54 protein-coding genes and 1 pseudogene (1 of these 55 running past the window's edge) are annotated in these 55,010 nt (G+C 72.0%); 32 read left to right on the top strand and 23 right to left on the bottom strand.

Going from position 1 to position 55,010, the window contains the following annotated elements:
• Positions 1-229 precede the first annotated feature (229 nt).
• Positions 230-451, top strand: a pseudogene (locus tag Q7A36_RS27335) (transposase); the annotation flags it as partial.
• Between the two features lie 132 nt (positions 452-583).
• Positions 584-736, top strand: a complete 153-nt coding sequence (locus Q7A36_RS27340) for a transposase (RefSeq protein ID WP_305106997.1) — start codon at positions 584-586, stop codon at positions 734-736.
• 84 nt (positions 737-820) lie between these two features.
• Here Q7A36_RS27340 and Q7A36_RS27345 read toward each other — a convergent pair whose 3' ends face one another.
• The 10 genes from Q7A36_RS27345 to hemE form a co-directional block, all read right to left on the bottom strand.
• A complete protein-coding gene (locus Q7A36_RS27345; RefSeq protein WP_305106944.1) occupies positions 821-1,390 on the bottom strand; it encodes an HD domain-containing protein in 570 nt (189 codons plus the stop codon).
• Positions 1,391-1,402: 12 nt separating this feature from the next.
• Complete coding sequence (locus Q7A36_RS27350; RefSeq protein WP_305106945.1) at positions 1,403-1,765, bottom strand: HepT-like ribonuclease domain-containing protein; 363 nt, start codon at positions 1,763-1,765, stop codon at positions 1,403-1,405.
• A gap of 2 nt (positions 1,766-1,767) precedes the next feature.
• Positions 1,768-2,058, bottom strand: coding sequence for a nucleotidyltransferase family protein (locus Q7A36_RS27355; RefSeq protein WP_305106946.1), 291 nt, complete (start codon positions 2,056-2,058; stop codon positions 1,768-1,770).
• A 59-nt stretch (positions 2,059-2,117) separates the two neighbouring features.
• Positions 2,118-2,534, bottom strand: a complete 417-nt coding sequence (locus Q7A36_RS27360; protein ID WP_305106947.1) for a group II truncated hemoglobin — start codon at positions 2,532-2,534, stop codon at positions 2,118-2,120.
• 118 nt (positions 2,535-2,652) lie between these two features.
• Complete coding sequence (locus tag Q7A36_RS27365; RefSeq protein ID WP_305106948.1) at positions 2,653-3,876, bottom strand: MFS transporter; 1,224 nt, start codon at positions 3,874-3,876, stop codon at positions 2,653-2,655.
• Between the two features lie 235 nt (positions 3,877-4,111).
• The gene (gene rho, locus Q7A36_RS27370) at positions 4,112-5,386 is read right to left on the bottom strand and encodes a transcription termination factor Rho (RefSeq protein WP_305106949.1); all 1,275 of its coding nucleotides are present in this window, start codon (positions 5,384-5,386) and stop codon (positions 4,112-4,114) included.
• 285 nt (positions 5,387-5,671) lie between these two features.
• Positions 5,672-6,124: a protoporphyrinogen oxidase HemJ gene (hemJ, locus tag Q7A36_RS27375; protein ID WP_305106950.1), complete on the bottom strand. Its 453-nt coding sequence runs from the start codon at positions 6,122-6,124 to the stop codon at positions 5,672-5,674.
• Complete coding sequence (locus Q7A36_RS27380; RefSeq protein ID WP_305106951.1) at positions 6,121-6,792, bottom strand: HAD family hydrolase; 672 nt, start codon at positions 6,790-6,792, stop codon at positions 6,121-6,123. Before Q7A36_RS27380 ends, hemJ begins: the two co-directional genes overlap by 4 nt.
• 118 nt (positions 6,793-6,910) lie before the next feature.
• Entirely contained in the window at positions 6,911-8,044 is a 1,134-nt protein-coding gene (gene hemH / locus Q7A36_RS27385; protein WP_305106952.1) for a ferrochelatase, read from the bottom strand.
• Between the two features lie 64 nt (positions 8,045-8,108).
• A complete protein-coding gene (gene hemE / locus Q7A36_RS27390; protein ID WP_305106953.1) occupies positions 8,109-9,194 on the bottom strand; it encodes a uroporphyrinogen decarboxylase in 1,086 nt (361 codons plus the stop codon).
• Positions 9,195-9,494: 300 nt separating this feature from the next.
• Here hemE and Q7A36_RS27395 point away from each other — a divergent pair, with 300 nt between their 5' ends.
• The 3 genes from Q7A36_RS27395 (at position 9,495) to Q7A36_RS27405 (ending at position 11,599) form a co-directional block, all read left to right on the top strand.
• Complete coding sequence (locus Q7A36_RS27395; RefSeq protein WP_305106954.1) at positions 9,495-10,352, top strand: pyruvate, water dikinase regulatory protein; 858 nt, start codon at positions 9,495-9,497, stop codon at positions 10,350-10,352.
• Complete coding sequence (locus Q7A36_RS27400; RefSeq protein ID WP_305106955.1) at positions 10,349-10,966, top strand: Maf family protein; 618 nt, start codon at positions 10,349-10,351, stop codon at positions 10,964-10,966. The genes Q7A36_RS27395 and Q7A36_RS27400 overlap by 4 nt, the downstream gene beginning before the upstream one ends.
• Positions 10,967-11,068: 102 nt before the next feature.
• A complete protein-coding gene (locus Q7A36_RS27405; RefSeq protein WP_305106956.1) occupies positions 11,069-11,599 on the top strand; it encodes a hypothetical protein in 531 nt (176 codons plus the stop codon).
• A gap of 48 nt (positions 11,600-11,647) precedes the next feature.
• On the opposite strand, the gene Q7A36_RS27410 is transcribed toward Q7A36_RS27405, so the two are convergent.
• The 4 genes from Q7A36_RS27410 to Q7A36_RS27425 all read right to left on the bottom strand — a co-directional run bounded on the left by Q7A36_RS27410 (position 11,648) and on the right by Q7A36_RS27425 (position 15,473).
• Positions 11,648-12,766, bottom strand: a complete 1,119-nt coding sequence (locus Q7A36_RS27410; RefSeq protein WP_305106957.1) for an FG-GAP repeat domain-containing protein — start codon at positions 12,764-12,766, stop codon at positions 11,648-11,650.
• 258 nt (positions 12,767-13,024) lie between these two features.
• Entirely contained in the window at positions 13,025-13,819 is a 795-nt protein-coding gene (locus tag Q7A36_RS27415) for an SDR family NAD(P)-dependent oxidoreductase (RefSeq protein WP_305106958.1), read from the bottom strand.
• Positions 13,820-13,842: 23 nt separating this feature from the next.
• On the bottom strand, positions 13,843-14,286 hold the full coding sequence (locus Q7A36_RS27420) for a Zn-ribbon domain-containing OB-fold protein (RefSeq protein ID WP_305106959.1): 444 nt from the start codon (positions 14,284-14,286) through the stop codon (positions 13,843-13,845).
• A 2-nt stretch (positions 14,287-14,288) separates the two neighbouring features.
• Positions 14,289-15,473, bottom strand: a complete 1,185-nt coding sequence (locus Q7A36_RS27425) for a thiolase C-terminal domain-containing protein (RefSeq protein WP_305106960.1) — start codon at positions 15,471-15,473, stop codon at positions 14,289-14,291.
• A gap of 108 nt (positions 15,474-15,581) precedes the next feature.
• Here Q7A36_RS27425 and Q7A36_RS27430 point away from each other — a divergent pair, with 108 nt between their 5' ends.
• Positions 15,582-16,748, top strand: a complete 1,167-nt coding sequence (locus tag Q7A36_RS27430; RefSeq protein ID WP_305106961.1) for an acyl-CoA dehydrogenase family protein — start codon at positions 15,582-15,584, stop codon at positions 16,746-16,748.
• Between the two features lie 171 nt (positions 16,749-16,919).
• Here the strand turns inward: Q7A36_RS27430 and Q7A36_RS27435 are convergent, their stop codons facing one another.
• The 3 genes from Q7A36_RS27435 to phaZ form a co-directional block, all read right to left on the bottom strand.
• The gene (locus tag Q7A36_RS27435) at positions 16,920-17,666 is read right to left on the bottom strand and encodes a hypothetical protein (RefSeq protein ID WP_305106962.1); all 747 of its coding nucleotides are present in this window, start codon (positions 17,664-17,666) and stop codon (positions 16,920-16,922) included.
• Between the two features lie 67 nt (positions 17,667-17,733).
• Entirely contained in the window at positions 17,734-18,375 is a 642-nt protein-coding gene (gene folE, locus Q7A36_RS27440) for a GTP cyclohydrolase I FolE (protein ID WP_305106963.1), read from the bottom strand.
• A 194-nt stretch (positions 18,376-18,569) separates the two neighbouring features.
• On the bottom strand, positions 18,570-19,814 hold the full coding sequence (gene phaZ, locus Q7A36_RS27445) for a polyhydroxyalkanoate depolymerase (protein WP_305106964.1): 1,245 nt from the start codon (positions 19,812-19,814) through the stop codon (positions 18,570-18,572).
• Positions 19,815-20,433: 619 nt separating this feature from the next.
• Between phaZ and Q7A36_RS27450 the strand changes: the two genes are divergently transcribed.
• Entirely contained in the window at positions 20,434-20,799 is a 366-nt protein-coding gene (locus Q7A36_RS27450) for a hypothetical protein (RefSeq protein WP_305106965.1), read from the top strand.
• A 235-nt stretch (positions 20,800-21,034) separates the two neighbouring features.
• On the opposite strand, the gene Q7A36_RS27455 is transcribed toward Q7A36_RS27450, so the two are convergent.
• Both Q7A36_RS27455 and Q7A36_RS27460 read right to left on the bottom strand, forming a co-directional pair.
• Positions 21,035-22,111, bottom strand: a complete 1,077-nt coding sequence (locus tag Q7A36_RS27455; protein WP_305106966.1) for a TRAP transporter substrate-binding protein — start codon at positions 22,109-22,111, stop codon at positions 21,035-21,037.
• Between the two features lie 154 nt (positions 22,112-22,265).
• The gene (locus tag Q7A36_RS27460) at positions 22,266-22,913 is read right to left on the bottom strand and encodes a DUF1275 family protein (protein ID WP_305106967.1); all 648 of its coding nucleotides are present in this window, start codon (positions 22,911-22,913) and stop codon (positions 22,266-22,268) included.
• 46 nt (positions 22,914-22,959) lie between these two features.
• On the opposite strand from Q7A36_RS27460, the gene Q7A36_RS27465 reads away from it, so the two are divergent.
• Both Q7A36_RS27465 and Q7A36_RS27470 read left to right on the top strand, forming a co-directional pair.
• A complete protein-coding gene (locus Q7A36_RS27465) occupies positions 22,960-24,045 on the top strand; it encodes a TRAP transporter substrate-binding protein (RefSeq protein ID WP_305106968.1) in 1,086 nt (361 codons plus the stop codon).
• Positions 24,046-24,180: 135 nt separating this feature from the next.
• Positions 24,181-24,981, top strand: a complete 801-nt coding sequence (locus Q7A36_RS27470) for an undecaprenyl-diphosphate phosphatase (protein ID WP_305106969.1) — start codon at positions 24,181-24,183, stop codon at positions 24,979-24,981.
• Positions 24,982-25,106: 125 nt separating this feature from the next.
• On the opposite strand, the gene Q7A36_RS27475 is transcribed toward Q7A36_RS27470, so the two are convergent.
• The gene (locus Q7A36_RS27475; RefSeq protein ID WP_305106970.1) at positions 25,107-26,048 is read right to left on the bottom strand and encodes a threonine/serine dehydratase; all 942 of its coding nucleotides are present in this window, start codon (positions 26,046-26,048) and stop codon (positions 25,107-25,109) included.
• Between the two features lie 105 nt (positions 26,049-26,153).
• Here Q7A36_RS27475 and Q7A36_RS27480 point away from each other — a divergent pair, with 105 nt between their 5' ends.
• From Q7A36_RS27480 to Q7A36_RS27505, 6 genes are all read left to right on the top strand, one after another.
• The gene (locus Q7A36_RS27480; protein ID WP_305106971.1) at positions 26,154-26,600 is read left to right on the top strand and encodes an HPr kinase/phosphorylase; all 447 of its coding nucleotides are present in this window, start codon (positions 26,154-26,156) and stop codon (positions 26,598-26,600) included.
• Positions 26,597-27,631 (top strand): RNase adapter RapZ, encoded by a 1,035-nt coding sequence (rapZ, locus tag Q7A36_RS27485; protein ID WP_305106972.1) that lies wholly within the window; start codon positions 26,597-26,599, stop codon positions 27,629-27,631. Before Q7A36_RS27480 ends, rapZ begins: the two co-directional genes overlap by 4 nt.
• The gene (locus Q7A36_RS27490) at positions 27,628-28,068 is read left to right on the top strand and encodes a PTS sugar transporter subunit IIA (protein WP_305106973.1); all 441 of its coding nucleotides are present in this window, start codon (positions 27,628-27,630) and stop codon (positions 28,066-28,068) included. The genes rapZ and Q7A36_RS27490 overlap by 4 nt, the downstream gene beginning before the upstream one ends.
• Before the next feature lie 77 nt (positions 28,069-28,145).
• Positions 28,146-28,397: an HPr family phosphocarrier protein gene (locus Q7A36_RS27495; RefSeq protein ID WP_305106998.1), complete on the top strand. Its 252-nt coding sequence runs from the start codon at positions 28,146-28,148 to the stop codon at positions 28,395-28,397.
• A complete protein-coding gene (gene ptsP / locus Q7A36_RS27500; RefSeq protein WP_305106974.1) occupies positions 28,387-30,312 on the top strand; it encodes a phosphoenolpyruvate--protein phosphotransferase in 1,926 nt (641 codons plus the stop codon). The genes Q7A36_RS27495 and ptsP overlap by 11 nt, the downstream gene beginning before the upstream one ends.
• Positions 30,313-30,644: 332 nt before the next feature.
• Entirely contained in the window at positions 30,645-31,364 is a 720-nt protein-coding gene (locus Q7A36_RS27505; protein WP_305106975.1) for a GlcG/HbpS family heme-binding protein, read from the top strand.
• A 36-nt stretch (positions 31,365-31,400) separates the two neighbouring features.
• Here the strand turns inward: Q7A36_RS27505 and Q7A36_RS27510 are convergent, their stop codons facing one another.
• Positions 31,401-31,565 carry a hypothetical protein gene (locus Q7A36_RS27510; protein WP_305106976.1) on the bottom strand — a complete coding sequence of 55 codons (165 nt, stop codon included), beginning with the start codon at positions 31,563-31,565 and terminating at the stop codon, positions 31,401-31,403.
• Positions 31,566-31,607: 42 nt separating this feature from the next.
• Positions 31,608-33,353, bottom strand: coding sequence for a GMC family oxidoreductase (locus Q7A36_RS27515; protein ID WP_305106977.1), 1,746 nt, complete (start codon positions 33,351-33,353; stop codon positions 31,608-31,610).
• 167 nt (positions 33,354-33,520) lie between these two features.
• Here Q7A36_RS27515 and Q7A36_RS27520 point away from each other — a divergent pair, with 167 nt between their 5' ends.
• From Q7A36_RS27520 to Q7A36_RS27590, 15 genes are all read left to right on the top strand, one after another.
• Positions 33,521-35,380: a transglycosylase domain-containing protein gene (locus tag Q7A36_RS27520; RefSeq protein ID WP_305106978.1), complete on the top strand. Its 1,860-nt coding sequence runs from the start codon at positions 33,521-33,523 to the stop codon at positions 35,378-35,380.
• 95 nt (positions 35,381-35,475) lie between these two features.
• Positions 35,476-36,102, top strand: a complete 627-nt coding sequence (locus tag Q7A36_RS27525; protein ID WP_305106979.1) for a sensor histidine kinase — start codon at positions 35,476-35,478, stop codon at positions 36,100-36,102.
• Positions 36,103-36,575: 473 nt separating this feature from the next.
• Entirely contained in the window at positions 36,576-37,625 is a 1,050-nt protein-coding gene (locus Q7A36_RS27530) for an amino acid ABC transporter substrate-binding protein (RefSeq protein WP_305106980.1), read from the top strand.
• Positions 37,626-37,775: 150 nt separating this feature from the next.
• The gene (locus Q7A36_RS27535) at positions 37,776-38,978 is read left to right on the top strand and encodes an amino acid ABC transporter permease (RefSeq protein WP_305106981.1); all 1,203 of its coding nucleotides are present in this window, start codon (positions 37,776-37,778) and stop codon (positions 38,976-38,978) included.
• Positions 38,979-38,982: 4 nt separating this feature from the next.
• Entirely contained in the window at positions 38,983-40,113 is a 1,131-nt protein-coding gene (locus Q7A36_RS27540; RefSeq protein ID WP_305106982.1) for an amino acid ABC transporter permease, read from the top strand.
• Between the two features lie 13 nt (positions 40,114-40,126).
• Positions 40,127-40,912 carry an amino acid ABC transporter ATP-binding protein gene (locus Q7A36_RS27545; RefSeq protein ID WP_305106983.1) on the top strand — a complete coding sequence of 262 codons (786 nt, stop codon included), beginning with the start codon at positions 40,127-40,129 and terminating at the stop codon, positions 40,910-40,912.
• Positions 40,913-40,999: 87 nt separating this feature from the next.
• Positions 41,000-42,886, top strand: a complete 1,887-nt coding sequence (locus Q7A36_RS27550; RefSeq protein ID WP_305106984.1) for a potassium transporter Kup — start codon at positions 41,000-41,002, stop codon at positions 42,884-42,886.
• Positions 42,887-43,003: 117 nt separating this feature from the next.
• Entirely contained in the window at positions 43,004-43,369 is a 366-nt protein-coding gene (locus Q7A36_RS27555; RefSeq protein WP_305106985.1) for a hypothetical protein, read from the top strand.
• A 47-nt stretch (positions 43,370-43,416) separates the two neighbouring features.
• Entirely contained in the window at positions 43,417-44,262 is an 846-nt protein-coding gene (locus tag Q7A36_RS27560) for a PaaX family transcriptional regulator C-terminal domain-containing protein (RefSeq protein WP_305106986.1), read from the top strand.
• 77 nt (positions 44,263-44,339) lie between these two features.
• On the top strand, positions 44,340-45,341 hold the full coding sequence (gene paaA / locus Q7A36_RS27565) for a 1,2-phenylacetyl-CoA epoxidase subunit PaaA (protein WP_305106987.1): 1,002 nt from the start codon (positions 44,340-44,342) through the stop codon (positions 45,339-45,341).
• Between the two features lie 5 nt (positions 45,342-45,346).
• A complete protein-coding gene (paaB, locus tag Q7A36_RS27570; RefSeq protein ID WP_305106988.1) occupies positions 45,347-45,634 on the top strand; it encodes a 1,2-phenylacetyl-CoA epoxidase subunit PaaB in 288 nt (95 codons plus the stop codon).
• A gap of 2 nt (positions 45,635-45,636) precedes the next feature.
• Complete coding sequence (gene paaC / locus Q7A36_RS27575) at positions 45,637-46,413, top strand: 1,2-phenylacetyl-CoA epoxidase subunit PaaC (RefSeq protein ID WP_305106989.1); 777 nt, start codon at positions 45,637-45,639, stop codon at positions 46,411-46,413.
• Positions 46,410-46,919, top strand: coding sequence for a 1,2-phenylacetyl-CoA epoxidase subunit PaaD (gene paaD / locus Q7A36_RS27580; protein WP_305106990.1), 510 nt, complete (start codon positions 46,410-46,412; stop codon positions 46,917-46,919). Before paaC ends, paaD begins: the two co-directional genes overlap by 4 nt.
• 10 nt (positions 46,920-46,929) lie before the next feature.
• Positions 46,930-48,024, top strand: coding sequence for a 1,2-phenylacetyl-CoA epoxidase subunit PaaE (gene paaE, locus Q7A36_RS27585; protein ID WP_305106991.1), 1,095 nt, complete (start codon positions 46,930-46,932; stop codon positions 48,022-48,024).
• Between the two features lie 216 nt (positions 48,025-48,240).
• Entirely contained in the window at positions 48,241-49,740 is a 1,500-nt protein-coding gene (locus Q7A36_RS27590) for an ABC transporter substrate-binding protein (protein ID WP_305106992.1), read from the top strand.
• Between the two features lie 30 nt (positions 49,741-49,770).
• Here the strand turns inward: Q7A36_RS27590 and Q7A36_RS27595 are convergent, their stop codons facing one another.
• Positions 49,771-50,703 (bottom strand): hypothetical protein, encoded by a 933-nt coding sequence (locus tag Q7A36_RS27595; protein ID WP_305106993.1) that lies wholly within the window; start codon positions 50,701-50,703, stop codon positions 49,771-49,773.
• A gap of 452 nt (positions 50,704-51,155) precedes the next feature.
• Here Q7A36_RS27595 and Q7A36_RS27600 point away from each other — a divergent pair, with 452 nt between their 5' ends.
• Both Q7A36_RS27600 and rbbA read left to right on the top strand, forming a co-directional pair.
• Positions 51,156-52,271, top strand: coding sequence for an HlyD family secretion protein (locus Q7A36_RS27600; RefSeq protein ID WP_305106994.1), 1,116 nt, complete (start codon positions 51,156-51,158; stop codon positions 52,269-52,271).
• Positions 52,268-55,010 carry the 5' portion of a ribosome-associated ATPase/putative transporter RbbA gene (gene rbbA / locus Q7A36_RS27605; protein WP_305106995.1) on the top strand. It continues 2 nt past the right edge of the window, so 2,743 of the gene's 2,745 nt are visible here — the first part of the coding sequence; it begins with the start codon at positions 52,268-52,270; the stop codon is cut by the window's right edge — 1 of its three bases falls inside, at position 55,010. Before Q7A36_RS27600 ends, rbbA begins: the two co-directional genes overlap by 4 nt.

Below are 55,010 nucleotides of genomic sequence, written 5' to 3' on the forward strand. Positions count from 1 at the left end.
CAGGTGGTCTGGAATCCCGTCACCCGTCCGCGACGTGGGTCCAGCGTGGCGCCACCCTGCTGCCGTAGTTGCTGGACCAGCCATCGCCCTTGCCTAGACATAGGCCACCGCCGGCGGGCCCCGTCCGAGCGAGGCGCGGTCGTCGGCCGCGTAGCACCAGGGCCGGCCCTCCCGCGTCCGGCCAAGGCCGCTCCAGGGTGGGCACCCGGCACCTTCTTTCCGTACCACCGAGGCCGGCGGCCCACGCGGCTATGATGGCGGCAAGAAGGTCTCCGGCCGCAAGCGCCATATCCTGGTCGACACCGAAGGCAACTTGCTCAAAGCCCGTATGCACGCCGCCGACATCCACGACCGCAGCGGCGCCCCGTTGTTGCTCGCCGGCCTCAACGCCGAGTTCCCGTTGATCGCCCTGATCTCGGCCGACAGCGCCTACCAGGGCCTGAAGGCGTGGCTTCAGGAAGCCTCGGGCTGGCGGCTGACGATCAGCAAGCATTGGTGGACGGGTCTGCGTGGCATCTGGGGCAGTCCGGATCAGCCACCACCCGTCAGGGAGCTTTGCTCCCTGACCCCGCACGGCTTTCACGTGCTCAAGCGGCGATGGGTTGTCGAGCGAACCTTCGACTGGTTCGGACGTAACCGCCGCATGAGCCGAGACTTCGGGCACCTTGTCCAAACCAGCGAGATGCTGCTTTACGCCGCCATGGCACGCATCACACTCCGCCGGCTCGCCACATAGCCGTCGCAATCCGTGTAGATCTTCGGAAGCACATTGTCAGGCAGCAACCTCGGCTGCCGGCAGGCTGTCCGGCACGGCGACGGTTCAGCCCTCGGCGGCCAGGCGCTGCACGGCCTCGCGGTAGGTCTGCTCGAACAGCGCATCGAGCGCCGGGTTCGCGCCCCTCAGCCCGGCGGCGACACGCCCGGCCCAGCCGACATATTCCAGCCGCCGCGCATGGTCCCAGCCCTTGGGCGGGCTGGCCGCGATGGCGCGCAGGTTGGAGATCTTGTCGGCGAGCTTGAGCTGCTTGGCGGCGTCGGACCTGGTCGGCGCGTGCCGCACCTGCAGGCCCTTGCGGACCTCCTTCGGGAGGGACTTGTCGTCCGAGACCTCGGCGACGATGCCGGCGACCTCGGGGCCGAAGGCGGCCTCGATATGCTGCAGGGTGCAGGGCTCGGGGTCCTGGTCGCTGTCCTCCACCGTGTCGTGCAGCAGGGCGGCGATGACGGCCGCGGGCGGGGCGGCATGCGCGGCGAGGATCTCCGCCACCTCGAGCACATGGTTCACATAGGGCTCCTGCGCGGCGCCCTTGCGGCGATGGGTGGCGTGGACGCGGGCGGCGAAGACGGCGGCGCGGAGGGTGGTGGCGAGGTCGTTGGTCTGGGGATCCATGCGGTCTTTCTATCATGCGGGATCGGGCGGGATCACGGCGCGGGCGGCCGCCACCATGCGCGGCACCGAGTGCCGGGCCGCGGCGAGGACGATGCCGTAGTCGATCCCGTCATAGCCATGGACGATGCGGTTGCGGGCGGCATAGGCCTCCCGCAAGGCGAGTTCCGGATGCCGGGCCGGCAGGGTCGGGTCGAGTTCCATCAGGCGCCGCGAAGCCTCGCCGATCACCTCGATGCAGCGGCAGGCGGCGTCCTGCAGCAGGCGGTTGGCGCGGAACTCCTCCTCCGTTCGCCCCTCGACATGGTCCATCAGCCGTTCGCCCCAGTCGACGATGTCCCATAGGGCCCTGCGGATCCGCTTCTCCCGGTCGCGCATCGTCAGAGCGGCCGCAGGTCCCGGAAGACGTCGCCGGCGATGCGGGGACCGATGCTGTCCGCGGTCAGGACATCGACGCGCACCCCGAGCAGGGCTTCCAGGTCGATCTGCAGCCGGGCGAGGTCGAACAGCGACGCCCCATCCGTGCCATCCACCAGCAGGTCGAGATCGCTCGCCTCGTCATCCTCCCCGCGGGCGACAGAGCCGAAGACGCGCGGATTGCCGAAGGGCGAGCGGGCGATGATGGCCCGCACCGCCTCCAGCCGGTCGCGCAGGGCATCCGAAGGGCGCATGGCCTGTGGATAACCAGCCGGGGTGCCGTCCTGCAAGCGGCAAGGGCGGCGCCGGCGGCCTATTGGTCCGGCGGGGTCCAGCCATCCTCGCGGTTGCGCATGTGCTGCGCCAGGCCCTCGACCTGCGGCAGCACCGCCGCCGTCAGGGCCGCGTCCTCCACCGTCTCCGCCCAGGCCCGGCGGAAGCAGAGCAGCCAGCCCGCGATCTCCGGCCCCGCGATCGGCGCGTGCAGGTGGCGCCGGCGGAGCATGGGCGGGCCGTGCCTGTCGGTGAAGAGCGGCGGGCCGCCGAGCCAGCCCGTCAGGTACTCGAACAGCTTCTGCTCGGACCCGGCGAGGCTCGGCGGATGGATGGCGCGGCAGGCCGCGGCCTCCGGCAGTTCGTCCATCAGCGCATAGAAGCGGCGGACGAGGCGGCGCACGCCCTCCTCCCCGCCGATGCGGTCATAGGGAGTGGTGGTCGGGGCGTCGGACACGGCAGGCAGGCTCCCGCTGATGCGGCCGCGTCCCCCGGCGCCCGTCCCGTCCGAGGCCTTGGCGGACCGGCGGGACAGACCCGCCGGACGCCGCCGCAGGCCCGCCCGCGACGGGCGATCAGGCCGGCGCGGGCTGGTGCTGCCGGTGCATCCGCAGCCACCCCACCGCCAGCACCGCGACCGCCAGCAGCCCCAGGGAATACCAGTTGAGCGGCAGCCAGCCCAGCCTCTCCTGCAGGAAGCCGGCGAGGAAGCTGGCGCTGGCCGTGGTGCCGAAGACCAGGAAGTCGTTCAGCGCCTGGGTCTTGCCCCGCTCGCTCGGCCGGTAGCAGGTGGTGACCAAGGTGGTCGCGCCGACAAAGAGGAAATTCCAGCCGACGCCGTTCATCATCAGGGCGATGCGGAAATGCCACTCCGTCATGCCCGCCACGCCGGCCGCGATGCCGCCGAGCAGGATGGCGATGCCGGCCATCATGACGTTCAGCGTGCCGAAGCGGGAGATGAGGCTGCCGGTGAAGAAGGCCGGCACGAACATCCCCATGACGTGCAGGAAGATGACCCAGTGCGCCTCCGTATGCGGCAGGCCGCAGGCGACGATGGCGAGCGGCGAGGCGCTCATCAGGAAGGACATCAGCCCGAAGGCGACCATGGCCGAGACGGCGGCGACGACGAAGCGCGGCTGCGAGGCGATCTCGGCGAGCGGCCGCGGCGGCAGCGCGGCCTCCCCCCCGCCCGCGGTGACCGAGCCCGGGCCCTGCATCGGCGGGAAGCGGATGAAGGACATGATGGTGAAGACGGTGATGTGGATGCCGACCATCGCCGCATAGGTGGCGAGGTAGAGCGGCACCCACTGGTCATGCGTCAGGCGGACGAGGCTCGGCCCGAGGATGCCGGCGACCACGCCGCCGGCGGTGACCCAGGAGATGGCCCTGGCGCGGTAGGCGGCGGGGACGAGCTCGACCGCCGCGAAGCGGTACATCTGCAGGCTGGCGACGGCATAGCCGAGGATGAGGCCGCCGAGGCACATCAGCGCGAAGATACCGGTCCAGAGGCCGAGGCCGACGGTCGTGGCGCCCGCCATGCCGAAGACCGAGCCGGTGCGGAATCCGAAGCGCCGCCCCATCCGCTGCATCAGCAGCCCGGCCGGGAAGACCGAGAGCATGACGCCGAGATGCTGCATCGTCACCGGCAGGGTGGCGAGGTCGCGGTCCGGGAAGAAGGTGACGACCGAGAGGGCGGTGGCTGCGAACATCATGGTGTTGCCGGCCTGCCCGATCGCCTGGCAGCAGGCGAGGAGGAACAGGTTGCGCCGCATGGCGGCATCGAGGGTCTGCGGCGGCATGCTTTCCGTGCGGCGTTTCCTGGGCGGGATCATCGCCTGTGGTCGCCGCCACGGCAAGGGACGGGGCGCTGCGCCCCGCCCGCGGGCGATCAGGTGTTCACGGCACGCGCCACAGGCGCGCGAGACGGAGTGCGCCGCGGGCGCGTGGGACGGAGGACGATGCCGGGAGCACCGTCAGGTGTTCATGGCGTCGCGCCATAGGCGCGCGGGACGGCAGACGATGCCAGGAACACCGTCAGGTGTTCATGGCATCGAAGAAGTCCTGGTTGGTCTTGCTGTACTTCAGCTTGTCCAGCAGGAACTCCATCGCGTCCTGCGTCCCCATCGGGTTCAGGATGCGTCGCAGCACCCACATCTTGGCGAGGGTCGCGCGGTCGACCAGCAGCTCTTCCTTGCGGGTGCCCGACTTGGTGATGTCGATCGCCGGGAAGGTCCGCTTGTCCGAGAGCTTGCGGTCGAGGATGAGTTCGGAGTTGCCGGTGCCCTTGAACTCCTCGAAGATCACCTCGTCCATGCGGCTGCCGGTATCGATCAGCGCCGTGGCGATGATGGTCAGCGAGCCGCCTTCCTCGATGTTGCGCGCCGCGCCGAAGAAGCGCTTCGGCCGCTGCAGCGCATTGGCATCGACGCCGCCGGTCAGCACCTTGCCCGAGGAAGGGACGACCGAGTTGTAGGCGCGGCCGAGGCGGGTGATGGAATCCAGCAGGATGACCACGTCCCGCTTGTGCTCGACCAGGCGCTTCGCCTTCTCCAGCACCATCTCCGTCACCTGCACGTGGCGCGTCGCCGGCTCGTCGAAGGTGGAGGCCACGACCTCGCCGCGCACGGTGCGGGCCATGTCGGTGACCTCCTCCGGCCGCTCGTCGATCAGCAGCACCATCAGGAAGACGTCGGGGTGGTTCGCCGTGATGGACTTGGCGATGTTCTGCAGCATCACCGTCTTGCCGGTGCGCGGCGGCGCCACGATCAGGGCGCGCTGGCCCATGCCGATCGGCGCGATCAGGTCGATGACGCGGTGGGTGTAGTCCTTGGTCGGACCCTTCGCCACGGATTCGAGGTCCGGGTTCTCCATCTTCAGCCGCCGCGTCGGGTAGAGCGGGGTGAGGTTGTCGAAGTTGATCCGGTGCCGCAGCGCCTCGGGCGGCTCGAAGTTGATGGCGTTGACCTTCAGCAACGCGAAGTAACGCTCGCCATCCTTCGGGGCGCGGATCTGGCCTTCCACCGTGTCGCCGGTGCGCAGGCCGAAGCGCCGCACCTGGGCGGGGGAGATGTAGATGTCGTCGGGACCGGGGAGGAAGTTCGCCTGCGGGCTGCGGAGGAAGCCGAAGCCGTCCGGCAGGATCTCGAGCGTCCCCTCGCCGTAGATCGCCTGGTCGTTGTCCGCGAGCTGCTTGAGGATCGCGAACATCATGTCCTGCTTGCGCAGGGAAGATGCGTTCTCGACCTGCAGTTCCTCGGCGAAGGAGAGGAGGTCGGCGGGGCTCTTGGCCTTGAGTTCTGAAAGATGCATGGCGCGGTGCGTCCGAATGCGGGGAAGCGGAACCCTTCCCAGTAGGCCGGCAGTGACGCGGAGGACCCGCGCCGATGCCCCGGCCGGCTCGCCCGGACCAGGAACGCAACCCGCGAACGGATTGGGGCCAATGGCCGGCGAAGTCCCGAGGAGAGGAGGGATGAGGAGCGGCCCGGCGCGAAACGCCTCAACCACTCCGCGAGGAGCAGCACAACTCTAGGGATCAAGCCGCCACCCGTCAACCAGCAGATGGCCCGAAGCCGGGCTGGAATCAAGATCCGCCGTTCAAAAGGGCTTCACGATCACCATGAGAACGATCACGACCATCAGCAGGGTCGGCACCTCGTTCATCGCCCGCCAGTAACGCTCGGTCCGCGGCCGCTCCCCCCGCTCCATGGCCTTCCGCCCGAGGCTGAGATGGTGGTGGAACCAGGTCATGCCGATGACCGAGGCGAGCTTCACGTGCCACCAGCCGGCCGTCCAGCTCACCACCCCCGGGGTCAGCACCAGGGTGATGCCCAGCAGCCAGACCGCGATCATGGCCGGGTTCATGATGGCGCGGATCAGCCGCCGCTCCATCACCTGGAACAGCGCATCCTGCTCGCCGCCCACCGCGACCTGGCTGTGATAAACGAAGAGCCGCGGCAGGTAGAACAGCCCGGCCATCCAGGCGATCACCGCCATCAGGTGGCAGGCCTTCACCCAGGGGTAGGCAGGGGCGAGGAAATCCAGGCTCACGCCACCACCTCGGGCAGCCCGAGCAGCCGGGGCAGGTCCTCCATCCGGGCGAAGGGCTCCGCCCCGACGGAGGCGAGCACGGAGGCGTCCGTCTCCCGCGTCAGGCCCAGCACCCGGCAGCCCGCGGCGATGCCGGCGCGGCAGCCGATCAGGCTGTCCTCCACCACCACGCAGGCCTCGGGCGGGGCGCCGCAGGCCGCCGCCGCGGCGCGGTACATGTCGGGCGCGGGCTTCGGCGCGGCCACGTCCTCGTAGCAGAGGACCCGCTCGCCGAAGATGCCGGCGAAGCCCAGCCGCTCCAGCTTCGCCACGAGCTCCGCCCGGGCGGAGTTGGAGGCGACCGCGACCGGCAGGCCGGCGGCCACCACCGCACGCAGCGCCGCCGGCGCGCCCGGCACCGGTTCGAGCCCGGCCAGCATGGCCCGGGCGATCTCGCGCGACAGGTCGTGCATCCAGCGCGGCGGCAGCGGGCCGACCCGCGCCTCGATCATCGGCAGCATGTCGGGCGCGGCGAGGCCGAGGAAGGTCTCCCGCGCCTCCTCGGCCGAGAGCCGCCAGCCGCGCGCCGTCAGGTCCTCCGCGACGATGCGGTTCACCACCCCCTCGCTGTCGGCCAGCACGCCGTCGCAGTCGAACAGTACCGCACGCGGGCGGCGCTTGGCGCTCATCGGCAGGGTCCCGGCCTCATTGCCGGCCGCATGCCCGGAATCGCCGCCCGAGGCAACCGGCCGCGCGGACGCCCAGCAGGTCGGGCCGGCCGAGTCAGGGCCGCGGGCCATCCGGCCCTCAGGCCATCTCCTGCACGCGCGCCTTCGCCCGGGCATGCGGACAGTCGCCGAAGGATTTCGGGCATTGCCGCCCGCCGGCGAAGCTGCAGAGCGCCCGCCCGCCGCCCTGGGCCGCCAGGACCAGGCCGCGCAGCGCCCGGATGAAATCCGGGTCGCTGTTCTGCGCCGGCACGCGGAAGTAGCCGGGCACGCCGAGACGCTCGGCCTCCTCCCGGTACTCCACGTCCAACTCGACCAGGGTCTCGGAATGCTCCGAGACGAAGGCGATCGGGCAGACCAGCACCGCCGCCTTGTCGTGCGCGGCGCGCTCGAGCTCCTCCTCGGTGCTGGGGCCGATCCATTTCTGTGGGGTGACGCGGGACTGGTAGCAGACCACATGATCCAGCCCCTCGATGCCGAGGCGCTCGACCACCGCGGCGACGCTCCGCTCCACCTGCCACTGGTAGGGGTCGCCGGCCTTGACGATGCTCTCCGGCAGGCCGTGGGCGGAGAAGAGGATCCGCAGCGGCACCGCGGCCGGCAGCGTCGCCCGGGCCTCGTCATGGGCGCGGCGGACCATGGCCGCGGTCGCCGCGGCGAAGGCCGGGTCGGAATGCCAGCAGCAGAGCGTGGTGGTCGGCACCGCAAGCCCCGCCTGCCGTGCTGCCGCCGCCCAGGCGGCCAGGCTGCTGCCCGTCGTCGTGGTCGAGTATTGCGGGTAGAGCGGCAGCAGCAGCACCTCCTCCGCCCCCCAGGCGGCGACGGCGCGGGCGCATTCCTCGCTCATCGGGTGCCAGTAGCGCATGGCGATGAAGCAGCGGTACTCCGCCGCCTCGCCGGCCAGCGCCGCCTCCAGCGCCCGCGCCTGTTCCTCGGTCAGCTCCAGCAACGGGGACTTGCCGCCGAGGATCGCGTAGTTCTCGGAGGCCGCCCTGGTGCGCCGCCGGGCGATGAAGCGCCCCAGCCAGGGGCGGACGAAGCCCGGCACCCGCAGGATGGCGGGGTCGAGGAAGAGGTTCTCGAGGAAGGGCCGGACGCTCTCCATCCGGTCCGGGCCGCCCAGGTTGAAGAGCACGATGGCCACGCGCGGGCGGGTCGCGCCGGCTCGGTCCAGGATCTCGGAAGGCGGGCCGGCGGGCGCGGTCTGGTCCATGGGCTGTTCAGATGACATGCCGGCCACCCAGGTCAAGGCCGCGGCCGCGAATGCCGGCCGCGCGTCACCCCGTCCGCACCAGCCGCACCAGCGCCGAGACATGCTCGGGCGGCGTCACCTTCTCGATCCCATGGCCGAGGTTGAAGACGAAGGGCCGGCCGCGCATGGTGCCGAGGATGCTGCGCGCCTCCGCCTCCAGCGCCATCCCGCCGGCGACCAGCGCCAGCGGATCGAGGTTGCCCTGCAGCGCCTGGGTCGGCGCGACGGCCGAGGCCGCCCAGCGCAGGTCCATGCTGGTATCGACGCCGAGGCACTGCACCCCGGTCCGCTGGGCATATTCGGCCAGCATGGGGCCGGCGAGGCGCGGGAAGCCGATGACGGGGATGCCCGCATTCACCTTGCGGATGTTCCGCAGGATCTGGCCCGTCGGCTCGATCACCCAGCGGCGGAACTGGGAGGGCGACAGCATCCCGGCCCAGGAGTCGAAGAGCATCAGCGCCTCGGCCCCCGCCGCGGCCTGGGCCAGCAGGTAGTCGGTGGTGGCCTGGACCAGGGTGCGGATGAGGGTGCCGAACAGTCCCGGTTCGGCATAGGCCATGCCGCGGGCCGTGGCGAAGTCCCGGCTGCCATGCCCCTCCACCATGTAGCAGGCGACGGTGAAGGGGCTGCCGGCGAAGCCGATCAGGGTGGTCTTCTGGGCATGGGCATCGAGCGCCCCGCGGACCAGCCGCACCGTTTCGAAGATCGGTGCGGCATTCGCCACCACCGCCGAGGGGTCGAGCGCCCCGATCGCGGCCGCGTCCCGTACGGGCTCGAGCTGCGGCCCCTCGCCCTCGGCGAAGCGGAGCGGCTGCCCCATGGCCCAGGGCACCATCAGGATGTCGGAGAAGAGGATGGCGCCGTCCATGCCGTAGCGGCGGATGGGCTGCAGCGTCACCTCGGCCGCGAGCTCCGGACTTGTGCACAGGGCGATGAAGTCGCCCGCCTGGGCCCGCACCTCCCGGTATTCCGGCAGGTAGCGGCCGGCCTGGCGCATCAGCCACATCGGCGGCGGCCAGACCGCCTCGCCGGCCAGGACGCGCAGCATCGGCTTGGCCACGGTGGCATGTGTCTTGGTCGCCGCTGCCGGCGCCTGGCGTTCGCTCTCCATGGCCGCACTCTCTCGCAAGAAAACAGGAGTCTTGAAAGGTAGTTGGGCAATTGGGGCCTGTGGACAATGTGGAGACAATTGTTTCGCGAACCATCCACAACCCCGTCCACAGCAGCCCCGGCCCGCGACTCCGTTGAATCCCGGGGATAAAAGGGAGTCGCGCGGAGTCGGCCGGCGACCCCCCTCCCGATCCTCCCGCCGGTCGGTCCGGACAGGACTCATCGACTCCGTCCCCCGCCCGGCGCTGGCGCCCGCCGGTTTTCCCCGATATCCCCCGCGACCCACGCTATTCTCCCGGCCATGTCGATGCGCGCCATCAACCTCCACCTGGTCTCCGACAGCACGGGCGAGACGCTGAACTCGATCGCCCGCGCCACCCTCGCCCGGTTCGAGGACCACCATGTCGTCCACCACCGCTGGAGCCTCGTCCGCTCCCGCCTGCAGCTCGACCGGGTGCTGGAGGGAGTGCAGCACGAGCCGGGGCCGGTGCTCTTCACGCTGGTCGACCGCAGCCTGCGGCATGCGCTGGAAGAGGTCTGCGAGAGGCTGGGCGTCCCCTGCCTCTCGGTGCTCGACCAGGTGATGGACATGCTGCAGGGCCAGATCGGCGCCGCGGCGAAGGAGAAGCGGGCGGCGCAGCACGTGATGGATGCCGACTACTTCCGGCGGATCGATGCCATGCACTACGTGCTGTCGCATGACGACGGCCAGGGCACGGCCGGCATCGCCGAGGCGGATGTCTGCCTCGTCGGCGTCTCGCGCTCCTCCAAGACCCCGACCTGCTTCTACCTGGCGAATCGCGGCATCAAGGCGGCGAACGTGCCGATCGTCCCGCAGGCGCCGCTGCCGCCCGAGCTCGAGGCCCCGCCCTGCCCAGTGGTGGGGTTGACGATCGAGGCGCCGGCGCTCATCGAGATCCGCCGCCACCGGCTGCGGCTGATCGGCGCCGACGGCGTCCGACAGAGCACCACCGACTATATCGACCCGGAGAGCGTGAAGGCGGAGATCCTGGCGGCGAGGCGGCTCTGCACCGCCCGCGGCTGGCCGGTGATCGACGTGACGCGCCGCAGCATCGAGGAGACGGCAGCGACCGTGCTGCAATTGATGGACGCCTGGCATGCGCGGCGCGGCCAGGGATCGGCGGCGGCCGGAGCATGAGGGCGCTGCAGGCGGCGGAGCCGCGGCTGATCCTGGCGACCGCCTCCGCGGCGCGGCGGGCGGTGCTGGCCGGGGCGGGGCTCGCTTTCGAGGCCATGGCGGCGGCGGTGGACGAGGCGGCGATCAAGGAGAGCGCCCAAGCCGAGGGCATCCCGGCCGAGGACGCCGCCATCCTGCTGGCTGAGGCCAAGGCGCAGCGCATCGCCCGGCGGCATCCGGAGGCGCTGGTGATCGGCGCCGACCAGATGCTGGTCTGCGACGGAGCGTGGTTCGACAAGCCGGCCGACCTGGACGGGGCGCGGGCGCATCTGCGGGCGCTGCGCGGCCGGGCGCATGTGCTGGTCTCCGCCATGGTGTGCTGGCGGGGCGGGGCGCGGGTCTGGCAGCACCTCGCCCGGCCGCGGCTGACCATGCGCGACTTCAGCGACGACTTCCTCGAGGCCTATCTGGCGGCCGAGGGGGAGGCGCTGCTCTCCTCGGTGGGCGCCTACCGGCTGGAGGGGCCGGGGGTGCAGCTTTTCTCAGCGGTCGAGGGCGAGCACAGCGCCATCCTGGGCCTGCCGTTGCTGCCACTGCTGGACTTCCTGCGCGGCCATGGCGTGCTACTGCGATGAGATCCCGCAGCGGTTCCCTGAGAAACACTCATTGACTACAATGTGACAATACACGATCTTGCGAGGACCAGGGACGCCGGTCGTCCCGTTCAGGATCCGCGCATGCCCATCCCGTCCCGCCTTCCGGCCGAGACCATCCGCGACGATGCCGGGCACCGGCCGGATTCGCCTTCGGCGCTGCGCGGGCATCTGGCGCTGCTGGAAGAGAACCTGGGCGAGACGCCCTGGTGCGGCCCGGCGGCGCTGGCGCTCGCGACCGGCCGCAGCTATGCCGAGGCCGGCGCGCTGCTGCGTGCCGTGGCGCCGCCCTGGTACCCGGCCGAGGGGCCGATCGTCACCGCCTATTGGCGCGACCTGCTGGACGGGCTGCGCATGGCGGGCATCCCGCATGAGCCGATGGCGCTGCCCGAGAAGCGCCGCAGCCTGATCCGCTTCGCCCGCGACGGGCTGGAGCAGGGCTGGTACCTCGTGCGGATCACCGACCACTTCCTGCTGCTGCGCAGCCATGGCTTCGGCCTGGTGACGCTGCACGACAACCGGCATACCGGCGTGCTGGTCACGACCCGGACGCATGGCCTGCGGCACGTCACGCATGCGGCGCGGCTGCTGGGCGGGCCGCTGGTCGAGGCCTGACGGCCGGGCGCTGACGCCTGCCAGCGCCCTTGCCGGTCGGCGCGAGGGTCAGACGAGGTGCCAGTCGGCGGTGGGATTCCCGCCGACGAAGCTCGCCCCGATGACCTGCGTCCCGTCCAGGAACCAGACCTCCGCCTGGCCGTCCGCCCGCTGCCACAGGATGTCGTCCCGCCCATCGCCGTTGAAGTCGGCGGCCTCCGCGACCCGCCAGCCCGCACCCGGGTCGGGGCCGATCAGCTTCGCCTCGCGCGGCTGCAGCCCGTCCATCAGCCAGACGGAAGCCTGCCCGTCGGTGTGCTGCCAGAGGATGTCGGCCTTGCCGTCGCCGTCGAAGTCGCCGGTCCCGGCGATGCGCCAGGCCGCGGTCGGATTGCCGCCGACCAGCACCGCCTCGCGCGGCTGCAGCCCTTCCATCAGCCAGACGGAAGCCTGTCCGTCGGCATGCTGCCAGAGGATGTCGGCCTTGCCGTCGCCGTCGAAGTCGGCGATGCCGGCGGCGTGCCAGGCCGCGGTCGGATTGCCGCCGACCAGCACCGCCTCGCGCGCCTCGGTCCCATCCATCCGCCAGATGGCGGCCTGGCCATCGGCATGCTGCCAGAGGATGTCGGCCTTGCCGTCGCCGTCGAGGTCGCCGGTGCCGGCCACCCGCCAGGTGGGACCGGGATTGCCCCCGGGCAATGCGGCGGCCAGCGGCTGCGCGCCGTCCATCAGCCAGATCGAGGGCTGTCCATCGGCATGCTGCCAGAGGATGTCGGCCTTGCCGTCGCCGTCGAAGTCGTGGGCGGAGGGCGCCGGCGCTGCCCGCTGCGGCAGCGGGGCGAAGAGCATGTCATCCGCTGCCAGCCCGGTCGCCGTGCTGCGCGCGAGGAAGAAGGCGTTCGCTTCGCCGCCGTAGAAGATCGCCAGGCCCGGGACGCCCTCGACCACGGTGCCGGGCACGAAGACCAAGTCCGCGGCGGTGATGCCCGTGCCGAAGAGCAGCTTGTCGACGCCGGGGGTGAAGCCATCGATCCACTTCTGGCCATCGCCCGGCCCGACGCCGAAGACGTCCGCCCCCGGCCCGCCGATGATGTAGTCGTTGCCGCCGCCGCCGATGATGGTGTCGCCATCGGCCGAGGCGCCAAGCAGCGTGTCCTTCGCGCTGCTGCCCAGAACAATGATCCCCATGGTCTCTTCCCGCTGCCGCGCGTCCAGCCGCCTTGTTGCGGCCGCGCCCGGCGGGAAGGGAACGGCAGACGCGAAAATTAGGCAGCCAACATTGCCGCTATGCGATGACACTTCGGCGTGAAAATATGTTCCTTATCGTACTAGTCTCGGAACCGACGATCCGTTCCGGCCCGTAGCTGCCTGCGGGCCTAGCGATCGGCCCGCAGCATCGGCCCGCAGCATCGGCCCGCAGCATCGGCCAGCAGTATCGGCCTGGGCCTATGCCTGGACGCTGCCCTGGGAGATCCCGGCCGGGCTGGCCGTGCGGCCGCCATCCACCACGTAATGCGCCCCGGTGATGTTGCCGGCGAGGTCGCTCAGCAGGAACAGCACGAGGTTCGCCACCTCCTCCGCGCGGCCGTAGCGGCGCAGCGGGATGCCGGCCGCGTAGCGCTCCTCCACGCCGCCGGGATTGTTGGGCGAGACCTGCTTCGCGATGTCCTGCACCATGCGCGTGTCGATCGGCCCGGGGCAGACGGCGTTCACCCGCACGCCCTGCGGCCCGACCTCCCCGGCCGCCACCTTGGTCAGGCCGATCACCGCATGCTTGCTGGCGACATAGGCCGACATGCCCGGCGTGCCGACCAGGCCGGCGATGGAGGCGGTGTTCACCACCGCGCCGCGGCCCTGCCGGAGCATCACCGGCAGGACGTGCCGCAGGCCGAGGAAGACGCCCTTCACGTTCACGCCCATGACGGCGTCGTAGACCGCCTCCTCGTACTCGGCGGTGGGCGCCACCTTGCCCTCGATGCCAGCATTGTTGTGGAAGGCGTCGACGGTGCCGAAGGCCTCCAGCGTGGCCTGCACATAGGCCTGCACCTCGCCGGCCCTGGTCACGTCGGCGGCGCGGAAGATGGCCGATTTGCCGAGTTCCGCGGCCAGCGCCTCCCCCGCATCCGCGTCGCGGTCGACGATGCAGACCCTGCCGCCGCGCTGGACGAAGCCGCGCGCGACCGCCGCGCCGATGCCATTGGCGCCGCCGGTGACGATGGCGGCCTTGCCGGTGAAGTCCATTCTCGTTCCCTCCCGCCTGCCGTTCAGCCCACCACGCGCCACTGCACCAGCGTGTAGGGCGGATCGGCCGCATCATGCGGCTCGAACACCGCCTCCACCTCGGCGCCGATGGTCACCGGCGCGTCGGGCGGGCAGAGCAGGTTGCCGACCATGCGCACGCCGTCCGCCTGCGGCAGCTCGACCAGCACGATGGTATAGGGGCCGAAGCCATTGAGGGCGGGGTGGACCGGATGGTGCGGCCTCTGCCAGGACCAGATGCGGCCGCGCGGCGCCACCTCCTCCCAGGCAAGGTCGAAGCTGTGGCAGCGATGGCAGACCCATTCGGGCCCCCACTGGTGCTTGCCGCAGCCGCGGCAGCGCTGGATGACCAGCCGGCCGGCACGGGTGCCGTCCCAATAGGGCTTCGTCAGGGGCTCGATCGCCGGCGCGGGCAGACCGGCGGGAAGGGCGCCAGGGGAGGAACTCATGCTCACAGGCTGGCCTCCGTGCCGAGGACGAGGCTGCTGACCGGCGTCACCATCGGCCCGCCGAGGACCGCGACGACCTTGGCATCGGGCACCTGGTTGCAGGCGGTGCCGCGGAGCTGCCGCACCGCCTCGTTCACCATCTCGAGCCCGTGCATGTAGCACTCCGCCAGGTTGCCGCCGCTGGTGTTCATCGGCATGCGGCCGGAGGGCGCCAGCAGGTTCTCCAGCACCAGTTGTTCGTTCGCCTGCTCCGGATCGACGAAGCCGTGCTCGACCAGGCTCAGCAGCACGCCGCCGGTGAAGTTCTCATAGGCCTGCACCACGTCGCAGTCCTTGGGACCGAGCTTCGCCATGTGCCACATGTTGCGCGCGACCGTCTTGAAGTGGGCCGAGGCATAGTCGGGCGCGTTGTGCACCGGCGCCGCGCTGCGGTGGTGCCCGCCCTGCGCCGCTCCCAGCAGATAGGTCGGCCGGTGCGGCAGGTCCTTGGCGCGACCGGCCGGCACCACCAGGACAGCGCCGGCGCCGTCATTCTCCTGGCAGCAGTCGAAGAGGCGGTGAAAGGGCTCGATGATCCAGCGGGAGGCGTCGTATTTCTCCTCGCTCAACGGCCGACCGTTCATCACCGCGCGCGGGTTGCTCTGCGCGTGGTGGTAGGAGGCCATGGCGATGGCCCTGAGCGCCTCGTGGCGGATGCCGTGATCCGTCATGAAGCGCGTGATCTTCATGGCGAAGCGCTGCGCCGGCGACATCAGCCCGTAGGGCGCGAGGAAGGCATCGTCCCCGCCGATGGAGGCGAGCTGGTTGGCGCGGCCGTAGCGGGCGAATTGCCCCTGGGCGAGGGAGCGGAAGGCGATGACGCAATTCGCCATGCCCGCATGCACCGCCGCCGCGGCATTGGCGACCGAAGCCGCGACGCCACCGCCGCCGCCGCCCCAATGCATGTTGGAGAAGCGGAGCTCCCTGATCCCGAGCGCTGCCGCCAGCCGCACCGCTTCCGACCGGTCGCCGCCATAGGAAGCGAAGCCGTCGACCTCCCGCGGGTCGATGCCGGCGTCCCTGCAGGCCTCCAGGATGGCGATCAGCGCCAACTTGAACTCGGCATCCGGCGACTGGCCGTGCCGGTAATAGGTCGTCTCGCCGATGCCGGCGATCGCGACCTTCCCGCGCAGCGTGCGCTCGCTCATGCGGCCCGCTTCCCCCGATCCGTTTTATGCGCTTGCGTATGGTAAGCCTGCGAACAAAATGGCCGCAACCCCGGGGAGGGCCCCCTGACAGGGCCAAGGAGCAGCACCATGGATTTCGGCCTTTCGCCCGAGCAGGAAGCGATCCGGGAGGGCGTCGCCGCCACCTGCCGGCGCTTCGGCGACGACTACTGGCGGGAGGTCGAGGCCGAGGCGCGCTTCCCCCGCGAGTTCCACAGGGCGATGGCCGAGGGCGGCTGGCTCGGCATCACCATGCCGGCCGAGCATGGCGGCGCCGGCCTCGGCGTGACCGAGGCCGCGATCATGATGCATGCCGTCGCCCGCTCGGGCGGCGGGATGGCGGCTGCCTCCTCGATCCACATCAACATGTTCGGCCCGCACCCCATCGTGGTGCACGGCACGGCAGCGCAGCAGGCGCGCTGGATCCCGCCGCTCATCGCCGGCACCGACCAGGCCTGCTTCGGCGTGACGGAACCCAATGCCGGCCTCGACACCACCAGCATCAGCACCTTCGCGAAGAAGGTGCCGGGCGGCTACCGCATCAACGGGCGGAAGATCTGGACCTCCACCGGGCAGGTCGCCAACAAGATCCTGCTGCTGACGCGGACCGTGCGGAAGGAGGAAGCGCGCCGCCCGACCGAGGGCATCACGCTCTTCTACACCGACCTCGACCGCGCGCGGATCGAGGTGCAGCGCATCCCGAAGATGGGCCGCGCCGCCGTCGATTCGAACATGGTCTTCATCGACGACCTCTTCGTGCCGGAGGAGGACCGCATCGGCGAGGAAGGCCGCGGCTTCTCCTACCTGCTGGACAGCCTGAACCCGGAGCGCATCCTGGTCGCGGTGGAGGGCATCGGCATCGGCCAGGACGCGCTCGACCGCGCCGCCCGCTATGCGCGGGAGCGCGTGGTCTTCGGCCGCCCCATCGGCCAGAACCAGTCGATCCAGCACCCGCTGGCGGAGCGCTGGACCGCGCTCGAGAGCGCCTACCTGATGGCGATGAAGGCCGCCTGGCTCTACGACCGCGGCCTGCCCTGCGGCGCCGAGGCGAATGCGGCCAAGCTCCTCGGCGGCCGCGCCGGCTACGAGGCCTGCCTGCAGGCTGTCATGACCCATGGCGGCATGGGCTATGCCAAGGAATACGTGGTCGAGCGCCTGCTGCGCGAGGTGATGATCACCCGCATCGCGCCCGTGTCGGAGCAGCTTGTGCTCTCCTTCATCGCCGAGCGGGTGCTGGGACAGCCGAAGAGCTACTGACGCTTCGATGAAGCAAAGGGCGGGGGAAGGTATTCCCCCGAGCCCCCTTCTATTTTTCCGAGTCTTGCACTCGCCGCGCGGCGGCAGCCGACTCACAAAAAGGAATGGTGGGGTTGGGCGCCGAAGGCGTCCAACGGGAGGGAACACTTTTCCCTCCCCGATCTTCTTCCGTCAGCCGACGTGGTCGCGTCCGCGCGGGTATTGCAGCAGCAGCACCTCAAGTCCCTCCTCGCCCGCCGTCGCGACGAAGGGCGGCTCGTCCGGCGCGACGAAGGCGACCGAGAGCGGCGGCAGCGCGGTGCCGTCCGCCGCGCGCAGGCTACCGCGGGTCACCACCCAGAACTGCCCGTCGCCCGAGGCCGGGTCGGGCCCCTGCAGCGCCGCGCCCGGCGCCAGCCGGTGCCGCCAGGCGCCGAGGCCGTCCGGCGCCGGCGCGATCAGCACCTCCGTCCCCTCGGCTACCGCCGGCGCCGCATCCGCCACGGCCTCGCGGAAGCGCCGGCGCAGGCCCTTCAGCTCCTCCCGCGCCGCGGGCAGGTAGCGGGCGCCGCGGTCATAGCCGTTGCGGAGCGTGAAGTAGTGCAGCCCCTGCTCCCCCGCCGCGAGCGGCCCGTAGGAGGAATAGGCATTGGTGTAGTGCACCGCGACCGGCGCGACGGCGTGCCGGCCCAGCATCCCGCCGCCGGCGACCACCACCTGGAACTGGTTCGCCTCGTGGAAATGCGCCGCGACGACCGAGCCCGCGGGCTGCTCCACCAGGAAGGCCATGGGATAGACCGCCTCCGGCCCCGGCGGCGCCCCGGCATCCGGCATGTAGCGGTTGGCGCCGATATAGGTCGTCAGATGCGCGGCGACGCCGTTGGAGACGATGGGTCGCCTTGTGCCGCGGGCGCTTTCGCCCGATGCCAGGACCGCCATGGCCGTTCCCCTCTCCCGTTGCCCCCGATCCTGCCGGGGGCGACGGGGCGGGACAAGCGCGGCGCGCTCAGCCCTCGAAGCTGCTGCGCTGGCCGCCGATCATGGCCAGGAACTCCCGCCGCGTGGACGGGTCGTCGCGGAAGGCACCGAGCATGCGGCTGGTCACCATGGAGACGCCCGGCTTGTGGATGCCGCGCGTGGTCATGCACTGGTGCGCCGCCTCGATCACCACGGCGACGCCCTTGGGCTTGAGGACATCGTTGATGCAATTGGCGACCTGCGCCGTGAGCTTCTCCTGGATCTGCAGGCGCTTGGCATAGACCTCCAGCACCCGCGCCAGCTTGCTGATGCCGACCACGCGGCCGGCCGGGAGATAGGCGATGTGCGCGCGGCCGAGGATCGGCACCATGTGGTGCTCGCAATGGCTCTCCAGCCGGATGTCGCGCAGCACGACCATCTCGTCATAGCCGTCCGTCTCCTCGAAGGAGCGGGCGAGGAGGTCGACCGGGTCGGTCGCATAGCCGGCGAAGAACTCCTCATAGGCGCGGACCACCCGCGCCGGCGTGTCCACCAGCCCCTCGCGGTCCGGGTCGTCGCCGGTCCAGCGCAGCAGGGTGCGCACCGCCGCCTCCGCCTCCTCCCGTGTCGGGCGGCCCTCGAGCGAGGCATTGGTCGGAAGGATCTGGCCGGGCGGCGTCTGGATGGTCACGATGCGGGTCCTCGACAGGCATGGGCGCCCGATCCGGTCGGTCGATTGACCGCCGGCGCGCCTTCCGTCCGGACATGGGTCGATTCGTCCGGCGCGCAATACTGCGCCGCCTACCCTAGCGGCAGCGGTCCCATGCGCCCAGCGCGGATCATGCCGCGCGTGCCTTTCCCTGCCAGGCCGCGCCCTGTCTGCTTCTACCGCCGCGCGCGCCGCGGCGCGGCCGCTGCCGCGCTGCGATCGGCCTCGCGGATCACCGCCGCCACAAGCGGCAGGATCTCCGCGCGCCAGGCCGGCCCCTCGAACAGCGCGCCATGCCCGGCGCCGGGCTGCAGGTGGTGCTGCCGCAGCCCTTGCGGCAGCCCGCAGCAGAGCGCGAGCGCCGGCCGCGTCTGGCCGGCCGGGCAGGTGGTGTCCGCCCCGCCCTCGACCACCAGCAGGGCGGTGTCGCGGATCGCCTCCGGCCGCACCGGCCGGCCGCGCCAGGCCATGCGCCCGCGGGCCAGCTCCGCCGCGCGGAAGACCCGGTGGATGGTGTCCAGGTAGAGCTCCGCCGGCACGTCCATCACCGCCCGCAGCTCGTCGTTGTGCCGGCGATGCGCCGCTGCCGCCGCGGCATCGCCCCCGGTCAGGTTGCGCAACTGGGTGAGCTGCGCCGCGACCTGCGTCGGCAGCTCCGCCAGCACCGAGCCGGTGATCTGCTGCGCCCCCGGCCGCACCCGCCGGCCGGCGCCGGGGAAGGGCGGGGGGACGGTCGCCACCTCCATGGCTTCGAACCAGGCGGCCGGCAGGGCGCGGACCAGCGCCCCCTCGCGCGAGGGCGAGATGCGCGCGTCGATCGGCCCGGCGATCAGCGTCAGGCTGCGCGGCCGGGCGGGGTTGCCGTCCTCCGCCATCAGCGCCGCCGCGGCCAGCGCCGCCGCGGCGGGCTGCGAGACGGTGAGGGCATGCGCGCCGGGCCCGATCGCCTCCAGCCAGGCGATGATCTGCGCCACCAGCGCGTCGAGGCCGAAGCGCCCAGCGGCCGCCGGCACCAGCCTGGCATCCGTCCAGTCCGTGACATGCACGTCGTGCTCCGGCAGCAGCGCGGCGATGGTGTCCCGCACCCGCGTGGCGTAGTGCCCCGAGAGCGGCGCGACGACCAGCACCGGCGGCCCGGCCCGCGGCGCGTCCTTGGCGAAGCGCAGCAGCCGGCCGAAGGGGGCGGCCTGCACCACCTCCTCCCGCACCGGCACCACCCGGTTGCCGGCGCGGATGCGGTCCAGGCCGAACTCCGGCTTGCGATGGGTGGTGCCGACCTCCTCGAGAAGCTGCAGCGCCGCGGCGGCCTGCGCCACCCCGGGCCGGTCGCCGAGCCGGCGCAGCCACCCCGCCGCCTCCCGCGCGACGGGACGGAGGCGGGCGGACCAGGCCTCCTGGGCCGCATGCAGGTGGTAGAGCATGGCGCGTTCCTCCCGGCTGACGGCCCCGCAACGCGCGGCGGCGCGGGATGGCGCTTGACCTTCCCATCGGGGGAAGCGCGAAGCCGGGCCCATGCTGCGCGGCTGCCGCGCCGCGAGCGCCCCGGCCTGGCGGGAGCCGCTCGAGGCCGCAGGCAGGGGCGAGCAGCGGAGCAGGACCGATGCGAGGGCTGCGGACCTGCTCGCGTTCGCACTCCTGCTGCTGCCGGCCATGCCGGTCCGGCATGCCGAAGCGGGGCCTGCGCATGCCCGCGCCGCACGCGCGGCCGAAGCCGGCGCAGCCCGACCACGCGCATCACATGCACTGAGCGGCGTGTGCGGGCGCGCGATCCCGCGCACGCCGCAGCGGGTGCCGGGGCCGCCACCCGCCCGGATTGCCTGCAGGCCTGTGCAGGGCCGGCCGAGGGGATCGCCGCCCCGTGCCGGGGGAGCCCGGCGGCCCGACCATCCCCCGGGTCCCGGCTGTGGGCGGGACCGGTCTTTCCGGAAGCGCGGGAAGCGAGTGTGTGCAGCAGACCGGATGAGGCACAACCCCAGGTTGGAATCAACTCACGACAGCAACTAGAACACCGGGGCTGGTCTCTCGAAGGAACCCCCTCCCATGCGCGCTGCCTATGGCCTCCTCGCCGCCGCCGTGATCTCCGGCATGACCCTCACGGGTGCATCCGCGGGTCAGCAGGACTTCGTCCTGGCCAACCGCACCGGCTACCAGATTGAAGAAGTCTACGTGTCCAAGACGAGCACCTCGAGCTGGGAGAACGACGTGCTCGGCGACGACGTCCTCAACCACGGGAAGTCCGTCAAGATCCGCTTCGCTTCGGGCACGCGCGGCTGCATGTACGACCTCAAGGTCGTCTATGCGGATGGCGACAAGGCGGAGTGGGGGCGGATCAACCTCTGCGAGGTGTCGAAGGTGACGATCTTCTACAATCGCCGCACCGGCGAGACCCGCGCCGAGACCGAGTGAGGTCCGACCGATCCTGGTTGCCTCGGCATGAGGGCCGTCCCTCCGGGGCGGCCCCTGCCTGACGTCCTCGCCGGGATCATGGCCAGGGCTGAGGGGCATGGCCTGAGCCGTCCTGCGGCCCGGGACCGGCCTTCGGCAGGCGGATCCGGCCGCGGCCGGGGGCCATGCCCGTCGGGGCCGGACCTGTCCTGCCGCCGGCCGGCGTCAACGCCACGCTGTCCCACCCCGCCCCGCGCTAACGCTGCGCCGTCGCCACCGCCTGGAAGTTCGACAGGCTGTCCTCCGCCACGCGGAACCACTGGATCTGCTCCACCCGGAAGCGGTCCCACTGCTCGTGGATGCGCTTGAAGCGGGCATTGGCCTCGCCGATCTCGGCATAGAGTTCCTGCGCCGCCTTGTAGAGCGCCTGCATCACCTCCCGCGGATAGGGGCGGAGCTGCGTCCCGCCGGCGATCAGCCGGCGCAGCGCCGGCGGGTTCGCCACGTCGTATTTCGCCGCCGTCGCGTGGAAGGCCTCGGCGCAGGCGGTCTCCAGCATGGACTGGTAGGGCTTCGGCAGCGCCTCCCAGGCCTTCAGGTTCACCAGGAAATCGGTGCTCGGTCCGGCCTCCTGGAAGCCGGGATAGTAGTAGTACTTGGCGATGCGGCCGAAGCCGAGCTTCTCGTCGTCATAGGGGCCGATGAACTCGGCGCCGTCGATCACCCCGCGCTCGAGGGACGGGTAGATGTCCGCCGGCGCGATCTGCTGCGGCACGCCGCCAAGCTTCTGCATGACGGACCCGCCGAGGCCGGCGATGCGGAATTTCAGCCCCCGCATGTCCTCGACGCCCTTGATCTCCCGCTTCAGCCAGCCGCCCATCTGCGCGCCGGTGCAGCAGGCGGGGATGGCGTGGATGTTGGACTCGGCGAAGACCGGCTTCAGCAGGTCGCGCCCGCCGCCGTAGTTCAGCCAGGCATAGGTCGCGCGGCTGTTCAGGCCGAAGGGGAGCGCGGAGGAGAGCGCGAAGCTCGGGTCCTTGCCGAAGTAGAAGAGCGCCGAGGTGAAGCCGCACTCCACCGATCCCTGCCCGACCGCATCCAGGATCTGCAGCGCCGGCACCACCTCCCCGGGGCCGGAGACGGTGATCTCGAAGGCGCCGTCCGACATCTCCCGCACCCGGCGCGCGACGATCTCGGCGGCACCGTAGATGGTATCGAGCGAGCGGGGGAAGCTGTTGGGGCAGCGCCAGCGCAGGCGCGGCTGGGCGCTGGCCAGCACCGGCGCGGCGAGCGCGCCGGCGGCCGACCCGGCGAGGATGTGGCGACGGTTCATCCGGGACGTTCCTTCGTTCCGCGCCTTTGCGGCGCCTGGGCGCAGCCTGCGCGCGGCGCGGCCGTGCCGCAAGGCATCGGACCGCCTGCGTGAAGATTGCGGCAGAATGCATCGCTGGCGCGCGGCGCTGCGGCGGCCGGGCGACATCCCACCGTCATCGGGTGAGCGGCAGGGCGGCGAGCAGCGCCGCCAGCAGGGCGGCGGTGGCCGGCACGATCAGCGCCACCTCGCCCCAGGAGAGGTGCAGCCGGGCGCCGAGCAGCGCGCCCGCGCACATCGCCGCCCAGCAGGCCGCCTGCTGCGCCCAGACGGCATGCTGCGCCCGACCGCGCAGCGCCTGCACCAGCCCCTCCATGGCGCGGGAGAGGGCGCCGGTGACGAAGGTGATGCCGCCGACGCCGGGCAGCGCGGTGTTCAGCATGCCCATGGCCGGCACCATGGCATAGGCGGCGGGCGGCAGCGCGCCTTCGCCCCCGCCCGGCAGCAGCAGCGCCGCGGCGAGCAGCGCCGCCACCAGCAGCAGCACGACCGGGCTGCGCACCCGCCCGGCCAGGGCGCCGGCCGCGGCACCTGCCAGCGCGCCGAGGGCGAAGAGCCCGACCACGCCCGCCAGTTCCGCCGCCCGGCCGCCATGGCCCTCCGCGGTCGCGATGCCCAGCATGGTGCTGGTGCCGCTGATGAAGCTGACGAAGAGCTGGTCGAAGCGCAGCCAGCCGATCGCGTCCACGCAGCCGGCCAGCGCCACCAGCGGCACGGCCGCCCAGGGGTTGATGGCCGGCACCGCCGCCGCGGGCTTTTCCACCTGACGCAATCGCATTACACCGCCGCTCCGTCCGGGAGTATCCGCCATGCAACGTCGTCTCATGCTCGGCGCCGCGGCCGCCGTGCCGGCCGTCCTCGCCACGCCGGCCCTGGCCCAGGCCAATCCGGAGGTGCGCTGGCGCATCTCCTCCGCCTTCCCGCGCAACCTCGACGTGCTCTACGGCACGGGCGAGCGCATCACCCAGCGCGTGGCGCAGCTCACGGACAACCGGTTCCAGATCCGCTTCTTCGCGGCCAATGAGATCGTGCCCGGCCTGCAGGTGCTGGATGCGGTGCAGGCCGGCACCATCGAGGGCGGGCACACCCCGGTCTACTACTATACCGGCAAGGACCCGTCCTTCGCCTTCTTCACCGCCCTGCCCTTCGGCCTGAACGCGCGGCAGAACCTGGCCTGGCTGGCCTATGGCGGCGGCGGGGAGCTCGCGGCGGAGCTGCTGCGCGACTACAACATCGTCGGCTTCCCCGCGGGCGACACCGGCGCGCAGATGGGCGGCTGGTTCCGCAACGAGATCAAGAGCCTCGACGACCTGAAGGGGCTGAAATTCCGCGTCGCCGGCCTCGCCGGCGAGATCTTCCGCCGCATGGGCGCGGTGCCGACGCAGATCGCGGCCTCCGACATCTACCCGGCGCTCGAGCGCGGGACGCTCGATGCCGTGGAGTTCGTCGGACCGCATGACGACGAGAAGCTCGGCTTCGTCCGGGTCGCCCGGCACTACTATGCGCCGGGCTTCTGGGAGGCGGGGGCGCATCTGCACCTGCTGGTCAACCAGGCCGCCTTCGAGGCGCTGCCGCCCGCCTACAAGGCGGCGGTCGAGACCGCCTGCGGCGAGGCGAATGCCGACATGCTGGCGCGGTACGACCACCTGAACCCGCAGGCGCTGCGGCGGCTGGTCGGCGCGGGCGCGCAGCTCCGCTTCTGGCCGCGCGACATCCTGCAGGCCGCCTGGAAGGAGGCGCACGCCCTCTACGACGAGATGTCGGCGAAGAACGAGCGCTTCAGGAAGATCTGGACCTCCTACAAGGCCTATCGGGACGAGGAGTACCAGTGGTTCCGGGTGGCCGAGAGCAGCTTCGACAACTTCGCCTTCCCCGAGGCGGCGCGGCGCGGCTAGTCCTGCCCCGCATTGCGGCGGCCCTGCCGGGGCCGCTGCGCGCGGGCCTCCGGGGTGCTCCCGCATCGCAGCATTGGACGCGCGGCCCCGCCGGGCGGTAAGGGGGCGCCTCCTTCCTCGGGACGCTTTCCGTTCATGGACACTGCCGCGCTGCTCTCCGCCCTCGCCATGGGCGTGCTGGAGGGCCTGACCGAATTCCTCCCCATCTCCTCCACCGGCCACCTTATCCTGCTCGGGCAGGTCATCGGCTTCCAGGGCCCGCCGGGGAAGGTCTTCGAGATCTCCATCCAGCTCGGCGCCATCCTCGCCGTCATCTGGATCTACCGCGCGACGCTGTGGCGGCTGGCGACCGGCATGTGGCGGCCGGGGCTCGAGCGGTTCTACGTATCCAACCTGGTCCTCGCCTTCGTGCCGGCGGCCGTCCTCGGCGCGACGCTGCACAAGACGATCACCGAGGTGCTGTTCAGCCCCTATGTGGTCTGCACCGCGCTGATCCTCGGCGGCATCGCCATCATCCTGATCGAGCGGCTGCGCAAGGTGCCCGCCATCCGCTCGGTGCCCGAGATCGGGCCGCTGCCCTCGCTCCTCATCGGCTTCGGCCAGGCGCTGGCGATGATCCCGGGCACCTCGCGCTCGGGCGCGACCATCATCACCGCGCTGCTGCTGGGCGTGGAGCGCAAGACGGCCGCCGAGTTCAGCTTCGTCCTCGCCATCCCGACCATGCTGGCGGCGACGGCCTATTCCCTGCTGAAGGTGCGCGACCAGATCTCGATGGACGGGATGGGCCAGATCGCGGTCGGCTTCGTCGCGGCCTTCGTCGTCGCGCTGGTGACGGTGCGCTGGGTGCTCTCGGTGATCGGGCGGATCGGCTTCACGCCCTTCGGCTGGTACCGCATCGCGCTCGGCGCCATCGGGCTGGCGCTGCTGCTGGCCTGACCTCCGGCCGCGTGCTGCGGGATAGGGCGCGCCGCGCCCGGTCCTGGGCTGGCTTTCGAGGCGCAGGCCCCTGAGATGAAAGCCCGCTCAGGAATTTATTGCGGCGCATTCTCCGAGGGGTTTGCTCAGGCCAGCACGCTCCCCGGATCGCAATTCCCGCCGCAGACCAGCACGCCGACCCGCGCCCCCGCGGGCGCCCGCCAAGCCCCGCAGAGCAGCGCCGCCAGCGCCGTCGCCCCGCCCGGCTCGGCCACCAGCCGTGACGCATCCCACAGCAGGCGCTGGGCCGCCCGGATAGCCTCGTCGGGCACCAGCACGGCCGCCGCCACATGCTCCCTGGCCACCGCGAACATCAGCCCGCCCACCTGCCGCGCGCCGAGGCTGTCCGCCGCGACGCCGCCGACCGGCGCCGGCACCGGCCGGCCGGCACGCAGCGCCGTCGCCAGGGTCGGGCAGCCTTCCGGTTCCACGCTCACGACCTGGACATCTGTTCCGGCATAATATGCGGCCATGCCGCCGATCAGCCCCCCGCCGCCGGTTGCCACCAGCACATGGGTGAGCTCCGGCGCGTCCTCCTGCCACTCCGATGCGACGGTGCCCTGGCCCGCCAGCACCTCCGGCTGGTCATAGGCATGCACCATCAGGGCCCCCGTCTCCGCCGCGCGGGCCTCGCTCGCCTGCCGAGCGTCATCATAGGCGGCGCCGCCCACAACCAGACGGGCGCCATAGCCCTCGATCCGCGCCCGCTTGGCGGCGCCGGCGATCTCCGGGACGAAGATCTCCGCCCGCACCCCCAGCGCCCGCGCCGCATAGGCCACCGCGGCACCGTGATTGCCGCCGGAGGCCGCGATGACCCCGGCCGGCGGAACCGCGCCCGACAGCATCCGGTTGAAGGCGCCGCGCGGCTTGAAGGAGCCACTGGCCTGCAGCAGTTCCAGCTTCGCCACGATGTCGTGGGGCAGGCCGAGATCGGCGCCGGCCAGCCGCAGCAGCGGCGTGCGGCGGACATGCGGGGCTATGCGCCGGGCGGCAGCCAGGATTGCGTCGCGGTCCGGGAGGAGGGTCATGGTGCGCCAGGGGTGGCATGCCTTATGGTGCGACGCAACCGCGGCTGCCCTTGGAAGGCCGGGGGAATCCTGCCAAGGTCGGTCGCCTGTTTGGTGGCGACCGGGATGCTGCTCCATGCCAGTTCAGTCGCCCGCGACGGGGACGCCGTGCTCCTGCTCGGCCCCCCCGGGTCAGGGAAGTCCGATCTCGTGCTGCGTCTGATCCGCGAGGGATGGGGCTTGGTCGCCGACGACCAGGTCGCGCTGCGGGCCGAGGCCGGGGCGCTGCAGGCCGCCCCGCCGCCGGCGCTCCGCGGCATGCTGGAGGTGCGCGGCCTCGGCATCCTGCGCGACCTGCCGGTCGCGGCGCCGGCCAGGCTCCGCCTCGCGGTGCATCTCGCCGATCGTGGCGCGATCCCGCGGTTGCCGGAGCCCGAACACTGGGCCGGGGCCGGCATCGCGCTGCCCGCCCTGCGGCTCGACCCCTTCGAGGCCTCGGCGACCGCGCGGCTCTCCCTCGCCCTCGATGTCGTCCTGGGCCGCGCCCGCCTGCAGGCGGGCGCCTTCGCATGAGCCAGGCCCTGCCCGCGCGGCCCGTCCCGGGCGCCCGTCCGGTGGTGCTGGTCACCGGCCTCTCCGGTGCCGGCAAGGCCTCCATCCTCCGCGTGCTGGAGGATCTGGGTTTCGAGACGGTGGACAACCCGCCGCTCAAGGTGCTGGAGGAACTGGTCGAGGACGGGGCGGAGCCGATCGCCGCCGGCATCGACACCCGCACCCGCGGCTTCGCGGCGCCGGAGGCCCTGGCCACCCTGGACCGCCTGCGGACCAACCCTGCCATCGCCGTCAGCCTGGTCTATGCCACCGCGGAGGATGCCGCGCTGCTCCGCCGCTTCACCGAGACGCGGCGGCGCCACCCGCTGGCGCCCGGCGGCTCGCTCGGCAACCGGGTGACCGACGGCATCGCGCGGGAGAAGGAGTTGCTCGCCCCGCTGCGGGACGCGGCGGATCTGGTGGTTGACACCTCGGACCTGCCGCTGCCGGCGCTGCGCCAGATGATCGAGCGGCGTTTTCGGCCGGAGGGGACGCCCGGCCTCTCGATCCAGGTGATGTCCTTCGCCTTCCCGCGCGGCCTGCCGCGGGAGGCCGACCTGGTCTTCGACGTCCGCTTCCTGCGCAATCCGCACTACGTCCCGGCGCTGAAGCCGCAGACCGGCCGCGACCCGGCCGTCGCCCGCTATGTCGAGGAGGACCCGGACTTCCCGGGCTTCTGGACCCGGCTCCTCGGCTTCATCGATCCGCTGCTGCCGCGCTACGTCGCCGAGGGCAAGAAGTACCTCACGGTCGCGATAGGCTGCTCCGGGGGCCAGCATCGTTCGGTCCTTGTGGTGGAGCGTCTGGCTGACCATCTTCGTGGGGCGGGCTGGCGTGCGGACGTGACGCATCGGGAACTTGCCCAGCGGGAGCCAGCCGGGATCGACCCAGTCTGGCCGCCCGGCCACCGCAGCCCGGCCCCCCATGGATTCCCAGGGGCGGCCGGGGGAGAGGCCGCCCCGACTCCATCGGACGGGGCGGGGGGTCGGGAGGCCCTGACGCGCATCCCATGATAGGACTGGTTCTCGTCACCCATGGCCGGCTTGCGGACGAACTCCGCCTTGCCATGGAGCATGTGGTCGGGCCGCAACGCGCGGTCGCCACGGTCTGCATCGGGCCGGACGACGACATGGAGCGGCGCCGGCAGGACATCCGCGAGAGCATCGCGGCGGTCGACCAGGGCGACGGCGTCGTCGTGCTGACGGACATCATGGGCGGGACGCCCTGCAACCTCGCCGTCTCGCTCGCCGACCGCAAGCAGGTCGAGGTCATCGCCGGCGTCAACCTGCCGCTGCTGGTCAAGCTCGCCAAGATCAGGTCGTCCGAGCCGCTGGCCGAGGCGGTCGACCATGCCGCCGCGGCCGGACGGAAATACATCGCCGCTGCCGGCGACATCCCGAACGGGATCGCCCGGGTCAACGGCCGTGCCAATGGAGGGAACAAGCCGTGAGCCATGCCGCGACGCAACCGGTCGAGTCCACCGCCGAGTGCGGCTGCGGCGAGGGGGACCTCGTCCTCCGGCAGACGCTGAGGATCCGCAACAGCCGCGGCCTGCACGCCCGCGCGGCGGCCAAGCTGGTGACGCTGGCGGAGCGCTTCTCCGCCTGCCTGCATGTCTCGCGCGACGGCCAGAAGGTGCCCGCCTGCTCCATCATGGGACTGATGATGCTGGGCGCCGGCAAGGGCAGCGAGGTCGAGATCGAAGCCGAAGGCTGGGACGCCAAGGAAGCGCTCGAGGCGGTGGCCGGCCTGGTCGAGGCCGGCTTCCATGAAGAGTGAGAAGGCGGAGGGTCCGGCCGGAGCCTTAGGCGCCCGCGGCGCCGCACATGGCGGTGCCAACGGGGGCGGCGCACATGGCGGCGCCGAACGCGCGGCCGAGCGCGGCACCGAGGCGCCGCGCAAGCCCGCCGCGCGCCAGACGCGCGAGCACGCGATCCGCGGCATCGCGGTCGCCCCCGGCATCGCCATCGGACTCATCTACGACACCAGCGAGATCCCGGCCGAGGCGCCGCGGCGCAACATCCAGCCCGGTCAGGTGGAGGCCGAGCGGCAGCGCCTGACGGATGCCGTCGCGCTGTCGCGCAAGCAGCTCGGCAAGCTGAAGTCCCGCCTCGCCATCCTGCCCGAGGAGGCGCAGGAGGAGCTCGCGCCGCTGCTCGACGCCTATGTGCTGATGCTGGGCAATTCCCGCCTGCTGCGCGGCGCCCGCAAGCGGATCGAGACCGGGCTGCTGGCCGCCGAGACGGCGGTGCAGGACGAGGCGGAGGCGATCGCCGCGCTGATCCTCTCCGCCAGGGACGACGACCGTGCTGGCCTGAAGCGCCGCGCCGACGAGGTGCGCGAGATCGCCCGCCGCCTGACCCGCAACCTGACCGCCACCCCCTTCCGCAGCCTGAAGGACGTCCCGGAGGGGTCGATCCTGGTGGCCGAGGAGCTGACGCCGGCGGATGCCGCGCTGCTCGACCCCTCCCGCATCGCGGGCGTGGCGACGGAGGAGGGCGGCGCCGACGGCCATACCGCCATCATGCTGCGCGCCCTCGGCATCCCCTCCGTCCTCGGCTGCGTCGGCCTGACCGAGAGCGCGCAGCGCGGCGACCAGGCGGTGCTGGACGGCAGCGCGGGGACCATCGTGCTCCGCCCGGGCGAGGCGGCGCTGGAGAAGGGCCGGGAGGCGCTGGCCGCCTTCGCCAAGGAACGCGCCAAGCTCGCCAAGCTGCGCCGCCTGCCGGCGGTCACAACCGATGGCGAGCCGGTGGAGCTGCAGGCCAACCTGGAGATCCCGGCCGAGCTGCCGCTGATCGCCCAGGCCGGCGCGCAGGGCATCGGCCTGCTGCGCACCGAGTTCCTCTTCATGAACCGCGAGGACCTGCCGGACGAGGAGGCGCAGACCCAGGCCTATGCGCAGGTGCTGGAGGCCATGGGGACCGACCAGGTCACCATCCGCGTCCTCGACTGGGGCGGCGAGAAGGACATGGAGGCGCTGAGCCAGGGCATCGCGCCGACCCATGCCGGGCCGAACCCGGCGCTCGGGCTCCGCGGCCTCCGGCTGCTGCTGAAGCGGCCGGAGCTGCTGGAGGCGCAGTTCGCCGCCATCCTGCGCGTTGCCGACCGCGGCAATGTCCGCATCCTCCTGCCGCTGGTGACGAACCCGTCGGAGGTGAAGGAGGCGCGGGAGGTCTATGAGCGGGTGGCGCGCCGGCTGCGCCGCAAGGGCGTGCACCTGCCGGACCGGCTGCCCGAGCTTGGCTGCATGATCGAGACGCCGGGCGCGGCGCTGGCTGCCGACGCCATCGCGCTGGAGGCCGATTTCTTCGCCATCGGCACCAACGACCTCGCCATGTACACGCTCGCCGTCGACCGGGCGGAGGCGGAGGTCAGCCACCTCTACGACCCGCTGCATCCGGCGGTGCTGCGATTGATGCAGTTCGCGACCGAGGCCGCGCTCCGGCTGCGCATGCCGGTCAGCGTCTGCGGCGAGATGGCGGGCAACCCGCGGCTGGTGCCGCTGCTGCTCGGCCTCGGCATCCGCTGCCTGTCGATGAATGCCAGCGCCATCCCCCGGGTGAAGCAGATGGTGCGCAGCCTCGACATCGCCGACTGCGCCCGCTTCGCACGGCGGGTGATGGAGCAGTCCGACCCGCAGCGGATCCATGAACTGGTGATGGGATTCGGCTCGGGCAGCGAGAAGGGCTGAACGCGCCATCCCCTTGGGATGGCGGGACCGGCGCACCCCATTGCCTGAACCCGCTTCAGGACCTTGCGAGGTTGGCATGGGTGGCCCGACAGGCCGCGCGCCCCTTGCCGTTCCTAACCCGTTCGATTCTTTGCCCGACCGCAGCCGCGACCCCGAGCGGGAACCGGCTGCACGAAAGAGTGCCAGAAAAGCAATCTGCATTTGGTTTTTGAGATCGGTTCGCCGCGCGTCCTAGCGTGACGCCGCGCCGCAGGCCGGAACGGCCGCGCGCGGGTGCGGGGCGGCAGGCCCGGCGCCGCCGGGACCAACCGCAAGATGCAGAGGAAACCCGCATGAGACGCTTCCTGGCCATCGCCTCCCTCCTGCTGCTGGCCGCCCCGGTGGCGCGCGCCGATGACGGCGAGGACACTGCCTGCGGCATCCCGGCCGAGGTCGTGGCGCAGATCCAGGGCACGCTGCAGGCCGTGGTGACGCAGCCCAATGGCGGCATCTTCAGCCCCAACCGCATGTGGTCGGCGGTGGTGGACCGGCAGGGGCGGCTCTGCTCCGTCACCAGGATCGGCGACGCCTGGCCGGGCAGCCGCGCCATCGCCATGGCCAAGGCGAGCACGGCCAACGACTTCAGCAACGACGCGCTCGCCCTCTCGACTGCCAATCTCTACTCGGCGACCCAGCCGGGCGGCTCGCTCTACGGCCTCAACAACTCCAATCCCTTCAACCCGGCCTTCCTGGTGCAGGGCAACCCGAAGCTGGCGCAGGCCCTGGCCAATGCCTTCGGGCGGACGCCGGGCGGGATCATCACCTTCGGCGGCGGCGTGCCGCTCTACAGCGGCGGCAAGGTGATCGGTGGCCTCGGCGTCAGCGGCGACAGCGCCTGCGCCGACCATGTCATCGCCTATCGCATGCGGCGGGCGGTGGGGCTGGACGCGATCCCGGCGGGCGTCGGCGCGGGCGGGACGGACAACATCGACTATCTCGCCGCGGGCGAGGCGCCGAACGGCTTCAAGCACGTGCACTGCTTCCCGACGGACCTGCCGCCGGACAGGATCTGACGGGCCGGGCGGCGCCGGCGTCCCGCTGCGGGGGCGTCAGCGCTTCCTGGTCCGCCGCGGCCGCGTCGCGGCCTTCGCCGCCGCGGCCTGCTGCCGCTTCGCCGCATTCACGGCGACGCCGCGAGCCGCGCCGGCCCAGGCATTGGCGGCGCTGAGCCAGAGGCTGAGGAGGGGGTTCTTCTTCGTCCAGGGATTCGCCATTGTCCCGCGACAACGCCGCGGGACGATGGTTGTTGCACCGCATCAGGCCAGGGCCGAGCCGCCCGGGGCGAGGACCGGCGCCGCCTCCGCGAGCATGGCATCGGCGATCTTCTCCGCCGTCATCAGCACGGGGAAATTGGTATTGGCGCAGGGCACGACGGGGAAGATGGAGGCGTCCACCACCCGGAGCCCCTCGATCCCGCGCACCCGCCCCTCGGTGTCCACCACCGCCATCGGGTCGTCCTCCCGCCCCATGCGGCAGGAGCAGGAGGCGTGCCAGACGCCGATGGTCGCCTTGCGGATGAAGGCCTCCAGCGCCTCCTCGTCCTGCATAACCTGGCGGAAGGTGAAGCCCTCCACGACATACTTCTCGATCAGCCAGGAGCGCAGCGCCGGCGGGCCGTCCAGCAGCGTCGCGATGGCGCGGGTGATCCAGCGGTTGCGCTCGTTCACCACGCCGATGGCGCGCACCTTGTCGCTATAGGCCGCCGGGAAGGGGTCGGTGGTGACGGCGGCGAGCGGCGCCGAGAGCTGGATGGCCGCCAGCATGCGGAAGCCCGCCATCAGCCGGTCGAGGTCGCGGCGGTCGGAGAGCAGATTGAACTCCACCACCGGCTCCTCCTGCCAGCGGGTGGAGGCGAGGCGGACCTGTCCGCTCTCCGAATAGGTCTTGTTCACGAAGGCCAGCAGCGAGGCGATCTGCTGCCCGACGGAATGCCAGGCGGATTTGCTGGCGACGGCGACGAACATGTCGCCCCTCGGCGCCTCGGGGATACCGGAGGAGTAGCGCAGCCCGAGCAGGATGTGCCGGCGCGAATGCGCATCCGTCAGCCGCGCCGGGCGTCGGATGAAGGAGGAGAGCGAGATGGAGGGGTGGTCCATCAGCCGCTGCCCGACGCCCGGCAGCGCCGAGCGCAGCTCGATCCCCATCTCGCGCAGGTGCCCCACCGGCCCGATGCCGTTGCGCAGCAGGATGGCGGGAGAGTGGATGGCGCCGGCGGAGAGGATCACCTCCCGCCCGCGGAACTCGCGCGGCTGGCCCTCCACCAGCGCCGTCACGCCGACGCAGCGCCTGCCCTCGAACAGCAGGCCGGTGACCTGCGTCCGCGTCGAGATGGTCAGGTTGCCGCGCGCCCGCACCTGCTCGTTCAGGTAGCCGACCGCGGCCGAGACGCGCTTCTGCCCGTCGATCGAGACGGTGACGGGGAAGTAGCCGTCCTCGAAGCGGCCGTTCTGGTCGGGCAGGTGCTTGAACCCCGCCTGCCGGAAGGCCTCGGCCGTCGCGCGGGCATGTGCCGGCCAGCGCGCCTCGGGGATGCGGGTGACGGTGATGGGACCGTCCCGGCCATGCCACTCGTCGGCGATGTCGAGGTCGCGCTCGACCTTCTTGAAGTAGGGCAGCACGGACTGCCAGTTCCAGCCGGCGGCGCCGCGCGCCTCCCACTCGTCGAAATCGGTCGGCGCGCCGCGGTTCGCCATCTGGCCATTGATGGAGGAGCCGCCGCCGAGCACCCGCGCCTGCTCGTATTTGCGCAGGGGGGGCGGCGCGGCATGGGGGTCGTTGTGGGAGACGACCTGGGTGCGGACCTTGAGGTCCGTCCAGTGGAAGCGCGGGTCGAAATAGGCGGTGCCGGGATAGGTGTCCTCGATTTCCTTCGGCACCTGGCCCGGCGGCGTGTCCTGCCCGGCCTCGAGCAGCAGCACGCGGTTGGCCGAGCGGGCCGAGAGCCGATTGGCGAGCACCGAGCCGGCGGAACCGCCGCCGATGATGATGTGGCTGTAGTCCACGCATTCCCTCCCTGGTGCCCTGTCCCGTCCCTTCGCCGCATCGGGCGAGGGCGGGACAAGCGGGCCACCGACGGCCTTCGCTTGCGCCAGCGATACCACGGCCCCGCCGCGCCGCCAGGGGGCTGCTCGCGCAGGCGTTGCCATGCCGGGGCCAGGATTTCTCTGCTATGGGCTGGGCGATGCCGCCGGCCCCGCCCGCCCGCGCGCGCCGCGGCCCGGCCTCCCCCGCCCGGGCCGCCGCGCCGCGGCCGGCCCTCTCCGCCTCCCCCCGGACTGCCGCACCGCGCCGCCGCCTGCGACGCTGGCTGGGCTGGCTCGTCCAGGGGCTGGTCTTCGGCGGGCTCGGCCTCTTCCTCCTGCTGCTCTACTTCGCCTGGGACCTGCCGCGGGTGGATGGCGTCCCGCAGGCGACGCGCCGGCCCTCCGTCACCCTGCTGGCGGCGGACGGGTCGATGCTGGCGACCCAGGGCGACCTCTATGGGGAGACGGTGCGGCTGCGCGACCTGCCGCCCGCTCTCCCCGCCGCGCTGATCTCCGTCGAGGACCGGCGCTTCCGCCACCACTGGGGCATCGACCCCATCGGCCTGGCCCGCGCCGCGGTCGCCAACTGGCGGGCGGGGGAGGTGGTCCAGGGCGGCTCGACCCTGACCCAGCAACTCGCCAAGAACCTGTTCCTGACCACTGAGCGCACGACGCGGCGCAAGGTGCAGGAGGCGCTGCTCGCCCTCTGGCTCGAGCGCCGCTTCAGCAAGGACCAGTTGCTCGAGATCTACCTCAACCGCGTCTATCTCGGCGCCGGGGCCTATGGCGTCGATGCCGCGGCGCGGCTCTTCTTCGGCGTGCCGGCGAAGCGGGTGAACCTCTGGCAGGCGGCGATGCTGGCCGGCCTGCCCAAGGCCCCCTCGCGCCTCAACCCGCGCGCCTCGCCCGACCTCGCGGTGTCCCGCGCCTCGGAGGTGCTGGAGGCGATGGTGGCGACCGGCGCCATCACGCAAGCGCAGATGGAGGCAGAGCTCGGCCGCATGCGGCTGCCCGCGCCGTCCTCGCGCCAAGCCGGCTGGTTCGCCGACTGGGCGCTGGAGGACCTGGCCGAGACCTTCCCCGGCAATGCCGACCTCACCCTGCGCGCGACGCTCAACCCCCGGCTGCAGGCGCATGTCGAGGCGCGGCTGGAGGCGCTGCTGGCCGGGCCGGGCGCCCGCGCCGGCGTCACCCAGGGCGCGGTGGTGGCGCTCGACGCCAGTAGCGGCGCGGTCCGCGCCATGGCCGGCGGGCGGGACTTCCGCGCCAGCCAGTTCAACCGCGCGACCAGCGCCCGCCGCCAGCCCGGCTCCGCCTTCAAGCCCTTCGTCTACCTCGCGGCGCTCGAGAAGGGCATGCAGCCGGAGGACGAGGTGCCGGACGGGCCGCTGACCCTCGGCGCCTGGTCGCCGGGCAACGGCACCTGGAGGCCGCGCGGCGAGATCAGCATGGAGGAGGCGCTGGCGCAGTCGGTGAACACCGCCGCGGTCCGCATCCTGTTCCGCGCCGGCGGGCCGAAGGCCGCGGCCGAGGCCGCCCGGCGGCTCGGGGTGGAGGGGCGTTTCCCGAATGACGCCTCCATCGCCCTCGGCACCGGGGAGGTGACGCTGCTCGACCTGACCGCCGCCTATGCCGCCTTCGCCAATGGCGGGTTGCGGGTGACACCCTTCGGCATCGCCGGCGCGACCGCGACCGGCGCCGCCCTGCCGGTGCCCCGCCCGGCGCCGCGGCGGGTGGTGACGCCCGAGGATGCGGCGGCGATGCGCCGGATGCTGGAGGCCGTCGTGGCGCGCGGCACCGGCCGCGCCGCCGCCCTGCCGGGCCGGAGCGTGGCGGGCAAGACCGGCACCACCCAGGACTACCGCGATGCCTGGTTCGTCGGCTTCGCCGGCACGACGGTCATCGGCATTTGGCTGGGCAATGACGACGGCCGGCCGATGGACGAGGTCCGCGGCGGCAGCCTGCCGGCGCGGCTCTTCCACGACGTCGCGGAGGCGGGACCGTGACGCCGGCACCGCAGCGGCCCGGAATTCGCTGCTCGCGCTGGCGCGAAGCCCGCACGGTCGCGTTAGATGGGCGCGGGCAGGATCGGAAGAGGCGAATGACGGCGGAGGATACCTCTCTGCGCCGCAAGGCGGAGCGCATGGCGGCGATCGGCGGCATCGCCCGCACCGTGCAGCATGACATCAACAACCTGCTGACCGTCATCTTCGCCAATCTCGAGATGCTGAAGCGCACCGCCGCCGAGGGCGGGCCGCAGCGCCAGCTTCTGCGGGTGGAGCAGGCCGCGCGGCGCTTCGAGGGGACGAGCCGCGCCATCCTCGCCCTGATCCGCCGCCCGGCCGGGGAGGTGGTGGCGATCCGGCTCACCGACCTCCTCGCCGCCATCGAGCCGCTGCTGCAGATGATCCTGCCGGGCAGCGGCGCCTGCACCCTGGCGCGGGCGGAGCGCGACCCGCCGGTGCTGATCGAGCGCAGCGCGCTCGAGGAGGCGCTGATCGCCCTCGCCCAGGAGATCGCGGAAGCGCAGCCGCGCGGCATCGCCCTCGACCTCTCGGTCGCGGATGCGCCGGAGGCGGGCGAGGTGACGATCGCCGTGCCGGAGGGCCTCTCGCCGCCGGCGCTGGACCGCGTGGCGGCGGTGGCGCTGGCGCATGGCGGCAGCGCGACGCCGGAGGGCAATGGGCTGCGCCTCAGCCTGCCGCGGCACGAGGCCGCGGCAGGCTGAGGCGCGCCGAAGGGCGCTGTGGCCTGAATCGCCGCGCCCGACACGGGCGATCCGATGACCGGAGCGCCGATGCGCGCGCAAGCGCGGGGCGTGCCGATGACCGAAGGGACGGATGGCCCGGAGGTCTGGATCGGCTCGCCCAACATACAAGGCGGACCGCTGGCCGGGGCGCCAGCAGGCGCCGAGGTCAGGACCGGCCCGCCCTCGGGGAAGGTGCGCGGCGGCGCCCCGAAACTGGGCAGGCGCCGCCTCATTCCCTTGCAGCAGCGATGGTAGACGATATATAATCGGAACGGTCCCGGGGCTTGCTTCGCAATCCCTCGCGCCTCTGCTATCGCGGTTGGACCCGGCGGGGGGCGGGGAGGCGCTCGGCATTGCCGCGTTGATGTTCCGTCTCCGCTGGCGCAGCATTTGCTGGACGCAAGCAACAGGGACCGCCGCCCATGGGCGGCCGGAACGGGAGACAGAGTTTCATGCAGCCCTTCGGGCTTACACTCACGCGCGCGCTCGGCCTCGCGGCGCTTGGTCTTGCCCTGGCCCTGCCGAACTTGGCGCGGGCGCAGCAGGCGCCGGCCGCGGCCGCCAATACTTTCGATTCGGTGAAGTCGCGTGGCCAGCTCGTCTGCGGCGTCAATACCGGCCTCGCCGGCTTCGCCCAGCCGGACAGCCAGGGGGTCTGGCGCGGCTTCGACGCGGAGTATTGCCGCGCCATCGCCGCCGCCGTCTTCGGCGATCCGAACAAGGTCCGCTTCGTGCCGACCACGGCGCAGAACCGCTTCACCGCGCTGCAGTCGGGCGAGGTGGACGTGCTGTCGCGCAACACGACCTGGACGCTGTCGCGCGACACCTCGCTCGGCCTCGATTTCTCGGCCACCAATTTCTACGACGGCCAGGGCTTCATGGTGAAGTCGAGCCTCGGCCTGAAATCGGCGAAGGAGCTGGAGGGCGCGACCATCTGCGTCCAGCCCGGCACCACCACCGAGCAGAACCTCTCGGACTGGGCGCGCGCCAACAAGATCAAGTTCACCCCGGTGGTGATCGAGCGGCTGGAGGAGCTGGTCAGCGCCTATGCCGCCGGCCGCTGCGACGCCTACACCACCGACGTCTCGGGCCTCGCCGCCACCCGCAGCGCGCAGCCGAAGCCGGACGACCACACCATCCTGCCGGAGGTCATCAGCAAGGAGCCGCTGGCGCTCGGCGTCCGGCAGGGCGATGCCCGCTTCGCCGACGTGGTGCGCTGGACCCATTTCCTGCTGCTCTCGGCCGAGGAGTTCGGCATCACCCAGAAGAACGTCGACCAGATGCTGAACGACCCGCGGCCGGAGGTGCAGCGGATGCTGGGCAAGAATGGCGGCCTCGGCCCCATGCTCGGCCTGTCGGACGACTGGGGCGTGAAGGTGATCAAGGCCGTCGGCAACTACGGCGAGCTCTTCGACCGCACGCTGAAGCCCATCGGCATCCAGCGCGGCCCGAACGCCCTCTGGACCCAGGGCGGCCTGCAGTTCTCGCCGCCCTTCCGGTGATTTCGTCCGGGGCCGGCCTCGGCCGGCTCCGGCAAACGCCGTCCCGGGCCCGCCTCGGCCGGCCCCGGCAAACGCAAGCCTGGTGCCGGCCCCGCCCGGCCCTGGCACACCCCGCCTGACCACGCCTGGCTGTAGAAAAGGGCGCCGGCCATGTCCCAGACCACCCTAGACCCCCGGCTGCTGCGGGCCCCACCGAAACGCAAGCTCCGCCTGTCCTGGGCGGATGAACGGGTGCGCGGCGTCGTCTGGCAGGTGTTGGTCGTCGGCCTCATCGCCGCCATCGCCTGGTGGCTCTGGTCCAACACCGTCCACAACCTCGAGGTGCGGCGGATCGCCACCGGCTTCGGCTTCCTGAACCGTGAGGCCGGGCTGCCGATCGCCGAGAGCCTGATCGAGTATACGCCGACCGACACCTATCTGCGGGCGCTGACCGTCGGCCTGCTGAACACGTTGAAGGTGGCGGTGGTCGGCATCGTCCTCGCCACCATCCTCGGCACCCTGGTCGGCATCGCCAGGCTGTCGCGCAACTGGCTGCTGTCGCGCATCGCCGCGGTCTATGTCGAGGTGATCCGCGACCTGCCGCTGCTGCTGCAGCTTCTCTTCTGGTACGCGATCCTGCAGGGCCTGCCCGGGCCGCGGCAGGCGCTGAACCCGGTCGACGGCATCTTCCTCTCCAACCGCGGCCTCAAGCTGCCCTGGATCGAGTGGCAGGACGCGCATTCCTTCGCGCTGCTCGCCTTCCTGCTCGGCGCCGTCGCCACCTGGCTCTATCGCCGCGGCGCGCTGGCGAAGCAGATGCAGGACGGCCAGCCGCGCCGGGTCTGGCCGGTCGCGCTCGGCGCCATGCTGGCGCTGCCGGTCGCGGTCTGGGCCGGCTTCGGCGCGCCCTGGACGGTGGATTGGCCGGCGCTGCGCGGCTTCAACTTCCGCGGCGGCCTGACTGTCAGCCCCGAATATTTCGCGCTGCTCATGGGGCTCGTCCTCTACACCGCCGGCTTCATCGCCGAGATCGTGCGCGCCGGCATCCTCTCCGTGCCGCAGGGCCAATGGGAAGCCGCGCAGGCGCTCGGCCTGCATCCCGGCCAGGTGCTGCGGCAGATCGTGCTGCCGCAGGCGCTGCGGGTCATCGTCCCGCCCATGACCAGCCAATATCTCAATATCACCAAGAACAGCTCGCTGGCGGTGGCCATCGGCTACCAGGACATCGTCTCCATCGCCAATACCACGCTGAACCAGACGGGACAGGCGATCGAGGGCATCGCCATCATCATGCTGGTCTACCTGACGATCAGCCTGTCGATCTCTCTGTTCATGAACTGGTACAACGCGCGCATCGCGCTGGTGGAGCGCTGAGCCCATGAGCGACATCACCCTGGACGCCTCCGCCAAGGTCGCCGAGGCGGCGCCGCGCACCCCGCCGGCCAGCCAGATCGGCTTGGTCGGCTGGCTCCGGACCAACCTCTTCTCCTCCTGGATCAATAGCGCCGTCACGCTGGTGCTCGCTTATCTGGTGATCCGCTGGCTGGTCGGCTTCGTCGAATGGGGCATCGTCAACGCCGTCTGGTCGGTGCCGGACAACCAGACCCAGGCCTGCCGCGACCTCAAGGGCATCGGCGCCTGCTGGGCGGTGATCACGGAAAAGCACCGCTTCATCCTCTTCGGCACCTATCCCTATGAGGAGCACTGGCGGCCGGCGCTCTGCATCCTGCTCTTCATCGGCCTCTTCACCGTCTCGGCCATGCGCCGCTTCTGGCGGAAGGAACTGGCCTATATCTGGATGGGGACGCTGGTCCTGATCGGCCTGCTGATGTGGGGCGGCGGGCTCGGCCTGCCCTATGTCCCGCAGGAGCGCTGGGGCGGCCTGGTCATCACCCTGATCCTGGCGACCTTCGGCCTCGCGCTCGCCTTCCCGCTGGCGGTCCTGGTCGCGCTCGGCCGGCGCTCGCGGCTGCCGGCGATCAAGGCGCTCTGCGTGCTCTATGTGGAACTGATCCGCGGCGTGCCGCTGATCTCGCTGCTCTTCATGGCCAGCGTGATGTTCCCGCTCTTCCTCCCCGAGGGGATGAACATCGACAAGCTGTTGCGCGCGCAGATCGCCATCATCCTCTTCGCCGGGGCCTATCTGGCGGAGGTCGTGCGCGGCGGCCTGCAGGCGCTGCCGAAGGGCCAGTACGAGGCGGCGGATGCCCTCGGCCTGTCCTACTGGCAGAAGACCGGCTTCATCATCCTGCCGCAGGCGCTGCGGCTGGTGATCCCGCCGCTGGTCAACACCTTCATCGGCTTCTTCAAGGACACCTCGCTGGTGCTGATCATCGGCATCTTCGACCTGCTGACGGCGGGCAAGACCGCGATCATCGAACCGGCCTGGCAGGGCTTCGGCGTCGAGGTCTACCTGACGGTCGGCGCCATCTACTTCGTCTTCTGCTTCGCGATGTCGAAATACAGCCAGGGGCTGGAGGCGGAGCTCAACCGCCACCGCCGGCGCTGAGGGGGATCAGGGAATGAGCGAGACGCTGGACCAGGTCGCCTCGGCGGCCCGCACGGACGCCCCGCCGGCGATCCTGCTGGACAAGGTCAACAAGTGGTTCGGCACCATGCACGTCCTCCGGGACGTGTCGCTCTCCATCGCGGTGGGGGAGCGGGTGGTGATCTGCGGCCCCTCGGGCTCCGGCAAGTCCACCACCATCCGCTGCATCAACCGGCTGGAGACCCACCAGGAAGGCCGGATCCTGGTGGACGGGATCGAGCTGACCGACGACGTCCGGGCGCTGGATGCCATCCGCCGCGAGGTCGGCATGGTGTTCCAGAGCTTCAACCTCTTCCCGCACCTGACGGTGCTGGAGAACTGCACCCTCGCCCCGATCTGGGTCCGCCGCATGCCGAAGGCGGAGGCCGAGGCGCTGGCCATGCACTACCTCGAGCGGGTGCGGATCCCGGAGCAGGCGAAGAAGTATCCCGGCCAGCTCTCCGGCGGGCAGCAGCAGCGCGTCGCCATCGCCCGCGCGCTCTGCATGAAGCCGAAGATCATGCTCTTCGACGAGCCGACCAGCGCCCTCGACCCCGAGATGATCAAGGAGGTGCTGGATACCATGGTCACGCTGGCCCAGGACGGCATGACCATGATCTGCGTGACGCACGAGATGGGCTTCGCCCGGACCGTCGCGGATCGCGTGGTCTTCATGGACCGCGGCGAGATCGTGGAGCAGGGCACGCCGACGGAGGTCTTCGAGGATCCGAAGACCGATCGCCTCAAGCTGTTCCTGAGCCAGATCCTGCGAGGACATTAACGCCGCGGAAGGATAGCGAGACCGAAGCTTGCCAGGGTTCTGGACGGCGCTTAAGCCTGCGCGCCCTCCTCCCCCCGGAGCGTCCGCTTGACCGCGCCCTCCCATGCCGCCCCTTCCCGGGCGGTCTCCCTGCCTCTCCTCCTCGGCGTCCTCGGCGTCGTCTACGGCGATATCGGCACCAGCCCGCTCTATGCCCTGCGGGCCGCGCTGCTGCATTTCTCCGCCGACGGGATCGAGCGCTGGGAGATCCTCGGCATCCTCTCCCTCATCATCTGGTCACTGATCCTCACGGTGACCGTGAAGTATGTCCTGTTCGTGCTGCGGGCGGACAACAAAGGGGAGGGCGGGATCCTCGCGCTGATGGCGCTGGCCCAGCGCATCGCCCGCAGCGAGCGGTCGCGCACCGTCGTCATGATGCTCGGCATCGTCGGCGCCTGCCTCTTCTTCGGCGACGGCGTGATCACCCCGGCGATCTCCGTGCTCTCGGCCATGGAGGGCCTCAAGGTCGCCTCCCCGGTCTTCGAGCCGCTGATCATCCCCGGCTCCGTCCTGATCCTGGTCGCGCTCTTCCTCGTGCAGTTCCGCGGCACCGGCAGCATGGGCGCGATCTTCGGCCCGGTCATGGCGGTCTGGTTCGGCACGCTCGGCCTGCTCGGCCTGGCGGAACTGGTGAAGGAGCCGGAGGTGCTGACCGCCTTCTCCCCGCACCACGCCATTGCCTTCTGCGTCCATTACCGGCTGGCCGCCTTCATCGCCTTCGGCTCGGTCGTGCTGGCGGTGACGGGGGCGGAGGCGCTCTATGCCGATATGGGCCATTTCGGCCGCCGGCCGATCCAGATTGCCTGGACCTTCTATGTCCTGCCGGCGCTGGCGCTGAACTACCTGGGCCAGGGCGCCCTGCTGCTGAGCGATCCGGCGGCGCTCGAGAACCCCTTCTTCCTGCTGGCACCGGAATTCCTCCGCCTGCCGCTGGTGGTGCTGGCGACCGTCGCAACCGTCATCGCCTCCCAGTCCATGATCTCCGGCGCCTTCTCGATTGGCCGGCAATGCGTCCAGCTCGGCTTCCTGCCGCGCCTCTCGGTCCGCCATACCAGCGAGACCGAGGAAGGGCAGATCTACCTGCCGCAGATCAACTTCGCCCTGCTGGCCGGCGTGCTGGTCCTGGTGCTGTCCTTCCACACCTCGGACAACCTCGCCGCCGCATATGGCATCGCGGTGACCGGCACCTTCGTCTGCACCTCCTCCCTCGCCCTGCTGGTCTTCCGGCGGCAATTCGGCTGGCCGGCGCCGCTGGTCGGGCTGGTCTTCATCCCTCTGCTGCTGCTCGACCTGTCCTTCTTCCTCTCGAACGTCCTCAAGATCCCGGAAGGCGGCTGGGTGCCGCTGGTGCTGGGCGCCGCGCTCTTCGTGCTGATGCACACCTGGAAGCGCGGGCGGGACCTGCTGTTCAGCCGCTTCCGTCAGGACAGCCTGCCGCTGAAGAGCTTCCTCGCCCGCCTGCCGCAGAGCCGCACCATCCGGGTCCCCGGCATCGCGGTCTTCATGACCGGCCAGGCCGACTACGTGCCCGGCGCGCTGCTGCACAACCTCAAGCACAACAAGGTGCTGCATGAGCGCGTGCTCTTCGTGACGGTGCTGAACGAGGACGTGCCGCAGGTGGGCCCGGACCGGCGGCGGGAGGCCTCGGAACTCGCCCCCGGCATCCATCGCGTCATCCTGCGCTACGGCTTCCAGGAGAGCCCGAACATCCCGCGCGAGCTCGAGGGGTTGCGGGAGGACGGGGTCGCCTTCGAAGCCATGCAGGCCAGCTACTTCCTGGGGCGGGAGACGCTGGTGGCGGCGGTGGTGCCGAAGATGTCGCACTGGCGGCAATGGCTCTTCACGCTCATGGCGCGCAACGCGGTGCCGGCGACGGAATTCTTCCGCATCCCCTCGGACAGGGTGGTCGAGCTGGGGGTGCGGGTGGCGATCTGAACCCCGCCGCGCCGGGAGCGTTACGTGTCCCCAGCCGCGGGCACGTGGGGCCTCGGCGCAGGGACATCATGCCGGCCCGCCGAGGGCGGCCGGCGAGAGAGGAGGCGGACGCGCGGCATGCCCTTGGTAACCCTGGTGGTGGCCGCCGGCCCCGGCGTGCCGCAGGGCGACCCCGGCCGGCGCTATGAGCTCTCGGTGGCGCTGACCCCGGGCGGCCAGCTCGACGCCGAGGCCTGGCAGGCCGGCCCGGCGCCCTGGTCGGCGCGGCGGACCTGGCCCGGGCTTCCCCCGCAGCAGGGGGACATGCTGTTCGACCCGGACACCGGATGCTGGTCCATCCGGCTCCCCGCGCCGGGTCCGACCTCCGACGCGCCGCTGCATGCCGAGATCCGCAATGCGGGCCAGCTTCGCCCCGGCGAATACGTGACGATCCAGGAGCCGGACGGGGGCGAGTTCTCGTACCGAGTGGTCGCCGTCGCCTGAGCGGCGGGCCGTTCCCGCCTGACGCCCATTTGCCCTAGATCCGGGGCATGAGCCCCCTGACCGCCACCCTGCAGCGCCTCGGGAAGCCGCCGCGGACCGCCTCCCTCATCGTCACCGTCTGGGGCGATGCCGTGGTGCCGCGCGGCGGGTCGCTCTGGCTCGGCACGCTGCAGGCCATCCTCGACCCCTTCGGCTGCAACGAGGGGCAGGTGCGCACCGCCATGTCGCGCCTGACGGAGGAGGGCTGGCTGCTGCGCAGCCGGCAGGGCCGGCTTTCCTTCTACCGGCTGGGCGCGCGGGGGGAGGCGAGCTTCGCCGCCGCCGCCCGGCGCATCTACGACCCGCCGCGCGCCGGCCGGCCGGACTGGGACGGCGCCTTCCGGCTCGTCCTCTCGGCCGACCCCGCGGTCGCGGAGGCGCTGGCGGGCTTCGTGCCGCTCGCGCCCGGGCTGCTGGTGGGGACCGAGGGCGCGCCGGCGGACCTGCCGCCCGCCGCGCCGGCCCTGCTCGCCCGGCCGCGCAGCGCGGCGGAGGGGGTTGCCATCGCCGTCCGCGCCTGGCCCGGACTGCCGGAGGTCGCGTCCGGCTACCGCCGCTTCGCCGAGGCCTTCGCCCCCCTGGCGGGCGCCGCCCTGCCCGAGGCGGAGGCCCTGCCGCTGCGCCTGCTGCTGGTCCACGAATACCGCCGCGTCGCCCTGCGCGACCCGGACCTACCGGCGGCGGTGCTGCCGGCGGACTGGCCGCGGGCCGAGGCACGGGCCATCGCCGCTTCGGTGTACCGCCGCCTGCTGCCGCCCTCCGAGGCCTGGCTCGACGCGCATGGCCAGGGCGAGGACGGACCCCTGCCGCCGGCCGCGCCCACGGAGCTACATTCCCGATTCCGTGACGGCTGATGTGTTACGGATTTCCTGGACAGCCGAATTTTCTGTGACATATTGCGCCCATCGCAGCCGCGGGAGGGTGCGGTCCCATGTACACACAAGCCCTGAACCAACAGGACAGCGCCGCCCCGGGATCCGAGGATTCCGGGGCGCTCGCGCGTTTCGAGGCGCGCGTCGCGGCCGAGGACAAGATCGAGCCGAATGACTGGATGCCGGAGGCCTATCGGCGCACCCTGATCCGCCAGATCAGCCAGCACGCGCATTCCGAGATCATCGGCATGCAGCCCGAGGGCAATTGGATCACCCGCGCCCCCTCGCTCCGCCGCAAGGCCGCGCTGCTGGCCAAGGTGCAGGACGAGGGCGGGCACGGGCTCTACCTCTATGCCGCGGCCGAGACGCTCGGCATCTCCCGCGAGGAGCTGAACGAACAGCTCCTGTCGGGCAAGGCGAAGTACAGTTCCATCTTCAACTACCCGACCCTCACCTGGGCCGATATCGGCGCCATCGGCTGGCTGGTGGATGGCGCGGCGATCATGAACCAGATCCCGCTCTGCCGGACCTCCTACGGCCCCTATGCGCGGGCCATGATCCGCGTCTGCAAGGAGGAGAGCTTCCACCAGCGCCAGGGCTACGAGATCATGCTCACGCTCTGCCGCGGCACGCCGGCGCAAAAGGCGATGGCGCAGGACGCGCTGGACCGCTGGTGGTGGCCGAGCCTGATGATGTTCGGCCCGCCGGATGCCGAGAGCCAGCACACCGACCAGGCGATGCGCTGGAAGATCAAGCGCTTCACCAATGACGCGCTGCGCCAGCAATTCGTCGATGCGACGGTGCCGCAGGGCCACCATCTCGGCCTCTCCTTCCCCGACCCCGATCTGCGCTTCGACGAGGCGACGGGCCACTGGCGCTTCGGCGCCATCGACTGGGCCGAGTTCAAGGCGGTGCTCGCCGGCAACGGGCCGTGCAACCGGCAGCGCCTGAGGACAAGGCGGGAGGCGCATGCGAGCGGCGCCTGGGTGCGGGAGGCGGCGCTTGCCCATGCAGCGAAGCGCCGCGCCCGCGCCGCGGCGCAGAAGCAGGCGGCGGAGTGACGGCCATGGCCGAAGCCAACATGCCTCTCTGGGAAGTCTTCATCCGCGCCCGCGCCGGCCTGGCACACCGGCATGCCGGCAGCGTGCATGCGCCCGACGCGCAGATGGCGCTGCTCGCCGCGCGCGACACCTATACGCGGCGCGGCGAGGGCCTCTCGATCTGGGTCGTCCCCTCGGCGGCCATCACCGCGAGCGACCCGTCCGACAGGGACGCGCTGTTCGCGCCGACCGCGAGCAAGCCCTACCGGCACCCGACCTTCTACGAGGTCCCCGAAGACGTCGGGCACATGTAGCCATGACCAGCATCCTCGTCGCCCGGGAGGCGCCGCCGCTGCTGCTGCACACGATGCGGCTGGCGGATACCATGCTCGTGCTCGGCCACCGTCTGTCGGAATGGACGGGCCAGGCGCCGATGCTGGAGGAGGAGCTGGCGCTGGCCAATGCCGCCCTCGACTATATCGGCCAGGCGCGCAGCCTCTATGCCTATGCCGCGACGCTCGAGGGCAAGGGCCGGACGGAGGACGACCTCGCCTATCTCCGCGACGCGCCGGACTGGCGCAACTGGCTGATCGCCGAGCTGCCGAACGGCGACTTCGCGCGGACGGTGCTGCGGCAATTCCTGGTCGCCGCCTTCCTGCAGCCCTGGTGGCATGCGCTGGCGCAATCGAAGGACGCGACGCTCGCCGCCATCGCCGCCAAGGCGGAGAAGGAGGCGGCCTACCATCTGCGCCATGCCGGCGAATGGGTCATCCGCCTCGGCGACGGCACGGCGGAATCGCACCGCCGGATGGAGGCGGCGCTGGAGGAGCTCTGGTCCTACACCGGCGAGATGTTCGAGGCGGATGCCGCCGACCGCGCGCTGATCGAGGCCGGGATCGTCCCGGACCCCGAGACGCTGCGCGGCGCCTGGGCCGACATGGTCGGGCGCGTCCTCGCCGAGGCGACGCTCGCCATGCCGGGCCCGGCCTGGATGCAGTCCGGCGGCCGTCGCGGCGTGCATACCGAGCATCTCGGCCACCTGCTGGCTGTCATGCAGCACCTGCCGCGCTCCTATCCGGGGGCGGTGTGGTGAGCGTCCTGGCGTTCGACCGGGAGGCGCTGCGCCGCCGCGCGCTGCAGGCCGCCGGCACGGTCGTGGATCCGGAGATCCCGGTGCTGACCATCGCCGATCTCGGCGTGCTGCGCGAGGCGCGCGTGACGGAGGAGGGCGGCGTCGAGGTGGACATCACGCCCACCTATTCCGGCTGCCCCGCCATGCGCATGATCGCCCTGCAGGTGGAGGAGGCCTTGCGCGCGGCCGGGCTGCCCGCCCCGCGCGTGCGCCTGGTGCTCTCCCCCGCCTGGACCACCGACTGGATGACGGAGGCCGGGCGCGACAGGCTGCGCGCCTATGGCATCGCCCCGCCCGCCCCGCGCGCGACGCGCCGCGGGTTGTTCGGGCTGGAGGAGGCGGTCGCCTGCCCGCGCTGCGGCAGCACGGCGACCGAGACGCTCTCGGAATTCGGCTCCACGGCCTGCAAGGCGCTCCGGCGCTGCACGGCCTGCCGCGAGCCCTTCGATCACTTCAAGTGCCTCTAGGGGCGCCGCCATGAACGCCATCCCCGCGCGCACCCGCTTCCATCCGCTGACCGTCGCGGAGGTCCGACGCGAGACGCCGGATGCGATCGCCGTCACGCTCGCCGTGCCGCCGGACCTGCGGGAGGCCTTCCGCTTCATCCCCGGCCAGTACCTGACGATGCGCCGCGATGTCGACGGCGAGGAGCTGCGCCGCAGCTACTCCATCTGCGCCGGCCTCGAGGAGGGGTGCCTCCGCATCGGCATCAAGCGCGTCGCGGGCGGCGCCTTCTCCTCCTGGGCGGTCGGGCACCTGCGGCCGGGCGAGGTCATCGAGGCCATGCCGCCCGAGGGCCGCTTCGGCCTGCGGCCCGATCCCGCCGCGGCGCCGCGTACCATCCTCGGCATCGCCTGCGGCAGCGGCATCACGCCCGTGCTCTCCATCGCCCGCAGCCTGCTGGCGACCGAGCCGCGCAGCCGCGTCGTGCTGCTCTACGGCAATCGCGGCGCTGCCGACATCATGTTCCGCGAGGCGCTGGAGGACCTGAAGGACCGCTATCTGCAGCGCCTGACGATCGTGCATGTGCTGAGCCGCGAGAAGCACGAGCTGGCCGCGCTGCACGGCCGGCTGGATGCCGGGCGCATCGCCGCGCTGCTGCCCGGCCTGCTGCGCCCGGGCGAGATCGACCAGGCCTTCCTCTGCGGCCCCGCCGGCCTGGCAGAGGCGGCGACCGCGGCGCTGGCGGGCTTCGGCGTGATGCCGGAGCGGATCCACCAGGAACGCTTCACGCCTGCCGGCGGCCCCGCGCCTGCGCCGCGCCCGGCGCCGGCCGCGGCCGATGCGCCGCCGGCGGCGATGCTGGAACTCGTTATCGACGGCGTCACCCGCAGCCTGCCGATGCAAGAAGGCGAGACGGTGCTGGAGGCGGGGCTGCGCGCGGGCCTCGACCTGCCCTGGTCCTGCCGCGGCGGCATGTGCTGCACCTGCCGCGCCAGGGTGACCGCGGGCGAGGTGGCGATGGACCTCAACTATTCCCTGCAGCCCTGGGAGACCGAGGCGGGCTATGTCCTGACCTGCCAGAGCCGCCCGCGCACGCCGGTGGTCGCGGTGGACTACGACGCGGCGTGACGCCGCCGCGTGCCGGCCGGCACGGATCCCGCGCCTCGCCGCGGAAGGAATGACGGCGCGCCGGCGGCGGTTGCACGCGGTCGAGGCAGGGCATGCCTGCCACCGCATCACCCGCGTGCCGATGCGCGCGAATGAAGCGCCGGCGCCGCGCGGAGGCGATTGACAGCCCGCGGCGCGGCCCCGTTAGGCTCGGGCATCCAGCACGGGATGTCGCGCATGCGCCTCCGCTTCGGCCTCATCCTCGCCGCACTCCTCGCTGCCGGCCCGGGTTTCGCCCAGGGTCTCCGCATCGGCCTGCAGGAGGATCCCGACGCGCTGGACCCGATGCTCGGCACGACCTTCGTCGGCCGCATCGTCTTCGCCGCGCTCTGCGACAAGCTGGTCGATCTCGACCGCGACCTGAACTACGTGCCGCAGCTCGCGACATCCTGGGACTGGGGCGAGGACGGCCGCACGCTGACCCTGCGGCTGCGCGACGGCGTGGTGTTCCACGACGGCGAGCCGCTCGACGCCGAGGCGGTGCGGTTCAACCTCGACCGCTACCGCAGCACCACCGGCTCCCGCAGGCTCGCGGAATTGCGGCCGGTGCAGGCGGTCGAGGTGGTGGACCCGATGACCGTGCGCATCCGCATGGCGCAGCCCTATGCGCCGCTGCTCGGCGTGCTGTCCGACCGCGCGGGCATGATGCTCTCGCCCAAGGCGGTGCAGGCGGCGGGCGCGCGCGTGGCGGATTCGCCGGTCTGCTCCGGCCCCTTCCGCTTCGTCCGGCGCGTGCCGCAGGACCGCATCCTGCTGGAGCGGTTCGAGCGCTACTGGAACGCCGGCGCCGTCCACCTGCAGCAGGTCACCTACCTGCCGATCCCGGCGGCCAATGTGCGCCTCGCCAATCTCCGCGCCGGTGCGCTCGACATGATGGAGCGCATCGCGCCGACCGACCTGAAGGAGGCCCGCGCGCAGCGTGGCCTGCGCGTCGCGGAGAGCGTCGCGCTCGGCTACTACACCATGTCGATCAATGTCGCGAACGGCCCGCGCGCCAAGGGGCCGCTCGGCACGCCCAAGGTGCGGGAGGCGCTGGAGGCTGCGATCGACCGCCGCGCCCTGAACCAGGTGGTCTTCGAGGGCGAATTCGTCCCGAGCAACCAGGCCCAGGCGCCCGGCAGCACCTTCTACAACGCCGACCGGCCCGTGCCGCCGCGCGACCTGGCGAAGGCGAAGCGGCTCCTGGCCGAGGCCGGGATGCCGAAGCCCGCCTTCACCCTGCTGGTCGCCAATACGCCGGTGGACCAGCAGGTGGCAGAGGTGATCCAGGCCATGGCCGCCGAGGCCGGCTTCGAGATCAGGGTGCAGACGCTCGAGGCCGGCGCGCTGACGGCGGCGACCGAGCGCGGCGACTATGACGCCGCCATCGTCCTCTGGTCGGGCCGCGCCGACCCGGACGCCAATGTGAGCATCTGGCTGCAGAGCGACGGCTTCATCAACTGGGGCCGCTATGCCAACCCGGATTTCGACCGGGCCCTGGCCGAGGCACGCTCGGTCACCGACACCGCGGCGCGGCAGGCAGCCTACCGCAAGGCCAGCGCCATCTACCTGGAGGAGCGGCCGCACCTCTTCCTCTACCACTACAAGCTCTTCTGGGGGATGAGCGACCGGGTCAGCGGCTTCCAGTCGCATCCCGACGGGCTGATCCGCCTGCAGGGCGTGCGGCTGGGGCGGTAGCGGATGGGCCCGGGCGCGGGGAGGGGATCGTCACCCGCGCAGCGTCGCGTGCCAGCGCAGCACCGCCAGCGCCCCGGCCCGCAGCAGGCGCTGGTGCAGCAGCCAGCGCTCGGCCTCCGTCACCAGGGCCGCCGCCTCCGCCGCGCCGGCCGGGCGGGTGCCGTCGCGGAGGCCGGCGAGCAGCGTCTGCCAGGCTTCCGTCGCCGCGGCGGCATGGCGGGGGCCGAGGGATTCCGTGACATGCAGGGCGAAGCCGGCCGCCTGCAGCGCCGTCTCCACCGCGGCGCGCGGCGGCGGCGGCGCGGCGCGGCCGTCGAGCGTCAGCCAGCGGGCGAGGCCGGGCACCTCGCCCTCCGCCATCGCCACCGTCTCCAGCAACACGAGCTGGCCGGCGGGCTTGATCGCCGTGGCCAGGGCCTGGCAGAGCGGCCCGGGTGCGGCGCCGGCCTGCATCGGTTCCAGCGCCAGGGCGTGGTGGTGGTAGCGGGCGCGGAAGGCGGGCGCTGCGGGATCCCAGGGCTGCACCGCGACGCGGCGGCCGAAGGGTCGCACCAGCGGCGCCAGGCGCTCCGTCAGCCAGGGGTCGTGCTGATGCGCCGCGACCCAGGCGCCGCGCTGCCCGGCCAGCGCCGCCGCGGCGCCGCCGCCGTCCCGCCCGACCAGCAGCACCGTGGTCGCGGGCGAGAGCGGGAGGAGGAAGGCGAGGCGCAGCACCTCCGCCTCTCCCCCCGGGGTCAGGAAGCCGGGGCCCCAGAGGCGGTCGATCCAGAGGGCGCGGGCCTCGGCCGCTGAGAGGGTTGGGGCGGCGGGTCCTGCCGCGGGCACCGGGGCGGCCTCTGCCGTGCCGCGAGGCATTTCCCCGGCGGGCATCGCCACCCGGAACCGCCGGCCAAGCGACCGCCACCGCGCCAGGAGATCCCAGGCGGCGAAGAGGCGGCCGGCGGGCAGCGTGAGCAGCGGCATCGGTCGGTCGGCCCCTCCCTCCGGAGGCCGCCGCGAACGAAGCATGTCCCGGGTGAAGGAAGGGTGTGGACGGATGGGGGCCGTGGCGATGCGGGGCGGCGTCGTGACGCGAACCGGCACGCCCGGCGATGCGCCGTCGCGCCCCCGCTTCGCAACCAGGTCCTCGACTGCCAGCCAGCGGCGTCGGGCGAGCGCCGGCCTCCGGCCATGCCGTCCCTTGACCCACCTCAATGCCGCCTTGCCCGATCCTCCGCATCCTCGGCGGCGGATGCTGCAGGCCGGGACCCTATCCCCTCGCGACGCTGACGCCAGCTTTTCCCCGGGACGCCCATGCAGCAGGTGACGCGCCGCGGCGGTCCTGTCGCGGCGGGCGCGGCCGGATCGGCCTATGCTGGGCCGCAGCATCGCGGGGCCGATGGCGCGACCCCGGCCGCGGCGAACCGAGGGATCCGATGGACACCGATGAGCTGAGGCAGCAGCAGGCACCGGCGGCCGCCCCGCCCGGGGGCGGCCTGGTCCCGGTCCGCGAGCCGCTGCCGGTCCCGCAGCCCCCCGCCGCCCCGGCACGCCCGCGCCGGCGCGCCCTGCTCGCCCTGGCGCTGCTGGCCCTGGCGGGGGCGGGCGGCGGCTTCGCCACTTGGCGCCACCTGCAGCAGCTCCGGGCCCTGCCGCCCGGCATCGCCGCGGCCAATGGCCGGATCGAGGCCGACCAGGTGGATATCGCCACGAAATATGCCGGCCGGCTGGAGGCCGTGCTGGTGGACGAGGGCGCCATGGTCCATGCCGGCCAGGTGCTCGCGCAGATGGACACGCGCGAGCTGCAGGCGGCGCTGCGCCAGGCCGAGGCGCAGACCCGCCAGGCCCAGCGCGGCCTGGAGGCGAAGCGGGCGACGGTGGCGCAGCAGCGCAGCCAGCTCGGCCTCGCCCAAGCCGAGCTGGACCGCGCGCGGAGCCTGCTGCAGACCGGCGCCGGGACGCGGCAGGTCTTCGACCAGCGCCAGGCGGCGCGCGACGCCGCCGAGGCGACCCTCGCCGCCGCCGAGGCCGCGGTGGCCGAGGCCGCCCAGGCGGTGGAGGCGGCGACCGAGGCGGCCGAGCGCATCCGCACCCAGATCGCCGACAGCACGCTGACGGCGCCGATCGACGGCCGCGTGCAGTACCGGCTTGCCCGCAGCGGCGAGGTGCTGGCGGCGGGCGGGCGGGTGCTGACCCTGCTCGACATCTCCTATGTCTACATGACGGTCTTCCTGCCGACCGAGGAGGCCGGCCGCCTGCCGCTCGGCAGCGAGGCGCGCATCGTGCTGGACGCGCTGCCGGACTATGTCATCCCGGCCACCGTCACCTTCGTCTCGCCGCAGGCGCAGTTCACCCCGAAGCAGGTCGAGACCCGCAGCGAGCGCGACCGGCTGATGTTCCGCATCAAGCTGCGCATCGATGCCGATCTGCTCCGCCGCCATGCCGAGGAGGTGCGGACCGGCCTGCCGGGCATGGGCTATGTGCGGCTGGGCCCGGAGGTCGCCTGGCCCGCCTGGCTGCAGCCGGGGCCGCGCCGGGGGACCACCCCGTGAAGCTCGCGCTGCGGCCGGCCCTGGCGGCGCCGGCCGGGCCGGTCGCGGCGCTCGAGGGGGTCGGGCTGCGCTACGGCAGGCTCGCCGCGCTGGACGGCGTGACGCTCGAGATCCCGGCCGGCTGCATGGTCGGCCTGGTCGGGCCGGACGGCGTCGGCAAGTCCAGCCTGCTGGCGCTCGTTTCCGGCGCGCGGCGGGTGCAGCAGGGGCGGGTGACGGTGCTGGGCGGCGACATGGCCGCCCCCCGCCACCGCGAGGCGGCCTGCCCGCGCATTGCCTATATGCCGCAGGGGCTGGGGCGGAACCTCTACCCCGATCTCAGCGTGCGGGAGAATGTCGACTTCTTCGCCCGCCTCTTCGGCCAGGGCCGGGCGGAGCGGGAGGCGCGGATCGCCCGGCTGCTCGCCGCGACCGGGCTCGCGCCCTTCCCCGACCGTGCGGCGCGGCAGCTCTCGGGCGGCATGAAGCAGAAGCTCGGCCTCTGCTGCGCCCTGGTGCACGATCCGGAGCTGCTGATCCTCGACGAGCCGACCACCGGCGTCGATCCGCTCTCCCGCCGGCAGTTCTGGGCGCTGGTGGGGCAGATGCGGGCGCAGCAGCCGGGCATGAGCGTGCTGGTGGCGACCGCCTATATGGAGGAGGCGGAGGGCTTCGACTGGCTGGTGGCGATGGATGCCGGCCGCGTGCTGGCGACCGGCACGCCGGCCGCGCTGCGCGCCCGGACCGGCACGGCGACGCTGGAGGAGGCCTTCGTCGCCCTGCTGCCGGAAGCCCGGCGCAGCGGCCACCGGAAGCTGGTCATCCCGGCGCGGAGCGTCGCGGCGGGGGCGGCGCCGGCGATCGAGGCGCGCGGGCTCACTTGCGTCTTCGGCGACTTCACCGCGGTGGATGGCGTCGACCTCTCCGTCGGGCGCGGCGAGATCTTCGGCTTCCTCGGCTCCAATGGCTGCGGCAAGACCACGACGATGAAGATGCTGACCGGCCTGCTGCCGGCGACGGCGGGCGAGGCGCGGCTCTTCGGCCGGCCGGTCGATGCGCGCGATCCGGAGTCCCGCCGGCGCGTCGGCTACATGTCGCAGTCCTTCTCGCTCTATGGCGAGCTGACGGTGCGGCAGAACCTCGACCTGCATGCGAGGCTGTTCGACCTGCCGCGCGAGGCGGCGCGGGCGCGCATCGCGGCGCTCGCCGCGCGCTTCGGCCTGGCGGAGCAGATGGAGGCGAATGCCGGCGCGCTGCCGCTCGGCCTGCGCCAGCGCCTCTCCCTGGCCGTCGCGGTGCTGCACGAGCCGGAGATGCTGATCCTCGACGAGCCGACCTCGGGCGTCGATCCGGTGGCGCGCGACGCCTTCTGGGAGCTGCTGGTCGACCTCTCCCGCCGGCAGGGTGTCACGATCTTCGTCTCGACGCATTTCATGAACGAGGCGGCGCGCTGCGACCGCATCTCGCTCATGCATGCGGGCCGCATCCTGGCGACCGGCGCACCGGCGGCCCTGGTCGCGGCGCGCGGTGCGGCCAGCCTGGACGAGGCCTTCGTCGGCTATCTCGAGGAAGCCGCGGGTGCCGAGGCCGCCATCGCCGCCGCCCCGTCGCCCCCGCCGGTGCGCGCCGCCGCGGCGGCGCCGGGCCTGCGGCGGATGCTCGCCATCGCCATGCGGGAGGGGCTGGAGCTGCTGCGCGACCGGGTGCGGCTGGCCTTCGCGCTCTTCGGCACCATGCTGCTGATGTTCGTCTTCGGCATCGGCATCAACATGGATGTCGAGGGACTGGCCTTCGCCGCGCTCGACCGCGACGGGACGCCGGAGAGCCGCGGCTATATCCAGGAATTCGCCGGCTCCCGCTACTTCGTCGAGCATGCGCCGATCGCCGACGGCGCGACGCTGGAGCGGCGGCTGCGCAGCGGCGAATTGCGCGTCGCGATCGAGATCCCGCCCGGCTTCGGCCGCGACGTCATCCGCGGCCGGCCGACGGAGGTCGCCGCCTGGATCGACGGCGCCATGCCCTTCCAGGCGGAGACGGCGCAGGGCTATGTGCAGGGCGTGCACCTGGACTGGCTGGCTGGCCTGGCGCAGCGGCTGAACGCGGCGCCTTCACCGCCGGTGGCGAGCCTGGTGACGCGTTTCCGCTACAACCAGGACTTCAAGAGCCTCTACGCCATGGTGCCCGGCACCATCGCGATCCTGCTGGTCTTCATCCCCGCCATCCTGACGGCGCTCGGCGTGGTGCGGGAGAAGGAGCTGGGCTCGATCACCAACCTCTATGTCACGCCGACGCGGCGGCACGAGTTCCTGCTCGGCAAGCAGCTTCCCTATGTGATGCTGGCGATGCTGAATTACGGCCTGCTGGTCGCCGCCGCCGTGTTCGCCTTCGGCGTGCCGCTGAAGGGCAGCCTGCCGGCGCTGACGCTCGCCGCGCTGCTCTATGTGCTGGCGACGACCGGCATCGGGCTGCTGATGTCCGCCTTCACCCGCACCCAGATCGCGGCGCTGTTCGGCACCGCCATCCTGACGACGGTGCCGGCGCAGCAATTCTCCGGCCTGGTCGTGCCGACCTCGACGCTGACGGGCGCCGCCGCGCTCATCGGCAGCCTCTTCCCGACTACCTATTTCGTGCGCGCCAGCGTCGGCGTCTTCACCAAGGCGCTGGGCTTCCGCGAGCTGGCCTCCACCCTTCTCGCGCTCGCGGCCTTCTTCCCGGTGCTGGCGCTGCTCAGCATCGCCGCCCTGCGCAAGCAGGAGGACT

This window comes from Paracraurococcus lichenis (genome assembly GCF_030657435.1).
GTDB classification, from domain to species: Bacteria; Pseudomonadota; Alphaproteobacteria; order Acetobacterales; family Acetobacteraceae; genus Paracraurococcus; species Paracraurococcus lichenis.

What these genes read in the sequence shown, in the direction of transcription:
- Q7A36_RS27350 (WP_305106945.1), bottom strand. Translation starts at nt 1,765, where the DNA reads ATGCGCGACCGGGAGAAGCGGATCCGCAGGGCCCTATGGGACATCGTC.
- Q7A36_RS27490 (WP_305106973.1), top strand. Translation starts at nt 27,628, where the DNA reads ATGATAGGACTGGTTCTCGTCACCCATGGCCGGCTTGCGGACGAACTC.
- Q7A36_RS27595 (WP_305106993.1), bottom strand. Translation starts at nt 50,703, where the DNA reads ATGCCGCTGCTCACGCTGCCCGCCGGCCGCCTCTTCGCCGCCTGGGAT.
- Q7A36_RS27540 (WP_305106982.1), top strand. Translation starts at nt 38,983, where the DNA reads ATGAGCGACATCACCCTGGACGCCTCCGCCAAGGTCGCCGAGGCGGCG.
- Q7A36_RS27545 (WP_305106983.1), top strand. Translation starts at nt 40,127, where the DNA reads ATGAGCGAGACGCTGGACCAGGTCGCCTCGGCGGCCCGCACGGACGCC.
- Q7A36_RS27470 (WP_305106969.1), top strand. Translation starts at nt 24,181, where the DNA reads ATGGACACTGCCGCGCTGCTCTCCGCCCTCGCCATGGGCGTGCTGGAG.
- Q7A36_RS27525 (WP_305106979.1), top strand. Translation starts at nt 35,476, where the DNA reads ATGACGGCGGAGGATACCTCTCTGCGCCGCAAGGCGGAGCGCATGGCG.
- Q7A36_RS27450 (WP_305106965.1), top strand. Translation starts at nt 20,434, where the DNA reads ATGCGCGCTGCCTATGGCCTCCTCGCCGCCGCCGTGATCTCCGGCATG.
- Q7A36_RS27520 (WP_305106978.1), top strand. Translation starts at nt 33,521, where the DNA reads ATGGGCTGGGCGATGCCGCCGGCCCCGCCCGCCCGCGCGCGCCGCGGC.
- paaE (WP_305106991.1), top strand. Translation starts at nt 46,930, where the DNA reads ATGAACGCCATCCCCGCGCGCACCCGCTTCCATCCGCTGACCGTCGCG.
- Q7A36_RS27435 (WP_305106962.1), bottom strand. Translation starts at nt 17,666, where the DNA reads ATGGCGGTCCTGGCATCGGGCGAAAGCGCCCGCGGCACAAGGCGACCC.
- Q7A36_RS27430 (WP_305106961.1), top strand. Translation starts at nt 15,582, where the DNA reads ATGGATTTCGGCCTTTCGCCCGAGCAGGAAGCGATCCGGGAGGGCGTC.
- Q7A36_RS27465 (WP_305106968.1), top strand. Translation starts at nt 22,960, where the DNA reads ATGCAACGTCGTCTCATGCTCGGCGCCGCGGCCGCCGTGCCGGCCGTC.
- rapZ (WP_305106972.1), top strand. Translation starts at nt 26,597, where the DNA reads ATGAGCCAGGCCCTGCCCGCGCGGCCCGTCCCGGGCGCCCGTCCGGTG.
- Q7A36_RS27420 (WP_305106959.1), bottom strand. Translation starts at nt 14,286, where the DNA reads ATGAGTTCCTCCCCTGGCGCCCTTCCCGCCGGTCTGCCCGCGCCGGCG.
- Q7A36_RS27600 (WP_305106994.1), top strand. Translation starts at nt 51,156, where the DNA reads ATGGACACCGATGAGCTGAGGCAGCAGCAGGCACCGGCGGCCGCCCCG.
- Q7A36_RS27400 (WP_305106955.1), top strand. Translation starts at nt 10,349, where the DNA reads ATGAGGGCGCTGCAGGCGGCGGAGCCGCGGCTGATCCTGGCGACCGCC.
- paaA (WP_305106987.1), top strand. Translation starts at nt 44,340, where the DNA reads ATGTACACACAAGCCCTGAACCAACAGGACAGCGCCGCCCCGGGATCC.
- paaC (WP_305106989.1), top strand. Translation starts at nt 45,637, where the DNA reads ATGACCAGCATCCTCGTCGCCCGGGAGGCGCCGCCGCTGCTGCTGCAC.
- hemE (WP_305106953.1), bottom strand. Translation starts at nt 9,194, where the DNA reads ATGGAGAGCGAACGCCAGGCGCCGGCAGCGGCGACCAAGACACATGCC.
- paaB (WP_305106988.1), top strand. Translation starts at nt 45,347, where the DNA reads ATGGCCGAAGCCAACATGCCTCTCTGGGAAGTCTTCATCCGCGCCCGC.
- Q7A36_RS27380 (WP_305106951.1), bottom strand. Translation starts at nt 6,792, where the DNA reads ATGAGCGCCAAGCGCCGCCCGCGTGCGGTACTGTTCGACTGCGACGGC.
- Q7A36_RS27530 (WP_305106980.1), top strand. Translation starts at nt 36,576, where the DNA reads ATGCAGCCCTTCGGGCTTACACTCACGCGCGCGCTCGGCCTCGCGGCG.
- Q7A36_RS27535 (WP_305106981.1), top strand. Translation starts at nt 37,776, where the DNA reads ATGTCCCAGACCACCCTAGACCCCCGGCTGCTGCGGGCCCCACCGAAA.
- Q7A36_RS27415 (WP_305106958.1), bottom strand. Translation starts at nt 13,819, where the DNA reads ATGGACTTCACCGGCAAGGCCGCCATCGTCACCGGCGGCGCCAATGGC.
- Q7A36_RS27510 (WP_305106976.1), bottom strand. Translation starts at nt 31,565, where the DNA reads ATGGCGAATCCCTGGACGAAGAAGAACCCCCTCCTCAGCCTCTGGCTC.
- phaZ (WP_305106964.1), bottom strand. Translation starts at nt 19,814, where the DNA reads ATGCTCTACCACCTGCATGCGGCCCAGGAGGCCTGGTCCGCCCGCCTC.
- ptsP (WP_305106974.1), top strand. Translation starts at nt 28,387, where the DNA reads ATGAAGAGTGAGAAGGCGGAGGGTCCGGCCGGAGCCTTAGGCGCCCGC.
- Q7A36_RS27475 (WP_305106970.1), bottom strand. Translation starts at nt 26,048, where the DNA reads ATGACCCTCCTCCCGGACCGCGACGCAATCCTGGCTGCCGCCCGGCGC.
- Q7A36_RS27355 (WP_305106946.1), bottom strand. Translation starts at nt 2,058, where the DNA reads ATGCGCCCTTCGGATGCCCTGCGCGACCGGCTGGAGGCGGTGCGGGCC.
- Q7A36_RS27405 (WP_305106956.1), top strand. Translation starts at nt 11,069, where the DNA reads ATGCCCATCCCGTCCCGCCTTCCGGCCGAGACCATCCGCGACGATGCC.
- Q7A36_RS27425 (WP_305106960.1), bottom strand. Translation starts at nt 15,473, where the DNA reads ATGAGCGAGCGCACGCTGCGCGGGAAGGTCGCGATCGCCGGCATCGGC.
- Q7A36_RS27560 (WP_305106986.1), top strand. Translation starts at nt 43,417, where the DNA reads ATGAGCCCCCTGACCGCCACCCTGCAGCGCCTCGGGAAGCCGCCGCGG.
- Q7A36_RS27365 (WP_305106948.1), bottom strand. Translation starts at nt 3,876, where the DNA reads ATGCCGCCGCAGACCCTCGATGCCGCCATGCGGCGCAACCTGTTCCTC.
- rho (WP_305106949.1), bottom strand. Translation starts at nt 5,386, where the DNA reads ATGCATCTTTCAGAACTCAAGGCCAAGAGCCCCGCCGACCTCCTCTCC.
- Q7A36_RS27505 (WP_305106975.1), top strand. Translation starts at nt 30,645, where the DNA reads ATGAGACGCTTCCTGGCCATCGCCTCCCTCCTGCTGCTGGCCGCCCCG.
- Q7A36_RS27455 (WP_305106966.1), bottom strand. Translation starts at nt 22,111, where the DNA reads ATGAACCGTCGCCACATCCTCGCCGGGTCGGCCGCCGGCGCGCTCGCC.
- Q7A36_RS27410 (WP_305106957.1), bottom strand. Translation starts at nt 12,766, where the DNA reads ATGGGGATCATTGTTCTGGGCAGCAGCGCGAAGGACACGCTGCTTGGC.
- Q7A36_RS27555 (WP_305106985.1), top strand. Translation starts at nt 43,004, where the DNA reads ATGCCCTTGGTAACCCTGGTGGTGGCCGCCGGCCCCGGCGTGCCGCAG.
- Q7A36_RS27590 (WP_305106992.1), top strand. Translation starts at nt 48,241, where the DNA reads ATGCGCCTCCGCTTCGGCCTCATCCTCGCCGCACTCCTCGCTGCCGGC.
- Q7A36_RS27345 (WP_305106944.1), bottom strand. Translation starts at nt 1,390, where the DNA reads ATGGATCCCCAGACCAACGACCTCGCCACCACCCTCCGCGCCGCCGTC.
- Q7A36_RS27480 (WP_305106971.1), top strand. Translation starts at nt 26,154, where the DNA reads ATGCTGCTCCATGCCAGTTCAGTCGCCCGCGACGGGGACGCCGTGCTC.
- hemH (WP_305106952.1), bottom strand. Translation starts at nt 8,044, where the DNA reads ATGGACCAGACCGCGCCCGCCGGCCCGCCTTCCGAGATCCTGGACCGA.
- Q7A36_RS27395 (WP_305106954.1), top strand. Translation starts at nt 9,495, where the DNA reads ATGTCGATGCGCGCCATCAACCTCCACCTGGTCTCCGACAGCACGGGC.